At 72.1% G+C, this 55,430-nt stretch carries 52 protein-coding genes, 5 tRNA genes and 1 pseudogene (1 of these 58 running past the window's edge); 38 read left to right on the forward strand and 20 right to left on the reverse strand.

Going from position 1 to position 55,430, the window contains the following annotated elements; all coding sequences use genetic code 11:
* A pseudogene (locus ACFPYL_RS14450) lies at positions 1 to 611 on the reverse strand (hypothetical protein); the annotation flags it as partial.
* A gap of 699 nt (positions 612 to 1,310) precedes the next feature.
* On the opposite strand from ACFPYL_RS14450, the gene ACFPYL_RS14455 reads away from it, so the two are divergent.
* The 3 genes from ACFPYL_RS14455 to ACFPYL_RS14465 all read left to right on the forward strand — a co-directional run bounded on the left by ACFPYL_RS14455 (position 1,311) and on the right by ACFPYL_RS14465 (position 6,790).
* Positions 1,311 to 3,566 carry a DUF6351 family protein gene (locus tag ACFPYL_RS14455; RefSeq protein WP_379155487.1) on the forward strand — a complete coding sequence of 752 codons (2,256 nt, stop codon included), beginning with the start codon at positions 1,311 to 1,313 and terminating at the stop codon, positions 3,564 to 3,566.
* A gap of 65 nt (positions 3,567 to 3,631) precedes the next feature.
* Positions 3,632 to 6,304, forward strand: a complete 2,673-nt coding sequence (locus ACFPYL_RS14460; protein ID WP_379155490.1) for a fibronectin type III domain-containing protein — start codon at positions 3,632 to 3,634, stop codon at positions 6,302 to 6,304.
* Between the two features lie 102 nt (positions 6,305 to 6,406).
* Positions 6,407 to 6,790: a hypothetical protein gene (locus ACFPYL_RS14465; protein ID WP_379155493.1), complete on the forward strand. Its 384-nt coding sequence runs from the start codon at positions 6,407 to 6,409 to the stop codon at positions 6,788 to 6,790.
* Positions 6,791 to 6,849: 59 nt separating this feature from the next.
* Here ACFPYL_RS14465 and ACFPYL_RS14470 read toward each other — a convergent pair.
* Positions 6,850 to 6,923, reverse strand: a tRNA-Phe gene (locus ACFPYL_RS14470).
* A gap of 56 nt (positions 6,924 to 6,979) precedes the next feature.
* Positions 6,980 to 7,219: a hypothetical protein gene (locus ACFPYL_RS14475; RefSeq protein ID WP_379155496.1), complete on the reverse strand. Its 240-nt coding sequence runs from the start codon at positions 7,217 to 7,219 to the stop codon at positions 6,980 to 6,982.
* Positions 7,220 to 7,336: 117 nt separating this feature from the next.
* On the opposite strand from ACFPYL_RS14475, the gene ACFPYL_RS14480 reads away from it, so the two are divergent.
* From ACFPYL_RS14480 to ACFPYL_RS14555, 16 genes are all read left to right on the forward strand, one after another.
* Complete coding sequence (locus ACFPYL_RS14480; RefSeq protein WP_379155499.1) at positions 7,337 to 8,725, forward strand: serine hydrolase domain-containing protein; 1,389 nt, start codon at positions 7,337 to 7,339, stop codon at positions 8,723 to 8,725.
* A 27-nt stretch (positions 8,726 to 8,752) separates the two neighbouring features.
* Complete coding sequence (locus tag ACFPYL_RS14485) at positions 8,753 to 10,306, forward strand: ABC transporter substrate-binding protein (protein WP_379155502.1); 1,554 nt, start codon at positions 8,753 to 8,755, stop codon at positions 10,304 to 10,306.
* A gap of 3 nt (positions 10,307 to 10,309) precedes the next feature.
* Positions 10,310 to 11,302 carry an ABC transporter permease gene (locus tag ACFPYL_RS14490; protein WP_379155505.1) on the forward strand — a complete coding sequence of 331 codons (993 nt, stop codon included), beginning with the start codon at positions 10,310 to 10,312 and terminating at the stop codon, positions 11,300 to 11,302.
* 5 nt (positions 11,303 to 11,307) lie between these two features.
* Positions 11,308 to 13,224, forward strand: a complete 1,917-nt coding sequence (locus ACFPYL_RS14495) for a dipeptide/oligopeptide/nickel ABC transporter permease/ATP-binding protein (protein WP_379155507.1) — start codon at positions 11,308 to 11,310, stop codon at positions 13,222 to 13,224.
* A complete protein-coding gene (locus tag ACFPYL_RS14500; protein WP_379155510.1) occupies positions 13,221 to 13,964 on the forward strand; it encodes an ABC transporter ATP-binding protein in 744 nt (247 codons plus the stop codon). The genes ACFPYL_RS14495 and ACFPYL_RS14500 overlap by 4 nt, the downstream gene beginning before the upstream one ends.
* Positions 13,961 to 17,236 carry a serine hydrolase gene (locus ACFPYL_RS14505; protein ID WP_379155513.1) on the forward strand — a complete coding sequence of 1,092 codons (3,276 nt, stop codon included), beginning with the start codon at positions 13,961 to 13,963 and terminating at the stop codon, positions 17,234 to 17,236. The genes ACFPYL_RS14500 and ACFPYL_RS14505 overlap by 4 nt, the downstream gene beginning before the upstream one ends.
* Entirely contained in the window at positions 17,236 to 18,369 is a 1,134-nt protein-coding gene (locus ACFPYL_RS14510) for a M20 family metallopeptidase (protein WP_379155516.1), read from the forward strand. Before ACFPYL_RS14505 ends, ACFPYL_RS14510 begins: the two co-directional genes overlap by 1 nt.
* Positions 18,370 to 18,392: 23 nt before the next feature.
* The gene (locus ACFPYL_RS14515; RefSeq protein ID WP_379155519.1) at positions 18,393 to 19,283 is read left to right on the forward strand and encodes a GNAT family N-acetyltransferase; all 891 of its coding nucleotides are present in this window, start codon (positions 18,393 to 18,395) and stop codon (positions 19,281 to 19,283) included.
* Positions 19,280 to 20,386 carry an o-succinylbenzoate synthase gene (menC, locus tag ACFPYL_RS14520; RefSeq protein ID WP_379155522.1) on the forward strand — a complete coding sequence of 369 codons (1,107 nt, stop codon included), beginning with the start codon at positions 19,280 to 19,282 and terminating at the stop codon, positions 20,384 to 20,386. The genes ACFPYL_RS14515 and menC overlap by 4 nt, the downstream gene beginning before the upstream one ends.
* 22 nt (positions 20,387 to 20,408) lie before the next feature.
* Positions 20,409 to 22,043, forward strand: a complete 1,635-nt coding sequence (locus tag ACFPYL_RS14525) for a PucR family transcriptional regulator (protein WP_379155525.1) — start codon at positions 20,409 to 20,411, stop codon at positions 22,041 to 22,043.
* Positions 22,043 to 23,206, forward strand: coding sequence for a MarP family serine protease (locus tag ACFPYL_RS14530; protein WP_379155528.1), 1,164 nt, complete (start codon positions 22,043 to 22,045; stop codon positions 23,204 to 23,206). Before ACFPYL_RS14525 ends, ACFPYL_RS14530 begins: the two co-directional genes overlap by 1 nt.
* A gap of 62 nt (positions 23,207 to 23,268) precedes the next feature.
* Positions 23,269 to 23,344: transfer RNA gene (locus ACFPYL_RS14535), tRNA-Glu, on the forward strand.
* Positions 23,345 to 23,363: 19 nt separating this feature from the next.
* Positions 23,364 to 23,448 (forward strand) — tRNA-Glu (locus tag ACFPYL_RS14540).
* Between the two features lie 75 nt (positions 23,449 to 23,523).
* On the forward strand, positions 23,524 to 25,860 hold the full coding sequence (locus ACFPYL_RS14545; protein WP_379155531.1) for a hypothetical protein: 2,337 nt from the start codon (positions 23,524 to 23,526) through the stop codon (positions 25,858 to 25,860).
* A gap of 76 nt (positions 25,861 to 25,936) precedes the next feature.
* A tRNA-Asp gene (locus ACFPYL_RS14550) sits at positions 25,937 to 26,013 on the forward strand.
* A gap of 60 nt (positions 26,014 to 26,073) precedes the next feature.
* Positions 26,074 to 26,427 (forward strand): metallopeptidase family protein, encoded by a 354-nt coding sequence (locus tag ACFPYL_RS14555; RefSeq protein WP_379155534.1) that lies wholly within the window; start codon positions 26,074 to 26,076, stop codon positions 26,425 to 26,427.
* Here ACFPYL_RS14555 and ACFPYL_RS14560 read toward each other — a convergent pair.
* From ACFPYL_RS14560 to ACFPYL_RS14570, 3 genes are read right to left on the reverse strand one after another with little or no spacing between them, the layout of a single operon-like run.
* Positions 26,418 to 26,747 (reverse strand): fluoride efflux transporter FluC, encoded by a 330-nt coding sequence (locus ACFPYL_RS14560; protein WP_379155537.1) that lies wholly within the window; start codon positions 26,745 to 26,747, stop codon positions 26,418 to 26,420. The genes ACFPYL_RS14555 and ACFPYL_RS14560 overlap by 10 nt on opposite strands.
* The gene (locus ACFPYL_RS14565) at positions 26,744 to 27,166 is read right to left on the reverse strand and encodes a fluoride efflux transporter FluC (RefSeq protein ID WP_379155540.1); all 423 of its coding nucleotides are present in this window, start codon (positions 27,164 to 27,166) and stop codon (positions 26,744 to 26,746) included. The genes ACFPYL_RS14560 and ACFPYL_RS14565 overlap by 4 nt, the downstream gene beginning before the upstream one ends.
* Positions 27,163 to 28,044 carry an ATP-binding protein gene (locus tag ACFPYL_RS14570; RefSeq protein ID WP_379155543.1) on the reverse strand — a complete coding sequence of 294 codons (882 nt, stop codon included), beginning with the start codon at positions 28,042 to 28,044 and terminating at the stop codon, positions 27,163 to 27,165. The genes ACFPYL_RS14565 and ACFPYL_RS14570 overlap by 4 nt, the downstream gene beginning before the upstream one ends.
* 308 nt (positions 28,045 to 28,352) lie before the next feature.
* Here ACFPYL_RS14570 and ACFPYL_RS14575 point away from each other — a divergent pair, with 308 nt between their 5' ends.
* Positions 28,353 to 29,843 (forward strand): NAD(P)/FAD-dependent oxidoreductase, encoded by a 1,491-nt coding sequence (locus tag ACFPYL_RS14575; protein WP_379155545.1) that lies wholly within the window; start codon positions 28,353 to 28,355, stop codon positions 29,841 to 29,843.
* A gap of 3 nt (positions 29,844 to 29,846) precedes the next feature.
* On the opposite strand, the gene ACFPYL_RS14580 is transcribed toward ACFPYL_RS14575, so the two are convergent.
* Positions 29,847 to 30,449 (reverse strand): PaaI family thioesterase, encoded by a 603-nt coding sequence (locus ACFPYL_RS14580; RefSeq protein ID WP_379155548.1) that lies wholly within the window; start codon positions 30,447 to 30,449, stop codon positions 29,847 to 29,849.
* 50 nt (positions 30,450 to 30,499) lie between these two features.
* Between ACFPYL_RS14580 and ACFPYL_RS14585 the strand changes: the two genes are divergently transcribed.
* Positions 30,500 to 31,045: a GNAT family N-acetyltransferase gene (locus ACFPYL_RS14585; RefSeq protein ID WP_379155551.1), complete on the forward strand. Its 546-nt coding sequence runs from the start codon at positions 30,500 to 30,502 to the stop codon at positions 31,043 to 31,045.
* A 134-nt stretch (positions 31,046 to 31,179) separates the two neighbouring features.
* On the opposite strand, the gene ACFPYL_RS14590 is transcribed toward ACFPYL_RS14585, so the two are convergent.
* Positions 31,180 to 31,255, reverse strand: a tRNA-Lys gene (locus ACFPYL_RS14590).
* 211 nt (positions 31,256 to 31,466) lie between these two features.
* Complete coding sequence (locus ACFPYL_RS14595; protein ID WP_379155554.1) at positions 31,467 to 32,141, reverse strand: GAP family protein; 675 nt, start codon at positions 32,139 to 32,141, stop codon at positions 31,467 to 31,469.
* Between the two features lie 293 nt (positions 32,142 to 32,434).
* Between ACFPYL_RS14595 and ACFPYL_RS14600 the strand changes: the two genes are divergently transcribed.
* The 4 genes from ACFPYL_RS14600 (at position 32,435) to ACFPYL_RS14615 (ending at position 33,554) form a co-directional block, all read left to right on the forward strand.
* Positions 32,435 to 32,638: a cold-shock protein gene (locus ACFPYL_RS14600; RefSeq protein WP_028644610.1), complete on the forward strand. Its 204-nt coding sequence runs from the start codon at positions 32,435 to 32,437 to the stop codon at positions 32,636 to 32,638.
* A gap of 208 nt (positions 32,639 to 32,846) precedes the next feature.
* Positions 32,847 to 33,011: a hypothetical protein gene (locus ACFPYL_RS14605; protein WP_200944944.1), complete on the forward strand. Its 165-nt coding sequence runs from the start codon at positions 32,847 to 32,849 to the stop codon at positions 33,009 to 33,011.
* 49 nt (positions 33,012 to 33,060) lie between these two features.
* On the forward strand, positions 33,061 to 33,354 hold the full coding sequence (locus ACFPYL_RS14610; RefSeq protein ID WP_379155557.1) for a metal-sensitive transcriptional regulator: 294 nt from the start codon (positions 33,061 to 33,063) through the stop codon (positions 33,352 to 33,354).
* Positions 33,351 to 33,554, forward strand: a complete 204-nt coding sequence (locus ACFPYL_RS14615) for a heavy-metal-associated domain-containing protein (RefSeq protein ID WP_379155560.1) — start codon at positions 33,351 to 33,353, stop codon at positions 33,552 to 33,554. The genes ACFPYL_RS14610 and ACFPYL_RS14615 overlap by 4 nt, the downstream gene beginning before the upstream one ends.
* A 2-nt stretch (positions 33,555 to 33,556) precedes the next feature.
* On the opposite strand, the gene ACFPYL_RS14620 is transcribed toward ACFPYL_RS14615, so the two are convergent.
* Entirely contained in the window at positions 33,557 to 34,615 is a 1,059-nt protein-coding gene (locus ACFPYL_RS14620; protein WP_379155563.1) for a hypothetical protein, read from the reverse strand.
* 45 nt (positions 34,616 to 34,660) lie between these two features.
* Between ACFPYL_RS14620 and ACFPYL_RS14625 the strand changes: the two genes are divergently transcribed.
* From ACFPYL_RS14625 to ACFPYL_RS14650, 6 genes are all read left to right on the forward strand, one after another.
* Positions 34,661 to 35,521 carry an NUDIX hydrolase gene (locus ACFPYL_RS14625; RefSeq protein ID WP_379155565.1) on the forward strand — a complete coding sequence of 287 codons (861 nt, stop codon included), beginning with the start codon at positions 34,661 to 34,663 and terminating at the stop codon, positions 35,519 to 35,521.
* A gap of 168 nt (positions 35,522 to 35,689) precedes the next feature.
* On the forward strand, positions 35,690 to 36,802 hold the full coding sequence (gene pstS, locus ACFPYL_RS14630; RefSeq protein ID WP_379155568.1) for a phosphate ABC transporter substrate-binding protein PstS: 1,113 nt from the start codon (positions 35,690 to 35,692) through the stop codon (positions 36,800 to 36,802).
* 108 nt (positions 36,803 to 36,910) lie between these two features.
* On the forward strand, positions 36,911 to 37,855 hold the full coding sequence (gene pstC / locus ACFPYL_RS14635; protein WP_379155571.1) for a phosphate ABC transporter permease subunit PstC: 945 nt from the start codon (positions 36,911 to 36,913) through the stop codon (positions 37,853 to 37,855).
* Entirely contained in the window at positions 37,852 to 38,952 is a 1,101-nt protein-coding gene (pstA, locus tag ACFPYL_RS14640; RefSeq protein ID WP_379155574.1) for a phosphate ABC transporter permease PstA, read from the forward strand. The genes pstC and pstA overlap by 4 nt, the downstream gene beginning before the upstream one ends.
* 21 nt (positions 38,953 to 38,973) lie before the next feature.
* Positions 38,974 to 39,753, forward strand: coding sequence for a phosphate ABC transporter ATP-binding protein PstB (gene pstB, locus ACFPYL_RS14645; RefSeq protein ID WP_379155577.1), 780 nt, complete (start codon positions 38,974 to 38,976; stop codon positions 39,751 to 39,753).
* 81 nt (positions 39,754 to 39,834) lie between these two features.
* On the forward strand, positions 39,835 to 40,584 hold the full coding sequence (locus ACFPYL_RS14650; RefSeq protein ID WP_379155580.1) for a response regulator transcription factor: 750 nt from the start codon (positions 39,835 to 39,837) through the stop codon (positions 40,582 to 40,584).
* On the opposite strand, the gene ACFPYL_RS14655 is transcribed toward ACFPYL_RS14650, so the two are convergent.
* Genes ACFPYL_RS14655 through ACFPYL_RS14665 form a run of 3 tightly spaced genes read right to left on the reverse strand, consistent with a single transcriptional unit; the run spans position 40,560 to position 41,970 of the window.
* On the reverse strand, positions 40,560 to 40,733 hold the full coding sequence (locus tag ACFPYL_RS14655; RefSeq protein WP_379155583.1) for a hypothetical protein: 174 nt from the start codon (positions 40,731 to 40,733) through the stop codon (positions 40,560 to 40,562). The genes ACFPYL_RS14650 and ACFPYL_RS14655 overlap by 25 nt on opposite strands.
* Positions 40,730 to 41,311: a signal peptidase I gene (locus tag ACFPYL_RS14660; protein ID WP_379155586.1), complete on the reverse strand. Its 582-nt coding sequence runs from the start codon at positions 41,309 to 41,311 to the stop codon at positions 40,730 to 40,732. The genes ACFPYL_RS14655 and ACFPYL_RS14660 overlap by 4 nt, the downstream gene beginning before the upstream one ends.
* Positions 41,308 to 41,970: a hypothetical protein gene (locus ACFPYL_RS14665; protein ID WP_379155589.1), complete on the reverse strand. Its 663-nt coding sequence runs from the start codon at positions 41,968 to 41,970 to the stop codon at positions 41,308 to 41,310. Before ACFPYL_RS14665 ends, ACFPYL_RS14660 begins: the two co-directional genes overlap by 4 nt.
* A gap of 294 nt (positions 41,971 to 42,264) precedes the next feature.
* On the opposite strand from ACFPYL_RS14665, the gene ACFPYL_RS14670 reads away from it, so the two are divergent.
* Positions 42,265 to 43,320: a hypothetical protein gene (locus ACFPYL_RS14670; RefSeq protein ID WP_379155592.1), complete on the forward strand. Its 1,056-nt coding sequence runs from the start codon at positions 42,265 to 42,267 to the stop codon at positions 43,318 to 43,320.
* A 115-nt stretch (positions 43,321 to 43,435) separates the two neighbouring features.
* Here the strand turns inward: ACFPYL_RS14670 and ACFPYL_RS14675 are convergent, their stop codons facing one another.
* The 3 genes from ACFPYL_RS14675 to ACFPYL_RS14685 form a co-directional block, all read right to left on the reverse strand.
* Positions 43,436 to 44,449 carry an inorganic phosphate transporter gene (locus tag ACFPYL_RS14675; protein ID WP_379155594.1) on the reverse strand — a complete coding sequence of 338 codons (1,014 nt, stop codon included), beginning with the start codon at positions 44,447 to 44,449 and terminating at the stop codon, positions 43,436 to 43,438.
* A 6-nt stretch (positions 44,450 to 44,455) separates the two neighbouring features.
* A complete protein-coding gene (locus ACFPYL_RS14680; RefSeq protein WP_379155597.1) occupies positions 44,456 to 45,073 on the reverse strand; it encodes a DUF47 domain-containing protein in 618 nt (205 codons plus the stop codon).
* Between the two features lie 102 nt (positions 45,074 to 45,175).
* The gene (locus tag ACFPYL_RS14685; RefSeq protein ID WP_379155600.1) at positions 45,176 to 47,329 is read right to left on the reverse strand and encodes an RNA degradosome polyphosphate kinase; all 2,154 of its coding nucleotides are present in this window, start codon (positions 47,327 to 47,329) and stop codon (positions 45,176 to 45,178) included.
* Positions 47,330 to 47,372: 43 nt separating this feature from the next.
* Between ACFPYL_RS14685 and ACFPYL_RS14690 the strand changes: the two genes are divergently transcribed.
* The gene (locus tag ACFPYL_RS14690) at positions 47,373 to 48,398 is read left to right on the forward strand and encodes an alpha/beta hydrolase (protein WP_379155603.1); all 1,026 of its coding nucleotides are present in this window, start codon (positions 47,373 to 47,375) and stop codon (positions 48,396 to 48,398) included.
* Positions 48,399 to 48,410: 12 nt separating this feature from the next.
* Here ACFPYL_RS14690 and ACFPYL_RS14695 read toward each other — a convergent pair whose 3' ends face one another.
* The 3 genes from ACFPYL_RS14695 to ACFPYL_RS14705 form a co-directional block, all read right to left on the reverse strand.
* Positions 48,411 to 48,596 carry a hypothetical protein gene (locus tag ACFPYL_RS14695; RefSeq protein WP_379155606.1) on the reverse strand — a complete coding sequence of 62 codons (186 nt, stop codon included), beginning with the start codon at positions 48,594 to 48,596 and terminating at the stop codon, positions 48,411 to 48,413.
* 101 nt (positions 48,597 to 48,697) lie between these two features.
* Positions 48,698 to 51,160, reverse strand: coding sequence for a hypothetical protein (locus tag ACFPYL_RS14700; protein WP_379155610.1), 2,463 nt, complete (start codon positions 51,158 to 51,160; stop codon positions 48,698 to 48,700).
* Between the two features lie 46 nt (positions 51,161 to 51,206).
* The gene (locus ACFPYL_RS14705; protein WP_379155612.1) at positions 51,207 to 51,566 is read right to left on the reverse strand and encodes a DsrE family protein; all 360 of its coding nucleotides are present in this window, start codon (positions 51,564 to 51,566) and stop codon (positions 51,207 to 51,209) included.
* 39 nt (positions 51,567 to 51,605) lie between these two features.
* Between ACFPYL_RS14705 and ACFPYL_RS14710 the strand changes: the two genes are divergently transcribed.
* From ACFPYL_RS14710 to ACFPYL_RS14730, 5 genes are read left to right on the forward strand one after another with little or no spacing between them, the layout of a single operon-like run.
* The gene (locus tag ACFPYL_RS14710) at positions 51,606 to 52,301 is read left to right on the forward strand and encodes a hypothetical protein (protein WP_379155615.1); all 696 of its coding nucleotides are present in this window, start codon (positions 51,606 to 51,608) and stop codon (positions 52,299 to 52,301) included.
* Positions 52,302 to 52,310: 9 nt separating this feature from the next.
* A complete protein-coding gene (locus ACFPYL_RS14715) occupies positions 52,311 to 52,805 on the forward strand; it encodes an FABP family protein (RefSeq protein WP_379155618.1) in 495 nt (164 codons plus the stop codon).
* Between the two features lie 5 nt (positions 52,806 to 52,810).
* Positions 52,811 to 53,233: a Fur family transcriptional regulator gene (locus ACFPYL_RS14720; RefSeq protein WP_379155621.1), complete on the forward strand. Its 423-nt coding sequence runs from the start codon at positions 52,811 to 52,813 to the stop codon at positions 53,231 to 53,233.
* Entirely contained in the window at positions 53,226 to 54,176 is a 951-nt protein-coding gene (ygfZ, locus tag ACFPYL_RS14725) for a CAF17-like 4Fe-4S cluster assembly/insertion protein YgfZ (protein WP_379155624.1), read from the forward strand. Before ACFPYL_RS14720 ends, ygfZ begins: the two co-directional genes overlap by 8 nt.
* Before the next feature lie 50 nt (positions 54,177 to 54,226).
* On the forward strand, positions 54,227 to 55,102 hold the full coding sequence (locus ACFPYL_RS14730; protein WP_379155626.1) for a hypothetical protein: 876 nt from the start codon (positions 54,227 to 54,229) through the stop codon (positions 55,100 to 55,102).
* Between the two features lie 34 nt (positions 55,103 to 55,136).
* On the opposite strand, the gene mshD is transcribed toward ACFPYL_RS14730, so the two are convergent.
* Positions 55,137 to 55,430: the 3' portion of a mycothiol synthase gene (gene mshD / locus ACFPYL_RS14735; protein ID WP_379155629.1), read on the reverse strand. Its footprint extends 510 nt past the window's final position; only the last 294 of its 804 coding nucleotides appear in the window; its start codon lies beyond the right edge, outside the window — the gene reads right to left on this strand; the stop codon is at positions 55,137 to 55,139.

Below are 55,430 nucleotides of genomic sequence, written 5' to 3' on the forward strand. Positions count from 1 at the left end.
ACGAGTCCGTCGTTGAGGTGGGTGACGGTGAGACCGATGTCGAGGTGCTGGGACTGGGTCCGGTCCAGGCGGATGCCTTCGGCGTGCTCGGGGTCCGCCTCCGCAGCAGCGGTCTCGACCGCGTTCTCGACCGCCACCCACGAGCACGAGGCCAGCACGGGTGCCAGCTCACCGTCCACGTGAGCCGCGGCGATGGGGTCGAGGCGGCGGGTGCGGTCGGTGACCCGGCGGACCTTCCACACCGGGATCTCCCCGGTCATGGTCTTGGCCCAGATCTGGGGGAGCCGGTACTTCGCTTCCAACGCTGCACCGAGGTACGCCCGACCTTGGTGCGCGGTCATGCCGACCGCGGCGGCGAACTCCGCGACCGCGAACTCGCTCATGCCGGGGGCGCCTTCGCCGGCCAGGGCGATCGGTTGGTCGCCGAACATCACCAGCTCGCCCAGCTCGTCGACCACCGCGTCCTCGACCGGTGCCGGGTGCGCTTCGGCCCACCGGGCGGCGAGCTCGAACTTCTTCGCGGCGGCGAGTCGTTCGGCGAGGTCGGCCTCGGTCGCGCACGCCAACAGGTCCCGCAGCTGCGGGACCTGGGTCCGGGTGCGTCGAGCCATGCTCGATCCTACCACGATTCGAACAGATGTGCGAATGAGGTTGTGAAGAAGTTTCGACGAGATCTACCGGTCGCGGGGTGGTGGTTTCGAGGCTCGCTGCGCTCGCACCTCAACCACCGTGTGCCGGGAAGCGACCGCAATCACGAGCCGGTCGTGCCCGTGTAGGAAGCCTGTCGGCGCGCGACCACAGACCGACCCGCGGGCTGTGGTGGTTTCGAGGCTCGCTGCGCCCTCAACCTCAACCACCGTGTGCCGGGAAGCGACCGCAATCACGAGCCGGTCGTACCCGTGTAGGAAGCCTGTCGGCGCGCGACCACAGACCGACCCGCGGGCTGTGGTGGTTTCGAGGCTCGCTGCGCTCGCACCTCAACCACCGTGTGCCGGGAAGCGACCGCAATCACGAGCCGGTCGTGCCCGTGTAGGAAGCCTGTCGGCGCGCGACCAAAGACCGACCCGCGGGCAGTGGTGGTTTCGAGGCTCGCTGCGCTCGCACCTCAACCACCGTGTGCCGGGAGGCGGCCCCGGCCACGAGTCCGCCGTACCCGTGTAGGAAGCCTGTCGGCGCGCGACCCCAGGCCGACCCGGGGTGGTGGTTTCGAGGCTCGCTGCGCTCGCACCTCAACCACCGTGCCGGCGGGCTGTGGACGGATGTGCAAGAGGCAGATCGTGACGGTCGCCACGCTGGGTCGTTGACGAGGCATGCGCGCTCGAGTCGACCTCGTCATCCTCGCCCTGCTGATGCCGTTCCTGGTGTCGCTGCCGGTCACCGGCACCACCGCGGCGCCGGCGCCCCGGCGGCTCGCGATCGAGGTGCTCTCCAACCGCGCCGACCTGATCTCCGGCGGCGACGCGCTGATCGCGGTCCGGGTGCCGCGAGGCGTCCGGCCGAAGAGCGTCCGGGTCACCGTCGGCAAGCGCGACGTGACGAGGCGCTTCGACCGGACCTCGAGCCACCGCCTCGTCGGCCTGGTGCGCGGTCTCGCGCTGGGGCGCAACGTCGTGCGCGCGACGGCACCGGGGGCCAGGCCGGCACGCAGCGTCATCGTCAACCACCCCAACGCCGGTCCGGTCTTCTCCGGCCCGCAGACCGAGCACTACCAGTGCGGGTCGTGCCGGCAGCCGGCGAAGTACGACCTCCTCTACCGCTCGACCAACCCGCTCCAGAGCGAGCTCCAGCCGTACGACGCGAAGAACCCGCCGTCCGACGTCGCGACCACGACCACCGACCGGGGCGTCCGGGTGCCGTTCGTCGTACGCCGCGAGCAGGGCTTCCAGGACCGCGACCGCTACACGATCCTCACGCTCTTCCGCCCGGGCCAGCACTGGTCGGCGACGAAGCCGCAGCGTCAGTGGAACCACAAGCTCCTGGTGACGCACGGCGGCGGCTGCGGTGCGTCCTACGCGCCCGGCGAGCCGCCGCTCGTCGACTACTCGGGCACCCTCGACGGCGTCCCGGGTGTCACGTCGAGCTACATCACGGCGCTCGGCAAGGGCTTCGCGGTGCTGTCGACGGCGCTCGACAACACCGGCCACAACTGCTCGGTCGCGATGAACGCCGAGTCGGTGATGATGGCCAAGGAGCGCCTCGTCGAGCGCTACGGCACGCTGCGCTACACGATCGGCACCGGCTGCTCCGGCGGCTCGATCGCCCAGCACACCGTGGCGAACGCCTACCCCGGCATCTACCAGGGCCTGATCACCACCTGCTCCTACCCGGACACGTTCACGGCGGGTGCGCAGTTCGCCGACTACCACCTGCTCCGGCTCTACTTCGAGGACCCGTCTCGGTGGGGCGCCGGCGTGGCCTGGCTGCCGACCCAGATGGCGCAGGTGGAAGGACACCTGACCCACCTCAACGCCGTCGTCGCGGACGAGGGGCTCTTCAAGGCCGCGCTCAACCCCGTGCACGCCTGCTCGGGCACGGCGGACACCAAGGCCGGCGACCCCAGCACCCGCTACGACCCCGCGACCAACCCGGGCGGCGTCCGCTGCTCGGTCCTCGACCTGCTCGTCAACCAGCTCGGCCGGCGACCGCAGAGCGTGTGGACCCCGCAGGAGAAGGCCGCGGGTCACGGCTTCGGCGGGCTGCCGTTCTCCAACACCGGTGTGCTCTACGGGCTCTCGGCGCTGAAGGCCGGCACGATCACGCCGGCCCAGTTCGTCGACCTCAACGCCAAGGTCGGTGGGCTCGACGTCGACTCGCAGCCGATCGCGGACCGCATCGCCGGTGACCCGACGTCGATCGCCAACGCCTACCGCACCGGCCTGATCAACGAGGCCAACCACCTCGACGAGGTCGCGATGATCAACCACGGCGGGCCCGACCCGGGCCTGGCCCACGACTACGCGCACGCGTTCTGGACCGAGGAGCGGCTCCAGGCCGACCAGGGCAACACCGACAACCGGGTGATGTGGTTCGGCCCCACCCCGCTGATCGGCGACGTCAGCTGGGCGACCGAGGCGCTGACCAAGATGGACTCGTGGCTCAGCGCCGTCGAGAAGGACCACTCCCGCAAGGCGCTCTCGCGCAAGGTCGTCGACGACAAGCCCGCCGACGTCGCCGACCGGTGCGTGGTCGACGCGGCCGCGCAGGCGTGCAGCATCGAGCAGCTGCAGACCCTCCAGACCCGGCTCTCGACGCCGCGCCAGGAGGCCGGCGGGCCGAATGCCAACGACATCGTGGCGTGCCGCAAGCAGCCGCTGGACCGCGCCGACTTCGGCTTCATGCTGGTGCCGTTCACCGACGACGAGTGGGCCACCCTCCAGTCCGTCTACCCCGACGGCGTCTGCGACTGGTCCGTGCCCGGCGTCGGCCAGGGGCCGGCCCAGACCTGGCTGCGGTACGACGCGCGCGGCGGCGGCCCGGCGTACGGCGGCCGCAACCTGCCCGCCGTACCCGCACGCTCCGCGACGGGCGTCGTCAGCCCGGTGTGGGCGCCGATGCTCCGCAAGTGACGACTGGGGGTCGACCTCCAGTCGGCCCCCAGTGACTCCCAAGTGGGTCCGGCGACGGTGGGCCCATGAACCGAACCATCGTGGCCATCCTCGCCACCCTCACCACCCTGCTGACCGGCCTGGTCGTCGCGGCACCCGCGACCGCCGCCGCCACAGCCGCCGCGACCCCCACCCCCGGGTCCGACTGCGGTTGCTCGAACGTGGGCGCGTACGTCGCACCCCAGGCGCTCGTGAGCCCCTACATCGGCGGCGCCGGGCAGTCGGCCTCCTCGGGCGCGAAGTACCAGGTCGTCGTCCAGGGCGCGCAGCCCGACCTGACCATCGCGGTGAAGCGGCTGAGCGACGCCAAGATCGTGCTCACGGTCAACGGCGCCCAGGGCCAGTGGGGCTTCAGCCCTGACCAGCGCACGTTCGTCGACTACGGCTTCGTCAACGACAGCACGACGACCTACCAGGTCCGCGCCTTCGACCTCCTCGCGGCAGCGCCCGCGGCGAACCCGCTCTTCTCGCGGGTCTCGGAGCGCGAGCAGCGCCGGGTCGGCTTCAGCCCGCACGGGCGCTACTTCGTCTTCAGCCACATCTACGCCCTCGAGCAGGACCACGTGCACCACGACTTCGTGGACACCACGACCGGCCGCGACTTCGAGATCGACCACTACTTCTACGTCCCGCCGACCGGGAACGGGAGCCCGTTCGGCGAGTCCGGCTTCGGCTTCAGCCCGGACACCGCCGACCGTGGGTTCTCGCTGTCCTACGTGACCAGCCAGACCGACGTGACCGAGGACGTCTACGACCTGACCACCGGGACGCGCACGTTCACCCACGCGCGCCAGGGCTCGGGCTTCGTGCAGTTCAGCCCGTGCGGCGAGATGTTCGGCCTCGTCGACCAGATCAACCAGAGCTCCCTGCGCGACATGCTCGTGCGGACGACGGGCGAGGTCATCCGCAACCAGGAGGAGGCCGGTCTCCCGTTCATCGCCTTCAAGACGACGACGGCCTCGCACCTCGTCACCGTCCAGACCAGCACCACCGAGGTCGTCGCCAACACGGCCCGTGCCACCTGCCCGGACGTGACCCCGCCCTGGTGGGAGACGGCGACCAAGCTCAACGCCGGCAACGTCCGCTCCAACGAGCTCGCGCTCACCTGGCTCGACGCCCACGACGACCGCGCGGTCACGCAGTACCGCGTCTACCGGGGCGCGACCCTCCTCGCGACGACGGGCACGAGCGGCTACTTCTACGTCGGAGACCTGGTCCCAGGCACGACGTACACCTTCACGGTCCAGGCCGGCGACGCGGCGGGCAACTGGTCGACCACCGGCCCGTCGGTCACGGTGACCACCACCTCCGTCGCTCCGACCTGGCCGGCGGGCAGCGCCGTGACCGGAGGTACGACGACCGCGTCGTCCATCCCGATCACCTGGACCGCCGCCACCCACGGCGCGGGTGTCGCGGGCTACCGGGTCTACCAGGACGGCGTGCTCGTCGGCAGCACCGACGGGTCCACCCGTGCGTACACCGCCGACGGGCTCGAGCCCGGTGCGGCGTACACGTTCAAGGTCGAGGCCTCGGACGCCGCCGGGCACTGGACGACCACCGGTCCGTCCGCCCGGCTGCGGACGCAGAGCCTGCACCGGGTCGGGACGAACTCGATCAGCGGCACGTTGTGGTGGGACGTCAACGGCAACGGCGTCAAGGACGCCTTCGAGGGCGGTGCCCCCGACGACGTCGGGCTGTACGCCTACCGGATCGTCGACGGCAACGCCGCGACCACCGGCATGACGCCGTCCACCGCCGCCGACGGGTCGTTCACGCTGGCCGACCTGCCCGACGGCACCTACGTGCTCGCGACGCTCGACTACCCGTTCGTGCAGACCTTCCCGGCCGACTACCAGCCGCAGGTCGTCACCATCACGGACGGACAGGGCTGGGCCGGCGTCGAGTTCGGCGTCGACGAGGGCACCTTCCCCGAGCTCGACGAGGGCGCGGGCTCGATCTCCGGCACCGTCACCCAGGACGGACCGGCCGCGGGCCAGCGGGTGTCCTGCTACTACATCCCGATCGGCTCGGGCTGCACCAACCTGGTCGAGGACGGCATCCTGACCGATGGCGCCGGTGGGTTCTCGGTCACCGGCCTCCAGCCGGGCACCTACGTCGTCCAGCCCGAGGGCGCCGACGGCGTCACCCAGACGGCCCCGGTCGACGTCGACGGCGACCCCCTCGGTCGCGTCGTCGTGATCGGGCCGGATGGCGGCGTCGTCACCGGGCTCGACTTCACGCTGAGCGGCACGCCGACGCCGGACCCCGACCCGGAGCCCACGCCGGACCCGGAGCCCACGCCTGACCCGACTCCGACCCCGGACCCGGAGCCCACGCCGGAGCCCACGACCGACCCGACGCCCACGCCGGAGCCGACCCCCGACCCGGTCGTCGTCCCGGCGAGCGCGCCGCGACAGCTGAAGGCCCGGCGCGCCGGCCGGCTGGTGGTCCTGACCTGGACCCGTCCCGCCGCGCTCGGTGGCTCCGACCTCGTGGACTTCGTCGTCCAGCAGGCGACCGGCCGCGGTCGCTGGGTGGCGGTCCGCGGCCGGGCGTCGGCGAGCAACCGGCTCGTCGTGCGGCTGCCCAAGGCAGGAGCGACGGTCCGGTTCCGGGTCGCCGCCCGGACCGCCGTGGGCCTCGGGACCTGGAGCGGCGCCGTACGGATCAAGGTGCCGGCGCCGCACCCTCGCCGCTGATCCCGGCGGCACCCAGACCGGCGAGGTCGCGACCCACCCCCGGGGTTGCGGCCTCGCCGCCTCCTCTTGACGACCGTGCGCGTCAGGCGGCAACGTGCGCGCATGGAGCGCGTGCCCCACGAGAACGTCGCCACGGTGCTGGTCGACCCCGTCGTGCTGCACGAGCTCGAGGTGCACCTGATGACCCTCGACCTGCGGCTGTGGCCCATCGCCACCGCGCCGATCTGCCCCGACGGACCGCGCCGCGCCTTCCAGGTCCGCAACCGGATGCTGATGGCCCGCCGGGGAGCGTGGGACGACGCCGCCACCTGGACGCCGGCGTGGATCTCCTTCGGCGACAGCTGGTACGACGGGGCCGAGCCGCTCCCGTGGGTCGCGCACCAGACGCTCTACCGGACCCTCGAGCAGTACGCCGACCGGGTCCGCTACCGGCCCGGCCTCGGCGGCGTCCCGCGCCTCGCCGTACCGCAGGAGCGCAGCGCGTAGGGCCGGACGAAATGGACGAAGCCGCAGACCAGCGAGCTGATCTGCGGCTTCGGTGCCGGTGGCCAGGGGCGGGGTCGAACCGCCGACCTATCACTTTTCAGGCGATCGCTCGTACCAACTGAGCTACCTGGCCAAGCCGGGAAAACCATACAGGAGCAGTCGGGTACCGACGAAAATCGGGGCGACCGCTCAGCAGGCGGCGTCGACGGCCGTCTCGACCACGACGTCGTGCACGCCGATCAGCCGGTCGATCTTCGCGGCCACCCGCTGCACCTGCCAGGCGTCGCCGCGCACGCCGATCACCACGAGCACGTCGTCGCCGGAACCGACGACGTACTCGAAGTGGCCGATGCTGAACGGGCCGAGGACAGACGCGAGCCGGGTCAGCATCGCGTTGCCGTCGACCGCCCGCGCGCGCAGGATCGTCACCGCAGCAGGCTAGGTCGCGACGCCCGCCCCGGGTTCGTCGTGGTCGACGGGTCGGTGGCGGCATCCTCGTCGGATCGGACGAACACCCGGCGGAGGTCCGCTCCTAGCGTGTGCGGCATGAGCAACCTCGATGCCGTCCGGGCCTGGATCGACGACCAGCTGCCGACGCTCCTCGAGAAGTACGACGTCCCGGCCGCCGCCTGGGCCGTCCTCGCCGACGGCGAGGTCGCCGACGGCGCCGCCGGCATCCTCAACAAGTCCACCGGGGTCGAGGCGACCCCGGACTCGATCTTCCAGATCGGCTCGATCACCAAGCTGTGGACCAGCACCCTGGTGATGCAGCTGGTCGACGAGGGCAAGCTCGACATCGACCTGCCGGTCCGCACCTACCTCCCGGAGTTCCGGATCGGCGACGAGGCCGCGGCCGCGGTGATCACCACCCGCCAGCTCCTCATCCACACGGCCGGCTTCGAGGGCGACATCTTCACCGACACCGGCGTGGGCGACGACTGCGTCGAGAAGTACCTCGGCGTCCTGCACGAGGTGCCCCAGCTGTTCCCGGTCGGGGAGCGCTTCTCCTACAACAACGCCGGCTACTGCGTCCTCGGCCGCCTGGTCGAGGTGCTGCGCGAGAAGACGTACGACGCCTGCCTGCGCGAGCACCTCTTCGCCCCGCTCGGCCTCACCCACGCCGCTACCAACCCCTACGAGGCGATCATGTTCCGCGCCGCGCTCGGCCACATCGAGCTCGAGCCGGGCGGTGGCTACCAGCCCGCGCCGTACTGGACCTTCGCCCGCTCCAACGCGCCCGCAGGCTCGATGCTGTCGATGCGCCCGCGCGACCTGCTCAAGTTCGCGGCCATGCACATGGCGGACGGCAAGGCCGAGGACGGCACCCAGGTGCTCGCGCCCGGAACCGCCGCCCGGATGCACGCCAAGCAGGTCGAGCTCCCGGACCTCGGCCTGATGGGCACCTCCTGGGGCTTGGGCTTCGAGCGCTTCGACACCCCCGAGGGCGCGATCATCGGCCACGACGGCAGCACCATCGGGCAGAACGCCTTCCTGCGGATCGTCCCCGAGGCCGGCGTCGCGGTCGCGCTGCTCACCAACGGCGGCGACATCATCACGCTCTACCAGGACCTCTACCACCACGTCCTCGACGCCCTCACCGACACCCACCTCCCGGCGCTGCCGGTGCCGCCGGACGACCCGCCGACGATCGACGCCAGCCGCTACGTCGGCACGTACTCCACCGAGGTCGGCGACATGACCGTCAGCCAGGACGAGGACGGCCGGATCTGGATCGAGATGGTCCCGAAGGGCATGTTCGAGGAGCTCGGCGAGCAGCCCGAGCGCAAGGAGCTCGTCTACTACAGCGACGACAGCCTGATCCCCGTCGAGTCGGACCACGGCATGCACATGCCGCACGCGTTCCTCGGCGACGACGGCGAGGGCCGCGCCCTCTACCTGCACGTCGGTCGCGCCATCCGGCGCGCCGGAGCCTGACCCACCCCACCCCGAGAAGGAACCGCCATGAAGCTTGCCGCCCCAGCTCTGGGACTCTGCGTCACCGCCGTCCTGCTCGCCGGATGTGGAGGGAGTGACAGCGGCGGCAGCTCCGACGGGAGCAGCAGCAGCGACTACGTCGACGGCGGCACCTTCACGATGGCGCTGAAGGGCGACCCCGGCAAGCTCGACCCGCAGTCCTCCGCGAGCAGCCAGCTCTTCACCGTCAACCAGCTGGCCTACGACAACCTGGTGGCGGTCGACGGCGACACCGGCGAGATCGAGTCGCAGCTCGCGACCGACTGGAAGGTCGACGGCACGACCGTCACCCTCACCCTCGCCAAGGGCATCACCTGCGCCGACGGCAGCCCCTTCACGGCGACCACGGTGGCCGACAACATCGCCTACGTCGGCGACCCGAAGAACAAGAGCGCCTACCTCGGCGTCTTCCTCCCGGCGGGTGCGACCGCGAAGGCCGACGACGCGGCCGGCACGGTGACGATCACGCTGGCCCAGCCCGCGCCGTTCGTGCTCAACGGCCTCGCCAGCCTGCCGATGGTCTGCGACGCCGGGATGAAGGACCGTGCGTCGCTGTCGAAGACGACGTCCGGCACCGGCCCGTACGAGCTGACCGAGGCGGTGCCCGGCGACCACTACACGTACCAGCTCCGCGACGGCTACACATGGGGCCCGAACGGCGCCACCACGGCCGAGAAGGGCATGCCTGCGACGGTCGTGATGAAGATCGTCGAGAACGAGAGCACCGCCGCCAACCTCCTGGTCTCCGGCGAGATCAACGCGGCCTCGGTCATCGGCCCCGACGTGAAGCGGCTCGAGGCCCAGAAGCTCTTCTCCTACGGCACGCCCGCCCTCCAGGGCGAGCAGTGGTACAACCACAACGACGGCCACGAGACCAGCTCCGCCGACGTGCGGATGGCGCTCACCCAGGCGCTCGACCTCGGCGAGCTCGCCTCGGTCTCGACCGCGGACGCCGGTACGCCGGCCACCACCCTCGCGGCGATCGCACCGGTGGCCTGTCCCGGTGACTCGGTCTCCGGGTCGCTCCCGGCCCAGGACGTCGACGCGGCGAAGGCCGTGCTGGACGGCAAGAAGCTCACCTTCCTCTACTCCAGCGCCGGTGGCAGCGCCGTCGCGGCGGCCGCGGAGCTCGCGGTCCAGGAGTGGAAGGCCGCCGGCGCCACGGTGACCGCGAAGGGCGTCGACGAGACCGCCCTGCAGGGCGCCATCTTCGGCACCGGCGACTGGGACATCGCGTGGGTCCCGCTCAACGTCAACAGCCCCGACCAGCTGGTGCCGTTCCTGTCCGGCCCCGGCCTCGCCGACGGCGGCACGAACTTCTCCGGCATCGACAACGCCGACTACTCCGACGGGGTCACCGCGGCGAACGCCAAGCCCGGCTCCGAGGGCTGCGACACCTGGCTCGACGCCGAGTCCAAGCTGGTCGCGGCCGCGGACATCGTGCCCTTCGCCAACAACGTCGTGAAGACGTTCGGCAACGGCGCCGAGTTCGAGTACCCGGGCCAGCTCGTGCCCACCAGCATCCGGATGCTGGCGAAGTAGTCGATGACGACGGCGAGCTCGGTCGCCCCGGTCCCACGGGTGGCCCGCACCCACCCGTGGGTGCGGTTCGGGGTCCGACGTCTCGGGCGCCTGCTGCTCTCGCTGTGGGTGCTGGTGACGGCGTCGTTCCTGATGATCCACCTGATCCCCGGCGATCCGGTGCGGGCGGCCCTCGGGCCGACCGCACCGGCCGCCCTGGTGGCGTCCAAGCGCGAGGAGATGGGTCTCGACGACCCGATCCTGGTGCAGTACTGGCACTACCTCCAGCACCTCTTCACCGGCGACCTCGGCACCTCGGTGGTCTCGCGGCTGCCGGTCTCCGAGATCGTCACGCAGCGGCTGCCCGCCACCCTGGCGCTGGCCCTGCTGGCGTTCCTGGTCGCGATCGCGGTGGCCGTGCCGATGGGCGTGCTGATGGGCGTCCTCACCCGGCGCGGCCACGGCCGGCGTACCGAGCTGGTCTTCACCACGAGCAGCGTGGTCGTCGGGATCATCCCCGACTTCCTCATCGGCGTCGGTCTGGTCTACGTCTTCGCCATCAACCTCGGCTGGTTCCCGGTGGCAGGCAACGACACCCCGTCGGCGTACGTCCTGCCGGTGCTGTCGCTGGCGATCGGGCCGGCCGCGATCCTGTCCCGGATCATCCGGGTCGAGATGGTGTCGGTGCTCCAGTCGGACTTCGTCCGGACCGCCCGCGCCAAGCGGTTGCCGGCGCGCACCGTCTACCTCGGGCACGCGCTGCCCAACGCGCTCACCGCGTCGCTGACGCTCGGGGGCCTGATCCTCAGCAGCCTGGTCGCCGGCACCGTGCTGGTCGAGAACGTCTTCGCGTGGCCCGGCCTCGGCAGCACGATCGTGTCCTCGATCCTCAACAAGGACTACCAGGTCGTGCAGGCCGTCGTGCTCGTGTACGGCGTGGGCGTGCTGCTGGTCAACACCTCCGTCGACGTGGCGCTCGCGCTCCTCGACCCGCGCTCGATGATCCGGGAGGACTGATCCTGTTGCGCCGCTGGACGAGCGTGCTCCGCACCCCGCTGGGCCTGGCCGCGACCGCACTGACGGTCGCCGTGCTGGTGCTCGCCGTGGTGGCCCCGATCCTGTGGACCGACGAGGCGAACGCGGTCGACACCGGCAACATCCTGGCGGGGCCGTCGGCGGACCACTGGGCCGGCACCGACAACCTCGGCCGCGACATCTTCTACCGCACCCTGGTCGCCACCCGGCTCTCGGTCGAGCTGGCGCTGGCGGCCACCGCGATCGCTGTCGTCGTCGGCCTCGTGCTCGGCACCGCCTCGTTCCTCCTCGGCCGCCGGTCGGGTCGCGTCGTCAACGCCGGCATCAACATCGCGGTCGCCTTCCCGGGCATCCTGCTGGCGCTCTTCTTCGCGGTGATCTTCGGCGTCGGCGCCACCGGCGCGGTGCTCGCGATCGGCCTCGCGGGGGCGCCGGCCTTCGGCCGGCTCACCCAGACCCTGGTCGCCAGCGTCAGCTCGCGCGACTACGTCGACGCGGCCCGGGTCGCGGGCGTCGGCCGCTTCCGGATCCTGCTGCGCCACGTCCTGCCGAACATCTCCGAGCCGCTCGTCGTCAACGCCACGATCACCGCCGGCGCGGCCCTGCTCGCGTTCGCCGGACTGTCCTTCCTCGGCCTCGGCGTCCAGCAGCCGTCGTACGACTGGGGCCGGCTGCTCTTCGACGGGATCTCCTCGATCTACGTCAACCCGGCCTCCGCCCTGGCTCCCGGTGCGGCGGTGCTGATCGCCGGCCTCGCCTTCAACCTCTTCGGCGAGTCCGTCGCCAAGGGGCTCGGTGTCGGCGTCGTCGCCGGCCTGCCCGAGCTCCCCTCGATGGCGGCGACGCTCGACGGCGACGAGAGGCCGGTCGAGGAGACCAGCCACGTCGGCGGCGACCTGGTGCTCGACGTGCGCGACCTGGAGGTCACGTTCCCCGGCCCCGACGGGCCGATCCGCCCGGTCCGCGGCGTCTCCTTCGCCGTACGCCGGGGCGAGGCCGTCGGCGTCGTGGGGGAGTCGGGCTCCGGAAAGTCCCTGACCGCGCTGGCCGTCTCCCGCCTGGTCGGCGACCCCGGCCGCGTCGACGCGTCGTGCCTCGAGCTGCTCGGCACCGACCTGCGCGCCGCCGACACCAAGGCGCAGCGCCAGCTGCTCGGGACCTCGCTCGCGATGGTCTTCCAGGACCCGATGACGTCCTTCAACCCGACCCGCCGGATGGGTGGCCAGCTCGCCGAGGTCGCCCGCCACCACCAGGAGATGGACCGGAGGTCGGCGCTGGCCCGTGCGGTCGACCGCCTCCGCGCCGTCCGCATCGACGAGCCGGAGCGACGGGCGCACCAGTACCCGCACGAGTTCTCCGGCGGCATGCGCCAGCGCGCGATGATCGGCATGGGCCTGATGGGCAGCCCCGCGCTGATCGTCGCCGACGAGCCGACCACCGCCCTCGACGTCACCGTCCAGCAGCAGGTGCTCGACCTGCTCGCCTCGATTCGCGCCGCGGACGACGTCGCGCTGGTGCTGATCAGCCACGACGTCACCGTGGTCGGCGAGGTCTGCGACCGGGTGCTCGTCATGTACGCCGGCCGGATCGTCGAGGACCTCCCCGCGAGCGAGCTCGCCACCGGCGCCCGGCACCCCTACACGCGCGCGCTCGTCTCCGCCGTGCCCGCCATGGACACCGACCTCGACGAGCCGCTCGCGGTCATCCCCGGCCGCCCGGTCGACCCCGCCGACGTACCCGAGGGGTGCGCGTACGCCGCCCGCTGCCCGCTGGCCTCGGCGCGCTGCCTCACCGACGACCCCGTGCTCGAGACGGACTCCGCAGGCAGGCGGGTCGCCTGCTGGCACGCCGGCGAGCCGGTCGCCGTCGAGATCCAGGACCGCGAGGAGGTGGAGGTCCGATGAGCGAGCTCCGCTTCGACGGCCTCACCGTCCGCTACGGCGCCACCACCGCCGTCGACGACGTCAGCCTCACCGTTCCGGAGGGCCAGATCGTCGGGCTCGTCGGCGAGTCCGGCTCCGGAAAGTCGACCCTCGCCCGGGCCGCCGTCGGCCTGGCGCCGATCGAGTCCGGCCGGATCCTGCTCGACGGGCAGCCCGTGCCCACCACCGGTCGCCGTCGCCCGCTGCAGATGGTCTTCCAGGACCCCTACTCGTCGCTGGACCCGCGGATGAGCATCGGCGAGAGCGTCGCGGAGGCGATGCCGCGCGGTGCCTCACGGACGGAGCGACGGGCGGAGGTCGAGCGGCTCCTCGAGCTCGTGCACCTCGACCCCACCCGCGCCGCCGCACGGCCGTCGGAGCTCTCCGGCGGGCAGCGCCAACGGGTCGCCCTGGCCCGCGCGCTGGCCGGCCGTCCCCAGGTCGTCATCGCCGACGAGATCACCTCGGCCCTCGACGTCTCGATCCAGGGCGCCGTGCTCAACCTGGTCCGCGAGCTGCAGTCCGAGCTCGGCCTCTCGATGCTCTTCATCTCCCACAACCTCGCCGTCGTGCGGTACGTCGCGACGCACGTCGCCGTCATGCGGCACGGCCGGATCGTCGAGGAGGGGCCGACCGCGCAGGTGCTGGCCGCGCCCGACCACGACTACACCCGCGAGCTGCTCGCCGCCGTACCCGGCACGAACTCCAGGAGCCCCCGATGACCCGCCGCACGCGCATCGACGACCTGACCGACCTCGCCGTCCCGTCCCAGCCCGCGATCTCGCCCGACGGCGCGCGCGTCGTCTACGTGCTGCGCACCCTCGACGCCGACGAGGACCGCAACGTCGACCAGCTGTGGGTCGTCCCGACGGTCGGCGGCACGCCGCGCCGGCTGACCGGCGGCACCAGCGACACCGCCCCGGCCTGGTCCCCGGACGGCTCGCGGCTCGCCTTCCTCCGCGACGGCCAGCTGCACCTGCTCGCGACCGACGGCGGCGAGCCGGAGCGGGTCACCGACCTGCCGCTGGGCGCCGGCGCACCGGTGTGGAGCCCGGACGGCGAGCGCATCGCGTTCACCTCCGCCGTCGACCCGACGTCCGGGAAGGGCCCGCTCGCCACGTCGGGCGTCGACTACCAGGCCGACGGCGCGGGCATGTTCGGCGCCATGCGCAGCCAGCTGCACGTGGTCGACCTCGCCGCCGGTGACTGCCGACAGCTGACCGACGGCGACCACGCCGGCCAGCCCGCCTGGTCGCCCGACGGCCGCAGCCTCGCCTTCACCCGCAAGGTCGGCGCGGACAGCGACCTGACCTTCCGGACCGCCGTGCACCTGCTCGACGTCGACGACCCCAAGGCCGAGCCGCGCGTCGCCGCGCTCGCCGACGGCATCGCGGGCACGGTCTCGTTCTCGACCGACGGACGGAGCCTGCTCGTCGTCGGGCACCCCACGCTGGCCCTCGGGCACGCCCACCTGCTGCGAGTCCCGCTCGACGGTGGCGAGCCCGTCGACGTCAGTGCGCACCTCGACCGCAACGTGATGCCCGGCGGTCCGGCGTACCCCGGCGCCCGTCCGGTCGAGACCGCCGACGGTCGGCTGCTCTTCGCCCTCCGCGACCGCGGCTGCACGCACCTCTGGGACGAGGACGGCCCGGTCCTCGCCGGCGCCGGCCGGGTCGTCTCCGGGCTGTCGGTCGCCGGCGGCACCGCCGTCGTCGCGCTCGCCACCCACACGTCGTACGGCGAGATCGTGGCGCTCGACCTCGCCTCCGGCGCCGAGACCGTGCTGACCGACCACGGCCCCAGCACCGACGGCCTCTTCGTCCGCGAGGAGCGGACCTTCACGATCTCCGACGGCACCGAGGTGCAGGCCTGGCTGGTCCGCGACCCCGAGCGCACCGGCCCGCTGCCGCTGCTGCTCGACGTGCACGGCGGCCCGCACAACGCCTGGAACGCCGCGGCCGACGAGATGCACTTCTACCACCAGGAGCTGGCCGCTCAGGGCTGGACGGTGCTGCTCGTCAACCCGCGCGGCAGCGACGGCTACGGCGAGGCCTTCTACACCGGCGTGCAGGGCGCGTGGGGCGTCGCCGACCACCTCGACTTCCTCGAGCCGATCGACACCCTCGTCGCCGAGGGACTCGTCGACGGCGACCGTCTCGCGGTCACCGGCTACAGCTACGGCGGCTTCATGACGGCCTGGCTCACCGCGCACGACGACCGGTTCAAGGCCGGTGTCGCGGGCGGCATCGTCAGCGACCTCGTGAGCGAGTACGGCGCCAGCGACGACGGGCCGCTGATGGGTCGCTACGAGCTCGACGGCACGCCCTGGGACAGTGCGGCGGCGTACGCCGCGATGTCACCGATCACCCGCGTCGACCGGGTGACGACCCCGACGCTCGTGCTGCACGGCCAGGCCGACCTGACCTGCCCGGTCGGCCAGGCCCAGCAGTGGCACACCTCGCTGCGCGACCGCGGCGTCCCGACCGAGCTCGTCCTCTACCCGGACGCCTCGCACGTCTTCATCCTGCTCGGGCCTCCGTCGCAGCGGCTCGACTACGGCCGCCGCGTCGTGGACTGGGTGGAGCGGTACGTCGAGCGCGGCGGTCGGCCTCGCGTCGACCGCGCCCACTGGCAGCGGCGCCTCGAGGTGCTCGCGAAGAAGCACCACGTGCCCGGTGCGCAGCTCGGCATCCTCGACGGCGGCCTCGATGGTGGGGAGGTCGTCGACGTGGCGTACGGCGTCCTCAACCACCGCACCGGCCAACCCGCGACCGTCGACTCGGTCTTCCAGATCGGCTCGATCAGCAAGGTCTGGACGGCCACGGTCGTCATGCAGCTGGTCGACGAGGGACTGATCGCGCTCGACACCCCGGTGGTCGAGGTGATCCCCGAGCTCCAGCTCTCCGACCCGGACGTGACCAAGCAGCTGACGATCTGGCACCTGCTCACCCACACGAGCGGCATCGACGGCGACGTCTTCACCGACACCGGCCGCGGCGACGACGCGCTCGAGAAGTACACCGAGCTGCTCGCCGACGTGGCGCAGAACCACCCGCTCGGCGCCACGTGGTCCTACTGCAACTCCGGCTGGTCGCTGCTCGGCCGCGTGATCGAGAAGCTCACCGACCAGACCTGGGACCAGGCGATGCGTGACCGGCTCTACACGCCGCTCGGCCTCACCCACACGATGACGCTGCCCGAGGAGGCGATCCTGCACGCCGCCGCGGTCGGCCACGTCGACGCCGATGGTGAGCAGGTCCCCACGCCCGTCTGGGACCTGCCGCGCTCGGTGGGTCCGGCCGGCCTGATCAAGTCGACGGTTCGCGACGTCCTCGCGTTCGCCCGGCTGCACCTCTCCGACGGTCTCGCCGCCGACGGCACCCGGGTGCTGTCGGCGGAGTCGACCGCCCTGATGACCACCCACCAGGCCGACCTGCCCGACAAGTTCATCCTCGGCGACTCGTGGGGCCTGGGCTGGATCCGCTTCGGCTGGGACGACCAGCGGCTGATCGGCCACGACGGCAACACCCTCGGCCAGGCCGGCTTCCTGCGGATCCTGGACGCGGAGGACGGGCACGACGTCGCGGTCGCGCTGCTCGCCAACGGTGGCCACACCCGCGACCTCTACGAGGAGCTCTACCGCGAGATCTTCGCCGAGGTCGCCGGGATCGAGATGGCGCACCCGTTCACGCCGCCGGCCGAGCCGGTCGAGGTCGACGTGACGCCGTACGTCGGCACCTACGCGCGCTCCTCGGTGAAGATGGAGGTCTTCGTCGGTGACGACGGCCCGACGCTGCGGACCACGGTCCTCGGCCCACTGGCCGAGATGGTGCCGGACCCGGTCGACGAGTACCCGCTCGTCCCCGTCGGCCCCGCGCTCTTCGCCGTCCGGCCGCCGGAGGCCGACACCTGGGCGCCGGTGACCTTCTACGAGCTGCCGACCGGTGAGCGCTACGTGCACTTCGGCGTGCGCGCGACCCCGAGGGTCGACTGATGACCCTGGAGGAGATGCTCGACGACGTCCGCGAGCTGGTCGGGTGCGAGTCGCCCTCGGCCGACCTCGAGGCCGTCGCGCGATCGGCCGACGTCGTCGCCCGCGTCGGCACGCGCCGCTTGGGGGTCGAGCCCGAGCGGATCGTCATCGACGGGCGCACCCACCTGCGCTGGCGCCTCGGCGCCGGACCGTCGAGGGTGCTCGTGCTCGGCCACCACGACACGGTGTGGCCGATCGGCTCGCTGGCGACCCACCCGTGCACGGTCGAGGACGGGGTGCTGCGCGGGCCCGGCTGCTTCGACATGCTGGCCGGCCTGGTGATGGCCTTCCACGCCCTCGCCGGCCTGGACCGCTCTGCCGGCGTCACCCTGCTCGTGACCGGCGACGAGGAGCTCGGCTCCCCGAGCTCGCGCGACCTCATCGAGGAGGAGGCCCGGGCCGCCGAGGCCACGCTGGTCCTGGAGGCCTCCGCCGACGGCGGCGCCCTGAAGACCGAGCGCAAGGGCGTCTCCCTGTACGACGTCCGCGTCACCGGCCGCGCGGCCCACGCCGGGCTGGAGCCGGAGGCCGGCGTCAACGCGACCATCGAGCTCGCCCACCAGGCCATCGCGGTCGCCGCGCTCGGCCGCCCGGAGCTCGGCACGACCGTGACGCCGACCGCGAGCCGCGCCGGGACGACCACCAACACGGTCCCGGCCGAGGGGTCGTTCTCCGTCGACGTACGCGTGCGGACGCTCGAGGAGCAGGACCGGGTCGACGCCGCGATGCGCGCGCTTCGGCCGGTGCTGCCCGGGGCCGTCATCGACGTCGGTGGCGGTCCCAACCGCCCGCCGCTGGAGGCCACGATGTCGGCCGCGCTGTTCGAGCGGGCCTCCGCGCTCGCCGTCCGCCTCGGGTTGCCGGCGCCCACGTCGGCGGCCGTCGGCGGAGCCTCCGACGGCAACTTCACGGCCGGCGTCGGCACCCCCACCCTCGACGGCCTCGGTGCGGTCGGTGGCGGCGCCCATGCCGACGACGAGCACGTCCTCGTGGACGAGCTCCCCGGACGCACTGCCCTGCTCGCCGCGCTGGTGGCGGACCTGCTGGCGCAGCCGACGAACTCGGTCCTCACGGCTGGTGCCGCGCGACCATGACGACCCCGGAGGACCTGAGCAGCATGGGAACCGTGACGAACCTGACGGGCGCCGGAGCTGTCGACGCCGACCTCGACCGTGCGGTGCAGGCCGCCGACGCGGCCGCGCTCGCGGCCGGGGTGTCGGTGCGGGAGGTCGCGGACCTCGCGGAGCTGGCCGCGGTGGTCGCGCTCTACGCCGACATCTGGGGTCGCGACGCCAACCCGCCGATGACCCTCGAGCTGCTGCGCGCCTTCACCAAGGCCGGCAACTACGTCGGCGGCGCGTTCGAGGGCGACCGCCTGGTCGGTGCCTGCGTCGGCTTCTTCCACGCACCCGCGGAGGACGCCCTGCACAGCCACATCGCCGGCGTGGCCGGTGACGTGCTCGGCCGCCACGTCGGGTTCGCGCTCAAGCTGCACCAGCGTGCCTGGGCGATGCTGCGCGGCGTCTCGGAGATCGCCTGGACCTTCGACCCGCTGGTCAGCCGCAACGCCTACTTCAACCTGGTCAAGCTCGCGGCCCGCCCGGCGGAGTACCTGCCCAACTTCTACGGCGCCATGCTCGACACCCTCAACGGGGACGACGACTCCGACCGGCTGCTGGTGCGCTGGAGCCTGCGGGACCCGGCGGTCGTGGCGGCCTGCTCGGGCAGTGCCGCGCCGTCGTCGGTCGCCGACGAGCTCGCCGCCGGGGCGGTCGTCGCCCTCGGCATCGGCGCCGACGGCGGCCCCGAGCCCGGCGCCCTGGACGGGACGACCAGCCTGGTCGCCGTACCCCCGCACATCGGCGCGCTCCGCAACGCCGACCCTGCCCTCGCCCAGAAGTGGCGCCTCGCCGTCCGCGAGGCGCTCTCCGCCCTGGTGGAGGACGGCGCGCAGATCGTCGGCTTCGACCGCGTCGGTTGCTACGTCGTCAGGAGGACCCAGAAGTGAAGCTCACCGGAGTCGAGCTGCGGCGGGTCAGCATGCCGCTGGTCTCGCCGTTCCGTACGTCGTTCGGGACCCAGACCGCCCGCGAGCTGATGCTGCTGCGCGTCGTCACCGACGAGGGTGAGGGCTGGGGGGAGTGCGTCGCGATGGCGGACCCGCTCTACTCCTCGGAGTACAACGACGCGGCGGCCGACGTGCTCGAGCGGTTCCTGGTCCCGGCCCTCGCGGCCTCGGGCGAGCTGGAGGCGCACCGGGTCGCGGAGGTGCTGGCGCCCTTCAAGGGGCACCGGATGGCCAAGGCCGCGCTGGAGATGGGCGTCCTCGACGCCGAGCTCCGGGTGCAGGGCCGGTCCTTCGGCAGCGCCCTCGGCGCGGTGCACGAGACCGTCCCGTGCGGGGTCTCCGTCGGGATCATGGACAGCGTCCCGGCGCTGCTCGACGCCGTCGGCGGCTACCTCGACGAGGGCTACGTCCGCATCAAGCTCAAGATCGAGCCGGGCTGGGACGTCGAGCCGGTGCGCGCTGTCCGCGAGACGTACGGCGACGACGTGCTGCTCCAGGTGGACGCCAACACGGCGTACACGCTGGCCGACGCCCGGCACCTCGCGAAGCTCGACCCCTTCGACCTGCTGCTCATCGAGCAGCCGCTCGACGAGGAGGACGTGCTGGGCCACGCCGACCTCGCCCGGCAGATCCGGACGCCGGTCTGCCTCGACGAGTCGATCGTGTCCGCGCAGTCCGCTGCGGCTGCGATCCGTCTCGGTGCGGCGGCGATCGTCAACATCAAGCCGGGCCGGGTCGGTGGCTACCTGGAGGCGCGGAGGATCCACGACGTCTGCGTCGCGAACGGCGTGCCCGTGTGGTGCGGCGGGATGCTCGAGACCGGGCTCGGCCGGGCGGCCAACGTCGCGCTGGCCGCGCTGCCGGGCTTCACGCTGCCGGGCGACACCTCGGGGTCGGGTCGCTACTACCACCGCGACATCACCACGCCGTTCGTGCTCGAGGGCGGTCACCTCTCGGTGCCCACCGGGCCGGGCCTCGGGGTGACGCCGCTCGAGGACGCGCTCGCCGAGGTCACGACGTCGACCGCGTGGCTGCCCGTCTGATCGTCGTACGCTGACGACCGCCATGACGACGGTCCCCACCCCCCGCCCGCGAGCCGGACTCGGCCGCGTCCTCGACGACCTCGGCGCGACCCTGCTCGACCTCGTGCACGGCGACGCCGAGCCCACCGACGAGATCGGCGGCGTGGTGATCCACGACCCCGTCGACGCCCCGGTGCTGCCGCCGCACGCGCTGGTGCTCGGGGTCGGGGTGGACGAGCCCGACCAGGTCTGTGCGCTGCTCGACGGGCTGGGCGCGGCCGGTGCCGTCGGCCTGGTGCTGCGCGCGCCGGTCCCGGCGACACCGGAGGTCCGGGCCGCGGCCGACGCCGCCGGCGTCGCCCTGCTCGGGCTCAGCCGCGGCGTCCCGTGGGCACACCTCGCCGCGATGCTGCGCTCGCTGCTGGCCGAGGGCGACGTCCGCGTCGCCGACGAGGAGACGCTCGGCGGCCTCCCGTCGGGCGATCTCTTCGCGGTCGCCAACGCCATCGCCTCGCTGCTCGACGCACCGATCACCATCGAGGACCGCAGCTCGCGGGTGCTCGCCTTCTCCGGCCGCCAGGACGAGGCCGACCCGTCCCGGGTCGAGACCGTCCTCGGCCGCCAGGTGCCGGAGCGCTACGCCCGGATCCTCAACGAGCGTGGGGTCTTCGGCGACCTCTACCGCACCGACGAGCCGGTCTACATCGACCCGGTCGCCGACGAGGGCGACGCGTTCTCGATGCCCCGGGTCGCGATCGCGGTCCGCGCGGGCGACGAGGTGCTCGGCTCGATCTGGGCCGCCGTACCGGGTCCGCTCAGCGCCGAGCGCACCCGCGCGCTGGTCGACGCCGGCAAGCTCGTCGCCCTGCACCTGCTGCGGGTCCGGGCCGGCACCGACGTACGCCGCCGGGTGCGCGCCGACCTCGTCAGCTCCGTCCTCGAGGGCGGCGTCGGAGCACGCGAGGCCCTCGAGCGGCTCGGCCTGCTCGACACCCCGCTGGTCGTCCTCGGGGTGACGTCGGTCGACCCCGCCTCGGCGGAGGACGCGTCGCAGGCGCACGAGCTCCAGCGCCTGGCGGACGCGTTCGCGCTGCACCTCAACGCCGTCGTACCGCGCTCCGCCGCCGCCCTCCTCGGCGGGGTCGTCTACGGGCTGGCCGCCACCAGTGGCACCACTGCGGAGAGCGAGCAGCGGGCCGCCCAGCTCGCCGCGGTCTTCCTGGACCGGATCGGCGACCGCTCCCGGCCGGTGGTCGCGATCGGCGGTGTCGCCACGTCGGTGGCCGAGGTAGTCGCGGCCCGTACTTCCACGGACCGCATCCTGCGGGTGCTGCGCGAACGGCCGCCCGGCACCCGGGTCGCGCGGCTCGCGGACGTCCAGACCGACGCGCTGCTCCTCGACCTGCGCGACCTGGCCGCCGCGCGCAACGAGCGGCCGACCGGGCCGCTCGACCGCCTGATGCGCTACGACCGCAAGCACGACGCCCACCTCGTCGACACGTTGCGAGCCTGGCTCGACGCGTTCGGCGACGTCGCCCTCGCCTCCGAGCGGGTCTTCGTCCACACCAATACGTTCCGCTACCGGCTCCGCCGGGTCGGCGAGGTCGGGGAGATCGACCTGCGCGACCCGCGGCAGCGGTTCGCGGTGATGCTCGAGCTCGCGGTCCTGGGCGACTGATGACCTACGTCGACGTGGCGATCGTGGTCGCCGTCATCGGGGTCGGCCTGCTGGGCTACCACGACGGGCTGGTCCGCGCGCTGTGGGCGCTCGGCGGGGTGCTGGTCGGCACGGCGGTCGGCATGATCGTCGTCCCGGTCGTCTTCCGGCACGCCGGCCTGTCCTGGTGGGTGGCCGAGCTCTCCCTCGTCGTCCTCGTCGGGTGCGCCGCGGGCGGTCGTTCCCTGGCCCTCCTCGTCGAGAAGCGGCTGCGCTCGCGGATCGGCTGGACGCCGGTGCCCTGGGTCGACCGCACCCTCGGCACCGTCCTCGGGGTGATGGCCGGGATGGGCTTCAGCTGGATGGTCGGCGTCGCGCTCGCGGGCTCGGCGCTGCCGGACCTCGCCCCGGCCGCCGACCGGTCGATGGTGCTGCGCACCCTCGACCGGGGTCTCCCACTGAGCCACCTGCTCGCCAACCGGTTCGATGCGCTGGGCGACCGCACCGACTTCCCGCGGTACGTCGACGTCTTCAGCGCCGAGGACATCGTGGCCGTCCCGGCGCCGCCGGCCGACGTGGTCGACGAGCCCGGCGTCGTGCGGGCCTCGCACTCCGTCCTGCGCATCCTCACCCACGACGCCGCGATCAGCGGGTCCGAGGGCACCGGCTTCCTGATCGCCCCCGAGCGGCTGATGACAGCCGCCCACGTCGTCGCGCGCTCCGACAGCATCAGCGTCACCACGAAGGCGGGCAAGCTGCCGGCGACGATCGTCCAGTGCGACCCCGTGCACGACGTCGCGGTGCTCGACGTGCCCGGTCTGACCGGCACCGTGCTCGACTTCTCCTCGGCACAGCCCGGCGACCCGGCCGCCGTGATCGGCTTCCCCGACAACGGCCCGCTCAGCATCACGCCGGCGCGGGTGCGCGAGCGCCTCGACTGGCAGTCGGCGGACATCTACGGCGAGGGCCGCTACGACCACGACGCCTACTCCATCCGCGGGGAGGTCCACACGGGCAACTCGGGCGGGCCGATGGTCGACCCGCAGGGCCGGGTCCTCGGGGTCGTCGTGGCGTTCTCGCGGGCCGACGACGAGACGGCGTACGTGCTCACCGAGGACCAGGTCGCCGACGCCGCGGCCGTCGGCCGCGAGGCCGACTCCGGGGCTCAGGTCGGCTGCCGCTGACCGCCGCCAGGCGGATTCGTGCGACCTCTCACGCTCGCTCTATGCTTTCCCGAGCGTGTCCGGCCCCCATCGTCTAGCGGCCCAGGACCCCGCCCTTTCACGGCGGTAGCACGGGTTCGAATCCCGTTGGGGGTGCCACACCTCGTCGTCGATGGGGGCGCCCCATCGTCTAGCGGGCGGGCACACGGCGACCCCGCCCTTTCACGGCGGTAGCACGGGTTCGAATCCCGTTGGGGGTGCCAGATCGGGGAGTCCCCGGCCCGAAGATGGGGCAAATCCCCCACGCGCGCGGCGGCTGATTCTCCTACGTTCGTCGCATGCGTCTGATCAGCGGCCTCGTGGTCGCCCTGCTGGCCTCCGCCCTCGTGCCCGTCACGTCGTCCGCCCACGCCGACGTCGTCACGCCCGCGCGCACCGTCCAGGTCGTCACCGACCCGGGCTTCGAGCACGCCGGGACGCCCTGCTTCCGGCCGGCCGCCCACTCCCGGACGCGGGTCGCCCGCACCCCGCGGCACCCGCTGCACGGCCGGCGCAGCCTCGACGTCCGGCTCCCGGCGCACGCCGCCGTCTCCTGCGCCCCGGCCGGCGCCGTACGCCGCAGCATCACCAGGGTCGCCGGCGCGCTGAGGATCCGCGACGTCTCCACCGCCCGCCGCGCCCGCCTGACCGCCTGCCTGCGGGTCGTCCCCCTCGGCTCGAGCACCCCGCGCAGCGCCTGCACCCGGGTCGACCGGCACCACCACACGGTGGCCCGCGCCACCCTGCGCTGGCCGGCGCCGGTCCGGGTCGCCAGCGCCCGGTGGACGGTCACGGCCGTCCGTGGCGCGGTCCGCGTCCTGCTCGACGACGCGACGATCAGGTTGAGCCTCCCCGCGGTGAGCGACACCTGCGACCCGGCCCTGGAGGCGGCCCCCGCCGGCCCGCCCGACGCGTCGTCACCGTGCAACGACAACGAGCTGCCGACCGGCTCCGACTACGCGCCGGCGACCCTGCACCTGCGCACCGCCCGGCCCTTCATCCCGCTCGACGACTACACGGTCGCCCCGGCCTCGGACCCGGTGGCGCAGCGCTTCACGGCGTACGTCGACCGCGCGCTCGCCGGCGACCCCGACTACGGCTACGGGGCCGCGGACGCCGTCGTGCAGTACGCCCGCACCCACCAGGCGAAGTACCTCGACAGCGCGATCGCGGACGTCGACCGCCGGGTCGCCGACGCCGATCGCGCGATCGCGCAGGGCGAGGCCCCCGAGATCGCCGGCGACAGCTACCTCGAGGTCGGTCCCGACCTGGAGGAGCTCGCGCTGGCCTACGACTGGGGCTTCAGCCGACTCACACCGGGCCAGCGCAGGCGCTGGAGGACGTACGGCGGCCAGGCGCTCTCGAACCTCTGGAGCCCGCAGCTCGCGACCTGGGGGAGGGCACCGGCCGGCAGCTTCGCGTGGAGCGGGTGGTCGATCAACAACCCCGGCAACAACTACAACTTCAGCTTCATCCAGGCGACCCAGCTCTGGTCGCTCGCGACCGGCGACCGCGCCTGGATGCGCTTCCTCCAGACCTACAAGTTCCCGCTGCTCACCGACTACTACGAGCAGCTCGACGGCGGCGGCAGCCGCGAGGGCACGGGCTACGGCACCGCCCAGACCCGGCTGTGGGCCAACGCGCGCACCTGGCGCGAGGCGACCGGCGAGCACCTCGCCGCCGTCGAGGCGCACGCCCGCGCGAGCGTCGACTACTGGATCCACGCGACGGTCCCGACGCTCGACCACTTCGCGCCGTTCGGCGACCTGTCGCGGGTGTCGGTCCCCGAGCTCTACGACTACCAGGAGAACCTCGTCCGCGAGGCCGCGATGGCCGCCCCGGGCACCCCCGCCGCCGGCCGCGCCCTCTGGTGGATCTCCCACAACTCGGTGCCGGACACGATGGCCAACAGCTTCAACCTGCGCGCCGCGCTGCTCCGTCCGAACGGCACCCCGACGGCGCCGAGCGCCACGACGTACGCCGCGACGGGCGTCGGGCAGTTCTTCGCCCGGTCGTCGTGGGTCGAGGACGCCACCTGGCTGTCGGTCATCGCCGGGCCCTACGACGAGTCGCACGCCCACGAGGAGCAGGGCGCGTTCACCCTCTACGACGGCACCTGGCAGTCGGTCACCGCCAACATCTGGTCGCACAGCGGGCTCCAGGGCGTCGGCGACGGGGACGGCGACCTCGGCACGGGTGCGTCGAGCATCCTGCGGTTCGACACCGCCGACGGCCCGGTGCCGCAGCGCAACGCCACCAGCTCGATGACCGCCACCCCCGGCGCCGGCACCGCGACGGTGCACGCCGACCTGTCCCCGGCGTACGCCGGCTCCGAGGGCGCGGTGACGTCGTGGACCCGCGACCTCTCCTTCGCCGCCGACCACCTGGCCGTCCAGGACCACTGCGCGGTGGGCTCCGCGGTCACCCCGGTCTGGCAGCTCCAGGTGCCGGTCGAGCCGACCGTCGGTGCTCCGGGCGAGATCACCGCGGGCGACCTCCACGTCACCTTCGACCCGTCGTACGACGTCCAGCTGGTCGACCTCCACGCGCTGGAGGACGACCTGATCTCGGGCTGGCGGATCGAGCTCCGGAACGCGTCCGGCTGCGACTTCTCGGTCGACCTGGACGTGCTCTGAGGGGCGCGACCACCTCGATTGGGAGTCGGCGCCGACCATGGGTTAGAGTTCCCTCGCTTCACCAGTGGAGCCACCTGGCCCCGTAGCGCAGTTGGTTAGCGCGCCGCCCTGTCACGGCGGAGGCCGCGGGTTCGAGTCCCGTCGGGGTCGCCAACGAAACGCTCCGGATCATCACGATCCGGAGCGTTTCTGCTTGTCCAGCACAATGGCGGCATGCCGGTCGAGATGGGTCCCGCCGCGTTCGACGCCCTCGTCGACCGCGCCCTCGACGGCATTCCCGACGAGATCGCCTCGCTGGTGCGCAACGTCGCCGTGCTGGTCGAGGACGAGCCGCCCGCCGACGACCCCGACCTGCTCGGCCTCTACGACGGCATCGCGCTCACCGAGCGCTGGGGCGACCCGTCGATGCAGCTGCCCGACCGGATCTTCATCTTCCGCAACCCGCTGCTCGACATGTGCGAGAGCGAGGAGGAGCTGGAGACCGAGGTCCGGATCACCGTCGTCCACGAGGTCGCCCACCACTTCGGCATCGACGACGACCGCCTGCACGACCTGGGTTATGCCTGACCGATCGTGAAGCCCAGCGCGCACGCGACCAGCGCGCCGCCGATCGTCGCGACGGCGTACGCCGTGGCGCGGAGCCGGCCCAGGCCGTGCGTCTGCACCGCGAAGGCGGAGTAGGTCGTGAAGCCGCCGCAGAAGCCGGTGCCGAGCAGCGCCAGCGGGTGCTGACCCAGCGCCAGCGCCGACAGCAGCCCCAGCAGGAACGACCCGCTCACGTTGACCGCCAGCGTGCCGACCGGGAAGCGACCGTCGTACCGGCTGGCGACCTCGAAGCGCAGTGCGGCGCCGGCGGCCGCACCGAGGGCGACCAGGAGTGCCGTCATTCGTCACCGCCCTCGTGGGCGAAGACCCGGCGCTGCCGGGCGGTCGACCACTGGTCAGCCAGCCGGACGGCGACCAGGCAGGCGACCAGCGTGCCGACGACGTAGAGCACGGCCACCGTGGTGTGCCCGCCGGCGAGCAGCGCGCGCGACTGCTCGGAGTAGGCCGAGAGGGTCGTGAAGCCGCCGAGGAGGCCAGGGCCGAGGAAGACCGTCAGGGTGCGGCTGCCGCGGACCGCCGCGAAGGCCGGCAGCAGCGCCAGCGCGAACGAGCCGACCACGTTGATCGCGAAGGTCGACCACGGGAAGTCGGGTCCGTGCGTCGGGAACGCGTCGGTGAGCGCCCACCGCGCCACGGCGCCGATCGCGCCACCCGCGGCGGCCGCGGCCAGCAGCCGGGCCGGTGGCGATCCCGCCGTCACGGGACGGGGTCGGTCTCGGTCTGCGACATCGGCGCATCCTGCCACGCCAGCGCGGCCTCGCCGCGCTCCTGCCGGACGAACTCGCTGAGGAACCAGCGCTGGAAGCGCTGCTGGTCGGGGGTGCGGGCCAGCGACAGCAGCCGCTTCTCCCGGCAGAACTCGTCCGCCAGGTCGAGCAGCTCGATGAACCGGCCGATGGTCGCAGCCGTCGGGTGCGGCATCGCCACCCGGAGGTCGGCGGTGGACGCGCCGGACGCGAGCGCCTGCTCGATCTGGTCGGCGCCGATGCCCTCGCGCAGGTCGCGATCGAGCGCGCCGAAGAGGTCGGACAGGTCCTTGGCGAGCGGGTAGTCGGTCTCGTGGGCGAGGGAGAGCAGCCGCACCTCGCGCCGCAGCTCGCGGTAGTGGCGCTGGAACTCGATGTACATCCGCAGCGGCACGCCGAGGATCGAGATCCGCATCTCGTCCGGGTCGGGGGCTCGGTCGGTCACCGGCGGCACGCCCGTGACCAGGCCCTCGACCGGGTCTCCGCCCGGTTGGGTGGCCGGTGCGAACCAGACCGTCTTGCCGTCCTCCTCGAGGTCGACCCCCCAGGCCGTCGCGCAGCGGGCGACGATGCCCAGGCCGCGCCCGAAGGTGAGCAGCAGGTCGTCCTCGTCAGGGTCCTCCGACGGCATCAACGGCGGGTCGGGGGAGCCGTCGTGGACCTCGACCCGCGGGTGCTCGGCGGTGCCCCGGACCCGCACGGTCAGCGGCGGCGTCGCGTGCAGCAGGGCGTTGGTGACCAGCTCGGAGACCCCGAGCTCGGCGCACTCGACGAGGTCGTCACGACCGATGTCATGGCACGTCTCGACCACCCATCGGCGTGCGTCTTGCACGCCGCGGGGACCCGAGCCCAACGAGAGGGCGGGCCTGTTCAGCGGCAAGGTCGGTCTCCACAGAAAGGCTGATCAAGGGTGTTGCCAGACGCGGCTCGTGTACCCCCGCGATTTCCCTGTGAAACCTCGCCACGACCCCCGATTTCAGCGGTCCAGACCGGCCCTCGCCACGAAACTCGTGGCAGACCTGGCATGTGACCGAAGAGACGCACCTCGATTGCGGGAATCGGGGTCCCGGGCGGAACAATGGGCACCGCGGAACGTGTTCTCTTGGCACGATCCAAACGAGCGGAAGTGAAAGGTCCGTCATGGCAACGACGCAGACGACCCAGCAGGCAACCGACCGGCACCGGGTGGTGATCATCGGCTCGGGGTTCGGCGGTCTCTTCGGGACCAAGCAGCTGCGCCGCTCCGACGTCGACGTCACCATCGTCGCGAAGACGACCCACCACCTCTTCCAGCCGCTGCTCTACCAGGTGGCGACCGGCATCCTCTCCCAGGGCGAGATCGCGCCGCCCACCCGCGAGATCCTCAGCGGGCAGAAGAACGCGCAGGTCCTGCTGGGCGAGGTCACCGACATCGACCTCGACGCCCACACCGTCACCTCCCAGGTGCTCGGCCGCTCGACGGTCACGCCGTACGACTCCCTGATCGTCGCGGCCGGCGCCGGCCAGTCCTACTTCGGCAACGACCACTTCGCCGAGTTCGCGCCCGGCATGAAGAGCATCGACGACGCCCTCGAGCTGCGCGGCCGGATCTTCGGCGCCTTCGAGATGGCCGAGATCGGCGCCACCCGCGGTGAGAACGTCGACCACCTGCTGACCTTCGTGGTCGTCGGCGCCGGCCCCACCGGTGTGGAGATGGCCGGCCAGATCGCCGAGCTCGCGCACCGCACGCTGCGCAAGGACTTCCGGGCCATCAACACCCGTGAGGCGCGCGTGGTCCTGGTCGACGCCGCCCCGCAGGTGCTGCCGCCCTTCGGTGCCAAGCTGGGTGAGAAGGCCAAGACCGAGCTGGAGAAGCTCGGCGTCGAGGTCGTGCTCGGCGCGATGGTGACCGACGTCGACGAGCGCGGCATCGAGATGAAGTTCAAGGACGGCCGCGTCGAGCGCATCGAGAGCGTCGCGAAGATCTGGGCGGCCGGCGTCCAGGCCAACCCGCTCGGCAAGACCCTCTCCGAGCAGACCGGCGCGCCCCTCGATCGGGCCGGCCGGATCGCGGTCAACCCCGACCTGACGCTGCCGGGCCACCCCGAGGTCTTCGTGGTCGGCGACATGATCAACCTCGACCACCTCCCCGGTGTCGCGCAGGTCGCCATCCAGGGCGCCAAGTACGCCGCCAAGGAGATCGACAACCGGCTCAAGTCGAAGGCCTCGCAGGGCCCGTTCCACTACTTCGACAAGGGCTCGATGGCGATCATCAGCCGCTTCCGCGCCGTCGCCCTGATCGGCAAGCTGCGGGTCACCGGCGTGCTGGCCTGGCTGATGTGGCTGGCGCTGCACCTCATCTACATCACCGGCTTCAAGAGCCGCGTCACCGCGCTGCTGCACTGGGCGGTCTCGTTCATCGGCCGCGGCCGATCCGAGCGAACCACGACAGAGCAGCAGATCTTCGCGCGCAGCGCGCTCAGTCGGCTCAAGCGTGGTGCCACCGACCTGGTCTCCGACCCCGGGGCGTACGACGCCGCGCGGGCCATGCTCGAGACCACCCGGCGCGCCGAGCTGGAGGAGCGGGCGCTCGAGGAGGCGCGGCTCACCGACGCCGGCGAGCGCGGCGTACCCGTCGACTCCAACGCCTGACGGCTATCCCTGCTGCCGCAACCACCGCGGCACGATGAGCAGCCCCTCGGCCTCGACGGTCACGCCCTCGGCGTCGAGGATGTGGCCGCGGGCCCAGGTCTTGATGCCCTCGTCGCGCTCGACCCACGCCTCCGCGCGGAGGTCGCCCAGCCGGGTGGGGCGCCGGTAGGTCAGGGTGAGGCTGGCGGTCATCCCGGGCTTGCCGCTGGCGCCGGTCGCCTCGCCGACCATCTGGTCGAGGATCAGCGACGAGACGCCGCCGTGCACGAGCCCCGGGGGGCCTTCGTACGCCGCGCCCAGGTGGAAGTCGGCCCACACCCGACCGCTCTCGCGGACGACCGCGAGCGGCGGCGCGAGCGGGTTGCGCAGGCCGACGACCGCGTTGCCCCACGGCCGGCCGCGGGCCGCGGCGCCGTGGCTCGCGGCGTACGCGCCCTCGAGCTGCCTGGACCGCAGCCGCGCCACGAGGCCCTCGAGCTCCGCCTGCACGGCCCGGGCCTCGTCGTCGTCGACCTCGGTGCGGATCGTCGCGTCCACGAGCTCGCGGACGACCTGGGTGAACGGGCCGTAGAGCGCGGCCTCGTGCTCGGTCTTCTCCAGGGTCACCGGCCGATCCTAGAACACGTTCCAGTTCCGCGGTCTGGTGAGATGGGCCCATGACCGAGCTGGTGCCGCCCGACGTCCGTCTCCACCGATCCTGGGCCGAGGCCGTCGCCGAGTTCGAGGTGGCCGGCTCCACCCAGCACGGCTACGGCCTGTGGGACTTCCAGCCGCTCGACACCACCGAGGCGGGTTGCCGGAAGGCGGTCGACTTCCTGCTGGCGCAGGCCGACCCGGCCACCGAGCTCCCCGACGGCCTGGTGCACTGCACCTACTTCTGGATCACCGAGGACGACACCTTCGTCGGCTACCTCGCGATGCGCCACTCGCTGACGCCCTGGCTGCTCGAGGAGGGCGGCCACATCGGCTACTCGATCCGGCCGTCCCGGCGCAACGAGGGGCATGCGTCGCGGGCGCTCGCCCTCGCCGTACGACGGGCCCGCGAGCAGCTCGGCATCGACCGGGTGCTGGTCACCTGCGACGACGACAACGAGGCGTCGCGCCGCACCATCGAGCGCTGCGGCGGCGTCTTCGAGGACGAGCGCCAGGGCAAGCTGCGCTACTGGATCGACACCGCCGAGGACGCACCCGAAATGAAGTGAACCGCCGGGGTCTCGGGCCACCGACGGTTCAACTCTCGGGAAGGTTAGGTGTCCTCGGGCGCCCTGGATAGGTCTAGACCGAAACCCTGGGGTCCGAATAGCCCGCCCGCTCAGCCATCTGGACGGGGCCGCACTGGTAGGCCCCGTGGGACTCGAACCCACAACCCGCGGATTAAAAGTCCGATGCTCTGCCAATTGAGCTAGGGGCCCCGCGCCAGAGCCTACCGGCGGGCGCGACCCGGTCGGGCGGGGGCGTGCGGACGGGCCTGCGACGGCCGGTGATTGTTTCTTCAAGGTTTCCGCAAGGGTTGCGGGAAGGTCTTGGGGGCCGCCGGGAGCGCCGCTAACGTTGTCCTCACAAGCCGCGCTGGTGACCCGAGACGCCAGCGCGGCTTGTTTCTATTTCCGGCGGTATGACGGGTCAGAGACCGCCGATGCCCTGGCCGAGCAGCACCACGCCGATCACGAGCACCAGCACGCTCATCACGGCGACGTTGTTGGCCTGGAGCCAGGTGCGCAGCTCGTCGAGCGGGTGCCGCAGCCTCTCGTGCGCGACGAGGAAGCCGAGCACGGGCAGGGCCACGGTGCTGGCGGCGATCACGGTGAAGACGGCGACGCTGACCACCGCCTCGCCGGTGCTGAGGTCCGCCCCGCCGATCGCGGTGCCGGCAGCAACGCACATCAGCAGGTTCTTCGGGTTGACCGCGGACAGGAGGAAGCCGAGGCCGAGCGCCTTCACGAACGTGAACGAGTCGATGGCCGCCATCCACTTCGGGAGCGCCGCCTCCTCACCGGGCTTCGGCCGCCGGCCCCACTGACGGACCGCGACGAGGAGCAGCAGGACGCCGAGGACGAGCTTGATCCACGCGGAGGTGGTGGACGAGTCGTCGCTGCCGTCGTCGAGGCCTGCCGTCGAGGCGATGACGGTGAAGATCGTCGTCGCGACGACGATGCCGGCGACCCACCCGACGAGGAAGTCGATGCTGGTCCCGCGGGCCTGCGGCGCGAGCAGCATCAGGATGGTGGCGATGATGGGGACGGGGCTGATCGCGACGCCGAGGGCGAGGGGCAGCAGGTCTCCGAGCACTCCGTTCACCCGCTCAGCGTGGCCCATGTGTGCCCTTCTCGTCACGGAGCCGTAGCACAACCTTCATCCGCGAACTGAGAAAACCGGGCCGAGAAGGTTCGTTCGGGAGCGATGGTTGGTAACGTGTCGTCTGCAACAGGTGCAAGTTCCAGCAGGTATGACGCCGGCGGAGTTTGTGATCCAACGGCGTTTCTTCTTTCGTGGGCCTACCACTCATGCGAAGTCGGAGCGACGTGTCACCGCATCTGATGTGGGACCGTCGAAGTGACGGTCTCTCGCCCCGACAGAGGAGTAACGAGCACATGGCTCAGGGCACCGTTAAGTGGTTCAACGCAGAAAAGGGCTTCGGCTTCATCGCTCAGGACGGCGGCGGCGACGACGTCTTCGTTCACTACTCGGCGATTCAGACCCAGGGCTACAAGTCCCTGGACGAGAACCAGAAGGTCGAGTTCGAGGTCACCCAGGGTCCCAAGGGCCCGCAGGCGGAGAACGTCCGCGCGCTGTGATCTGACGGCCGTCCGAGCGACGGCCTGAAGGGGTCCCACCTTCGGGTGGGGCCCCTTCATCAATTTCGACGGACCCGTTCGGAGCAGGTGGCATGGCCCGGACGGGTCAGATTTCGCATTGGTGCGTTTGTCGCCGTGACCGTCGGGCACGCTGAGCGTTAACGGGAGGTCATTGTTGATGAGGCAGACGAGAGCGGGGAGTGATCACGTGCACGACCAGTTCGACATCTCCCTCGAGGACTCGGATCTCCTCGGCGAGGTCGAGCTCACGACCAACCTGATCATCGCGGCCAGTGAGTCTGACGATCACCTCTCCGTCGACGAGATCGACCGGATCCTCGGGGTGGTGCCCCCGCCGCGCAGCGAGGCCTGACCGCGGCAGCACCCGGGACGACATACCCCTCAGGGGTATGCTCGTCAGCATGACTGAGCACCAGCACGGCTACATCCAGCGCAAGGACGACTACCTCCGTCGCCTGCGTCGGATCGAGGGCCAGGCCCGCGGACTCCAGCGCATGGTCGAGGAGGAGCAGTACTGCATCGACATCCTCACCCAGGTCGCCGCGATGACGAAGGCGCTGCAGGCCGTCTCCATCGGTCTGGTCGAGGAGCACCTCAGCCACTGCGTGGTCGACGCCGCCCGCTCGAGCGACGCCGAGGCCCAGGAGAAGATCGGCGAGGCCGTCGAGGCGATCACCCGGCTGGTGAGGTCATGACGACGTCGGTGTGGCAGGTGACCGGCATGACCTGCGGCCACTGCGTCTCGGCCGTGACCCAGGAGGTCGGCGAGCTGCCCGGGGTGGTCTCGGTCGAGGTGCTGCTCGAGACCGGGGCCGTCACGGTCGAGAGCGAGGCGCCGCTCGACCGTGCCGCTGTCGAGGCCGCGGTCGACGAGGCCGGCTACCAGCTGGTCTGACCTCAGCAGGTCGCGAAGAGGACCGGGCCCGACGCGAGGTCCGAGAACACGTACTCACCCGAGCGTGGGACCAGGTCGAGCGTGACCAGGTCGCCCTCCGCCGAGGCCGAGGCCACCGAGAACCGGTCCGAGAAGTCGCCGCCCTGACCGGGCGCCGGACCGGCCGCCAGGACGGCGCGGCTGGCCGCGTTCGCCTTCGCCTGGTCGCCGTCGGCGAAGGCCATCACGGCTCGCACGTGACCGCCCGGCTGCACCGACAGGGCGTACGCCGTCATCGGGTCGATCGTCCCGGCCTCCTCGACCAGCCGGTCGGCGGTCGCCTGGTCGTCGGCGTCCGCCTGGCTCATCGCGAGCGCCGAGCACGCGTTGTCGCCGTCGTACACGGCGGCCGACAACGGCTCGCCCGACGCGTCGACGACCGACTTCACCGGGTCGGAGAGGTGGTCGTCACCCAGCCCGTCGACCACGTCGTGGAGGTAGTCGCTGCGGTCGCTCGTGAGCACGAGGCCGCGGTCGGCGTCGAGAGCGACGTACTGCAGCTCGGGGGAGAGGTCGGCGCCGATCTCCGGCAGCAGTGAGTCGCCGCCGATCCAGACCCCGTCGTCGGTCCCGGGGCGCTTGAACCCGGCGTCCTCGAGGTCGTCGCCGACGGCGTCCAGGTCGTCGTCCGGCAGCCGCAGGATCACGACCGCGCCGGCGGTGGACTGGCTGAAGAGCTCCCACTCGACGTTCGCGGGGGAGAAGCCGAAGTGCGCCTGGAGCACCGGGGCCGACTGCACGAGGGCCGAGGTGGAGGTGAGGTCGACGTCGAAGGCCTTGTCGAGGAAGCTCTGCACGTCGTCGCCCGAGGACGTCGCGTCGAGGTCGGCGCCGGTCCGGTCGCGCACCGCCGCCCAGTCCGTCCACGAGAGCCGCGCCGCGTCCGCCGGGGCGTACGACGTCGCCTGCTCGAACGCCGTCCGGTCCCGGTCGCGCCACCACCGGACCCCGACGACGGCGAGTGCCGCCAGCAGGACCAGCCCGACGACGGCCGCCACGACCACGGTCACGCGCTTGGACAAGGGTCGGGTCTCCTCAACGTGTCGGGGTGGTGTGACACTAGCGGCATGGCCACGAAGGACGTGCTCGCCGCGGGTGCCGTCGTCTTCCGACCCGGCAAGCGCGTGCTCCTGGTGCACCGGCCTCGCTACGACGACTGGTCCTTCCCGAAGGGCAAGCTCGACCGGGGGGAGCACGTCACCGGAGCGGCCGTGCGCGAGGTCGCCGAGGAGACCGGCCTGCACGTGCGGCTCGGCGTCCCGCTGTCCGCGCAGCGCTACCCCGTGACCGGCGGCCGCACCAAGCAGGTCTCCTACTGGGTCGGGCGGGTGGTCGGCAGCGACGACGTGTCCGGCTACCGGACCAACGACGAGATCGACGCCGTCGAGTGGGTGCCCTACGACGAGGCGATGGACCGGCTGACCTACGACCACGACCGCTCGACGCTGAAGGAGGCGCGCCCCCGGCGGCGCCGCACCCACGCCGTCGTCGTGCTCCGCCACGGCACGGCCAGGTCCCGGCGGGGCTGGGGCCAGGACGACCGGCTCCGCCCCCTCATCCAGCTCGGCCGGACCCAGGCGCAGCGGCTGGTGCCCGTGCTCGCGGCGTACGACGTCACGAAGATCGTCAGCTCCAGCAGCATGCGCTGCCTCGAGACCGTCACGCCGTACGCCGACACCACCGGGTGGGACCTCGAGCTCGAGGACGGGATGAGCGAGGAGGGCGCGAGCGCCGACTCGGTGGTCGACACGGTCGACACGCTGGTCGCGGGCGACGAGTCGGCGGTGCTCTGCACGCACCGTCCGGTGCTGCCCTCGGTCTTCGACGCGCTCGGTGTGTCCGACACCAAGCTCGAGCCCGGCGCCATGCTCGTGGCCCACCTGCGTCAGGGCACGGTGACCGCTACCGAACTCCACCGGCTCGACTGAGTCAACCGTTTCCGAGGCTTGTTCACGTGATCGCCGTCTCGTGAGCGACTGTCGGTCTCCGACTGGCCGATCCGAGTTCACCGCTCGTTCACCGACGACCCCGGAACCGTCCACTTCCGCTCCCTAACTTCGATGCCGTCACAGACATAGAAGACAGAGGAGTCTGAAGTGATCCGCACTTCCATCCGCCGGGCAGTCGTGCCTGGCATCGCCGTCATCGCTCTCGCCCTGACCGGCTGCGGCGCCAGCAACGACAGCGACGGCAGCGACGGCGACACCGGCAGCGGCGCCAGCGACCTCAGCGGCAGCCTCGCCGGCGGTGGCTCGAGCGCGCAGGAGTCGGCCCAGACTGCGTGGCGTGCTGGCTTCCAGAGCGCCAACTCCGGCGTCACCATCACCTACGACGCCGTCGGCTCGGGCACGGGTCGTGAGAACTTCATCAGCAAGGCCTTCTCGTTCGCCGGCTCCGACGCCTACCTGAGCGACGACGAGGGCCAGCTGACCGCCGCCAAGGAGCGCTGCGGTGGCGAGGACGCCATCGAGGTGCCGGCCTACGTGAGCGCGATCGCGATCATCTTCAACCTCCCCGGTGTCGACTCGATCAACCTCGACGCCAAGACCGTCGCGATGATCTTCGACGGCAAGATCTCCACCTGGAACGACCCGGCCATCGCCGCGCTGAACGATGGCGTGGACCTGCCGGACACGAAGATCAGCCCGGTGCACCGCTCGGACGACTCGGGCACCACGGACAACTTCACCGACTACCTGAGCAAGGCCGGCGACGGCGCCTGGTCCTACGACCCCGACGGCGTGTGGCCGATCAAGGGTGGCGAGGCCGCTGAGGGCACCTCCGGCATGGTCGCCGCGGTCAAGGGCGGCGAGGGCACGATCGGCTACGCCGACGAGAGCCAGGCCGGTGGCCTCGGCCTCGTGTCGGTCAAGGTCGGCGAGGAGTTCAACGCCCCGTCCGCCGACGGCGCCGCCAAGGCGCTGGCCGTCTCCAAGCCGGTCGAGGGTCGCTCCGACGTCGACATGGCCATGGACGTCGACCGCACCACCACCGAGTCCGGCGCCTACCCGGTGCTGCTGGCGTCGTACCTGATCGCCTGCCAGCACTACGACGACGCCAACGAGGCGGACCTGGTGAAGGGCTTCCTGTCCTACATCGTCTCCGACGAGGGCCAGCAGGCCTCGGCCGAGCAGGCCGGCTCCGCGCCGCTGGACGCCACCCTCGCCGAGAAGGCGCAGGGCATCGTGGGCGCGATCGCCGCGAAGTAGCGACACACGTGGACGTACGGCGGCCCGGGACCCGGGCCGCCGTACGCGCACGAAGCACCGAACCCGCAGTAGCACCACCGCAGTAGCAGCACCCAGAACAGGAGCCCCGTGTCCGTCACCGCACCGCCCCCGCCGCGGGCCGGCAAGGCCGTCGTCCGTGCCGGCGACCGGATCTTCGCCGGTACTGCCCGGGCCGCCGCCCTGACGATCATGCTGGCGCTCGCCGGCGTGTTCGTGTTCCTGTTCGTCGAGGGCCTGCCGGGCCTGAACGCCCCGGAGAACATCTACGCGCCGGCCACCGACTTCTGGTCCTACGTCGGCCCGCTGATCTTCGGCACGATCCTGGCCGCCGTGGTGGCGCTGGTGATCGCCGTGCCGTTCTCGATCGGCGTCGCGCTCTTCATCTCGCACTACGCGCCGCCGCGGGTCGCGGCCCCGATCGCCTACGTGATCGACCTGCTCGCCGCCGTGCCGAGCGTCGTCTACGGCCTCTGGGGCGGCCTGGCGCTGGCGCCGGCCCTGCGACCGGTCATCGACTGGCTCTACGAGCACCTCAGCTTCATCCCGTTCTTCGCCGGCCCGCCGTCGGTGACCGGCCGGACCATGCTGACCGCCGGCATCGTGCTGGCGATCATGGTCGTCCCGATCACGACCGCGATCTCGCGCGAGGTCTTCGCCCAGACCCCGCGGCTGCACGAGGAGGCCGCGATGGCCCTCGGTGCGACGCGTTGGGAGATGATCCGGCTGGCGGTCTTCCCGTACGCCCGCTCGGGCGTGATCTCCGCGATCATGCTGGGCCTGGGCCGCGCCCTCGGCGAGACCATGGCGGTGGCCATGGTGCTGTCGGCGACGCCGGTCGTGACCCTGAACCTCATCTCGGACACCAACCCGGCGACCATCGCCTCCAACATCGCCTCCAACTACAAGGAGGCGAGCCCGGACAAGCAGGCCCTGCTGATCGCCACCGGCCTGGTGCTCTTCGCGGTCACGTTCGTGGTGAACTTCGCGGCCCGATGGGTCATCGGCCGCGGTGAGCGGAAGGTCAGCCGATGAGCACCACGACTCCCCTGGAGCCCGACTCCTTCGCGATCAGCGCGAACCTCGCCAGCCCGCGGCTGCCGCGGTGGGCGCCGCTGCTGGTCTGCGTGATCGCCCTCGGCATCGGCGGCCTGGCGGCCGTGCTGCTCGGCTGGAGCGTCGTGCCGAGCCTGGTCTTCGCGGTCCTGCTGGCCGTCATCGGGCTGCCGCTGTGGTCGCTCCTGCTGGAGGGCAAGCGGGGGGCCGCGGACCGGCTCGCGACCTCGCTGGTGTGGGGCGCCTTCGGGACCGTCCTGGTGCCGCTGGTGTGGCTGATCTGGATGGTCATCAGCAAGGGCCTCCCCGCGATCAGCTCGGAATTCCTCACCGCCGACATGCGCAACGTCGTCGGCGCGGGTGGCGGCATCTACCACGCCCTCTGGGGCACGATCCTGATCACGCTCGCCGCGACGATCATCTCCGTGCCGATCGGCCTCTTCACCGCGATCTACCTGGTGGAGTACGGCCGCGGCAAGCGGCTGGCGCGGACCACCACCTTCCTCGTGGACGTGATGACCGGCATCCCGTCGATCGTGGCCGGCCTCTTCGCGCTCTCGCTCTTCGTGATCATCTTCGGTCCGGCGATCCGGATCGGCTTCGGCGGCGCGGTCGCGCTGTCGCTGCTGATGATCCCGACGGTCGTGCGCTCGGCCGAGGAGATGCTCCGGCTGGTGCCGGGCGACCTGCGCGAGGCGTCGTACGCCCTCGGCATCCCGAAGTGGCGCACCATCGTCAAGGTCGTGCTGCCGACGTCGATCGGCGGCATCATCACGGGCATCGTGCTCGCGATCTCCCGGGTGATCGGTGAGACCGCGCCGCTGCTGGTGGTCGCGGGCTCGACCGACTCGGTCAACTTCAACCTGTTCGACGGCCGGATGATGACGCTGCCCGTCTACATCTTCAGCCAGTACAGCTCGCCCGGCGTGGTGCCGGTGGGCTCGGAGGGCGACCCGCCCGGCTACGCCCGAGCGTGGGGTGCCGCGCTCGTGCTGATCGCTATCGTGATGGTGCTCAACCTCGTGGCCCGCATCATCGGCAAGTACTTCGCCCCCAAGACCGACCGGCGCCGTTGAGCGCCTGCTGAGAGAGAAACCATGGCCAAGAGCATCGACGTCTCCGACCTCAACATCTACTACGGCGACTTCCTCGCCGTCGAGGGTGTCAACATGACCATCCGCGCGAAGGCGGTGACCGCGTTCATCGGTCCCTCCGGGTGCGGCAAGTCGACGTTCCTCCGCACCCTGAACCGGATGCACGAGGTGATCCCCGGGGCGCGTGTCGAGGGCAAGGTGATGGTGTCCGGGCAGTCGCTCTACGACCCCGCCATCGACCCGGTCGCCGTACGCCGCCAGATCGGCATGGTCTTCCAGCGCCCGAACCCGTTCCCCACGATGTCGATCTACGACAACGTGCTCGCGGGCTCGAAGCTGAACTCCAAGAAGATGAAGAAGTCCGAGGCCGACGCGATCGTGGAGAAGTCGCTGCGCAGCGCGAACCTCTGGAACGAGGTCAAGGACCGTCTCGGCAAGGCCGGCATGGGCCTGTCCGGCGGTCAGCAGCAGCGTCTCTGCATCGCCCGCGCGGTCGCCGTGGAGCCGGAGGTGCTCCTCATGGACGAGCCGTGCTCGGCCCTGGACCCGATCTCGACGGCGGCGATCGAGGACCTGATCCACGAGCTGAAGACCGAGTACACGATCGTGATCGTGACCCACAACATGCAGCAGGCGGCGCGCGTCTCCGACGACACCGGCTTCTTCAACCTCAAGGCGACCGGCGAGCCCGGGCACCTGGTCGAGTTCAACCCGACCACGAAGATGTTCACCAACCCGGACGAAGAGTCCACCGAGGCCTACATCTCGGGTCGCTTCGGCTGATTCGACCCACCGAACTGCTCAGGAACTTGTCGCCCGGACCGATGGTCCGGGCGATAAGTGTCTTCAGACCTGGGGGAATCGGTGCCTCGCTGTGCAGTGGTGATCGAGGACGACGCGGACACCGCGTCGCTCCTCGAGTTCGCCCTGTCCTCGCAGGGCTTCGACGTGGCGATCGCGAAGGACGGCCAGGAGGGCGTCGCGCTGGTCACCGCGTTGCGACCCGACCTGGTCACCCTCGACGTCGGCCTGCCGGGCATCGACGGCCTCGAGGTCTGCCGCCGGATCCGGCCGGTCACCGACGCGTACGTCGTGATGGTGACCTCCCAGGCCGACGAGATCGACCGCCTGATCGGCCTCGAGACGGGGGCGGACGACTACCTGGCCAAGCCGATCAGCGTCCGCGAGCTCAAGGCGCGGGTCAACGCGATGTTCCGCCGGCCGCGGCACTTCGTCGAGGTCGCCGAGACGTCGTACGACGAGGTCGAGCCGGTGCGTCCCGTGGTCGAGGTGGCTGCCACCGACGACCACGAGGTGCTCCGCCACGGCGACCTGCTGGTCGACGTCGACGCCCACCGGGTGTGGCGGGCGGACGAGGAGGTCGAGCTGACGCCGACCGAGTTCGACCTGCTGGCGACGCTGATGCGCTCGCCGACGCGGGTGTGGCCGCGGGCCCTGCTGATGCAGGAGGTCTGGGGGCAGAGCTGGGGGGAGACCCACCACGTCGAGGTCCACATGGGCAACCTGCGCCGCAAGCTGGGGGACCGGCGTGGGCAGGTGCGGTTCGTGGAGACCGTGCGCGGCGTGGGCTACCGCTTGCGCGCCGCCAGCTGAAGCACGGCCGCCAGGCGGTCCTCGATCGGCTCGTTCACGAGCTGACCGGCCCGGAACCGGGTGCCGGGACCGTCGATCCTGGTCTCGGACGTCGCGGGGACGAGCCGAGGCGGCAGCAGCGGCTGGAAGTTCGACGCGTCGGTGATCATGGCTGCGACTCCGAGGTGACGAGGGTGAGGCGCGGACGCGGGGCGGGAGCCGGTGCCTGTCGACGGTGACGGGGCGGGTCCTGGCGCCAGATCAGGCTCAGGCCGAGCAGCACCACGCCGGCGAGGGCGACCCAGATCGCGCCGTACCGCACGACGGTGGCGCGGACCACCTGCACGACGTGGCCGACCTTCGGCACGACGTACGCCGTCTTCCAGACCGTGTTGCCGGAGATCGTGGCGCGCCACGGGTCGGGCGCCTCGTTGGCGTCGCCCTGGGTGCGGACGACCACGGTGCCGTCGGCGGCGTGGTCGACCGCGATCACCCGGTGGGTCTCGACGTGACGGTCGGCGACCGGCGCCTGGAAGGTGAGGATGTCACCGACCGCGACGTCCGAGGCCGGCCGCGGCACCGAGACCACGATGTCGCCACGGTCGATCGTGCCGGTCATGCTGCCGGTCAGCATCACCGCGGTGCGGTAGCCGAGGACGTGCGGGCCGACCGCGAGGGCGAGGAAGCCCAGCGTGCCGATCGTCAGGGCCAGGCTCAGCGCCCAGCTCACGAGCCGCCTGAGCGTCACGGGTTCACGACGGTCGTCTTGGCCGTCCGCTGCGTCCCGGTCAGCGTCCAGGTGATGCCGGTGGAGAGGCCGGCGGTGTTGTTGCCCGCGGTGCTGGGCAGCGTCAGGGTCGCCCGCAGGTAGACCGGGGTGTTGTTGTTGAGGTTCGGGACCCAGCTCGAGGTCTGGCCCCACGCGCTGGTCGCGCCGTTGCCGACCAGGCCGCCGTCGGTGGACACGTTCGTCGTCGTACCCGAGCAGGTGACGGCGGAGCCGCTGACCGTCCACGGGTTCGTGCAGCTGTCGACGGTGAGCCGGAGCGCGTCGGTGAGCGCGTTCTGGTCGGTGATCGTGGTCTGCAGCGTCACGTCGCCCAGCTGGGCGGAGCCGGCAGCGCGCTTGATCGAGACGGGGAAGACGACCTTGTCGCCCGGCACCATGTTCTTGGCGTCCACGTGGATCCCGGCGTCGTTGTCGTTCATCAGCACGCTGACCTTGGCGCTGCTGACGCTGACGTCGGCGGTCGTCGTGTCCGTGTAGGCGCCGAACGTGCCGATCCCGGCGACGGCGGCCGCGCCGGCGACGAGTGCGACCGAGGCGAAGAGCTTCGTGCCCATCGTGGCGCCCGTCTTCGTGCTGGCCTTCGTGGCCTTGCGGCGACCGGTGGTGGTGGTGCGCATCGGGTTCCTCCCCCAAGGTTCCCCCAGACATCCGTGTCTGGTGGTGCTGTTTCGATGTCCTGATCAAACTCCCTCGATCTCAAGACACCGCCCGCCCGATCCCCTGGTTTCCTACAAGACAAATGCAAGGCCCTCAGGTGGGTCGTGAGGGTGTTTCCGGGCGGATGTTGGGATAGCCAGAGACGAAACGGCCCTCGGGGTGGGGGCTGGAGGGCCGTCTTGTGGCTGGCTATCCCGACGCTGGCCTGTGGATAGCGTCCGCACCGCCGAGACGACGTGACGGATCGTGTCGGGATGGCGCGCACGGAGCACATGCGACCGCCCGGGTTCCACCCGGAGCGGCCGGGCCTGGTGCTGCCTGTGCGAGTCGATCCGACCGGTGTGCTCGGTCCGACCCCCAAGCAGGCCCGTGGTCCGCACTGGCGTCGTACCAGCCACGGGTTCTACGTCCCGTCGACCGTGTCCTGCGACGTCCAGCAGCGGATCGTCGAGTCCGCTCACCATCTCGGCCGTGCTTCGGCCGTCACCGGCTGGGCGGCGCTTGCGTGGCGCGGAGCGACCTGGCTCGACGGTCAGTCCACGGGCGGTCGCCCACTGCCGGTCGAGATCGCGAGCCTCCAGCGATCCGTCCGTCCCCAGCTCGGAACAGTGGTCACGGGAGAGTGTGTCCCACCCCCGCTGCGTACCGCCGTCGACGGCTTGCGGGTCGTCACGGCCGTGTCAGCGGTCGCGTTCGCCATGCGATACGCCACGAACGTGCTCGCTGCGGTCCGCGTGTTCGACATGGCTGCGCATGCGGACCTGGTCTCTCGAGACGAGCTGCTGGAGCACCTCGAGCTCTTGTACCACTGGACAGGGATCCCGCAGGCGAGAGAAGCGGCCCTGCTGGTTGACGAGAACGCCTGGTCTCCGCCGGAGGTCGACGTGCGCGTCGTGTGGCCGGTGGACTTGAGGCTCGACCCGCCGCTGACCAATCGGCCGGTGTTCGACCTCTCCGGCCGACATGTCGGCACGCCCGACCTGCTCGACGTCTCGGCTGGTCTGGCGGTCCAGTACGACGGCAGCCTGCACCTGGCAGGCAAGCAGCGTGCGAAGGACCTGCTGACGGCCGACGATCTCCGCCGAGTCGGCCTCGAGTGCCTCGAGCTCGTGAGCGCCGACGTACGCGAGCACGCGCGGCTCGTACGACGGGTCCGGGAGGCACGAGAGCGCGCCCTGTCTGCATCACGCGTGCGGCGCTGGACTACTGAGGCGCCGCCATGGTGGACGCCGACGCACACCGTCGAGCTCCGGCGCGCGCTGACGCCGACCCAGCAGGACCGTCTGCTCGGGTACCGACGGTCGGCCTGAGAGGCCCCGGTGGCGTAGCCAGCGACAACATGGCCCTTCCACTTCCTACCGAAGGGCCGTTTCGTAGCTGGCTATCCCCGCGGGCAGCCCTCAGGCGCTACCCCAGACGGCCGGCCTAGACCCCCAGGACCGCGTGCAGGACGACGTAGAACGCGGCGGCGACGAGGCCGGCCATGGGGAAGGTGAGGACCCAGGCGGCGACGATCGAGCGGGCGACGCCCCACCGTACGGCGGAGAAGCGCTTGGTCGCGCCGGCACCCATGATCGCGGAGGTGATCGTGTGGGTCGTCGAGATCGGGGCGTGGAAGACGAACGCCGTCGTGTAGAGCACACCCGCGCCGACCGACTCGGCCGCGAAGCCGCGGGCCGGGTCGAGGTGGATGATCCGGCGGCCGAGGGTCCGCATGATCCGCCAGCCACCGGAGTAGGTGCCGAGCGAGATCGCCGAGGCGGCCAGGACGACGACCCAGAGCGGGAGGTTCTCCTGCGGCTTACCGTTGGCGTTCGTGTAGTAGCCGGCCGTGGTGAGTGCCAGGAAGATGACGCCCATCGTCTTCTGCGCGTCCTGGAGGCCGTGCCCGAGCGCGAGCGCCGCGGCGGAGAAGGTCTGGGCCATCCGGAAGCCGCGGAAGACCTTGTGCGGGTTCCGCTTCCGGAAGATCCACATGATCGACAGCATCACGACGAACGCCGCGAAGAAGCCGAAGACCGGCGACAGCACCATCGGGATCAGCACCTTGTCGACGATGGTCGACCAGTGCACGAGCGCGCCGGCGGTGATCGCGGCGCCGACGAGGCCGCCGATCAGGGCGTGCGAGGAGGACGACGGCAGGCCGAAGTACCAGGTGATCAGGTTCCAGGCGATGGCACCGAACAGCCCGGCCAGTACGACGACCAGCCCGGCGTTGCCGGGCAGGGGTGTGATCACGTCACTGACGGTGTGCGCGACCTCCTGGCCGAGCAGGGCGCCGACGAAGTTCATCACCGCCGCGAGCACCAGGGCGATGCGCGGGGTGAGCGCCCGGGTCGACACCGAGGTGGCGATGGCGTTGGCGGCATCGTGGAAGCCGTTGGTGTAGTCGAACACCAGGGCGACGACGACGACCGCGATGACGATCGCGAGGTCCATGACCGGTCAGGACTCCTTGACCGCGATCTGTTCCACGATGTTGGCGACCTTCTCGAACGCGTCGATCGCCTCCTCGAGGGACTCCACGATGTCCTTGAGCTTGAGCACCTCGATGGTCTTGAACTCGCCGCTGAAGAGCTTCGCGATCGTACGGCGGTGGTTCTTGTCGCCGGCGTTCTCGAGCCGGTTGATCTCGATCCAGTACTCCTCGAGCGACTGCATCGACTGGAGGTTGGGCATCGAGGCCGCGGTCAGCTCGGCGCAGCGCTGGAGCACCTCGACCTGCGTGGAGAGCTCCGGCGGCAGGACCTTCACCTCGTACAGCAGGATCATGTCGACGACCTCGTCCATCATGTCCATGACGTCGTCGAGGGCCGAGGCGAGCGAGTAGATGTCCTCACGGTCGAACGGCGTCACGAAGGTCGTGTTGACCTTCCGCACGATCGCGTGGGTGGACTCGTCCGCGTTGTGCTCGGCCTCGCGCATCCGGCGGGCCACATCGGCGTGGTCGGCGCCGTCGGCGAGCATCTCCGCGAGCAGGGACGCGCCACCGACGAGGTGCTGCGCCTGCTCCGTGAAGAGGTCGTAGAAGGAGGTGTCGACCGGGCGGAGTCGCAATCCCACGAATAACTCCTGGTGAGGAGGAAATGAACGCGATCAGACTAGGGGGTGGCCGCCCGAAACGCGCAAGTGCGACCCCTCAGCGACCCTCAGGGGTGGTCCGGGTCACCGCCGGCGCCGCTGCGCCTCGATGAGGGCCTCCTGGAGGTGCACGGAGCCGGAGTTCTGGCTCCAGTGCCCCTCGCTGTCGAGCGCCCACGCGCTGGTGTCGGCGTCGAACGCGAGGTCGAGCAGCTCGCCCACGGCGCGGACGTTGTCCTCGCCGGGCAGCCTGACCAGCACCTCGACGCGCCGGTCCAGGTTGCGGTGCATCATGTCGGCGGAGCCGATCCACGCCTGCGGGTCCCCGTCGTTCTCGAACCAGAAGACCCGGCTGTGCTCGAGGAACCGGCCCAGCACCGAGCGCACCGAGATCGTCTCCGACAGCCCGGGTACGCCGGGCCGGAGCGCGCAGATGCCCCGCACGAGCAGCTGCACCGTCACGCCCGCCTGCGACGCCAGGTAGAGCGCGTCGATGACGGCCTCGTCGACCACCGAGTTGGCCTTGAGCCGGATGCCGGCCCGCCGCCCGGCCTGGTGGTGGGCGATCTCGCGGTGGATCTGGTCGACCAGCCCGGAGCGGACCGAGTCGGGTGCCACCAGCAGCTGCTCGTACGACGCGTTGCGCGACCACCCGGACAGATTGTTGAAGAGGTGGGCGACGTCGTCGCCGATCTGCTCGTCGGTGGTGATCAGCCCGAGGTCCTCGTACATCCGCGACGTCTTCGGGTTGTAGTTGCCGGTGCCGATGTGGGTGTAGCGCCGGATCCCGTTGGGCTCGTCGCGGATCACCATCGCGAGCTTGCAGTGGGTCTTCAGCCCGACCAGCCCGTAGACCACGTGGCAGCCGGCCTGCTCGAGCTTGCGGGCCCACCGGATGTTGGCCTCCTCGTCGAAGCGCGCCTTGATCTCGACGATCACCAGCACCTGCTTGCCGCTCTCGGCGGCGTCGATGAGGGCGTCGATGATCGGGCTGTCGCCGGAGGTGCGGTAGAGGGTCTGCTTGATCGCGAGGACGTGCGGGTCGGCGGCGGCCTGCTCGATGAACCGCTGCACGGACGTCGCGAACGAGTCGTACGGGTGGTGCAGCAGCACGTCGTGGCGCCGGGCCGCCTTGAACACGTCGACCGGTGCCGCGGACTCGAACTCGGCGAGCTGGTGGTGGGTGGTCGGCACGAACGCGGGGTACTTCAGCTCCTGCCGCGGCAGGTCGGCGATGTCGTGCAGGCCGCGCAGGTCGAGCGGACCGCGGAGCTTGAACACCTCCTCCTCGCTCACCCCGAGCTCGGAGACGAGCAGCTCGAGCACCTGCGGCGCGATCGACTCCTCGACCTCGAGGCGGACCGGCGGGCCGAAGCGTCGGCGGAGCAGCTCCTTCTCGAGGGCGGCGAGCAGGTTCTCGGCGTCGTCCTCCTCGACCTCCAGGTCCTCGTTGCGGGTGACCCGGAAGGTGTGGACCTCCAGCACCTCCATGCCCGGGAAGAGCCGCTTGAGGTGCTCCCCGATGACGTCCTCGAGCGGCACGAAGCGCTGGTTGCCGACCGGCACGAAGCGGCTGAAGATCGGCGGCACCTTGACCCGCGCGAAGTGTTCCTTGCCGGTCTTCGGGTTGCGGATCAGGACGGCGAGGTTGAGCGAGAGCCCCGAGATGTAGGGGAAGGGGTGGGCCGGGTCGACCGCCAGCGGCGTCAGCACCGGGAACACCCGGTCCTTGAAGAGCCGCTTGCAGGTCTTCTGCTCCTCGCGGTCGAGGTCGTCCCAGCGCACCAGGTCGATACCCGACTCGCTCAGAGCGGGGACGATCTCGTCGCGGAACAGCCGGGCTTGGCGCTCGGCCAGCTCGCGCGTCGTCGACCAGATCAGCTCGAGCACGTCCCTGGGCATCAGCCCCGAAGCGGCCGGTACGGCGAGCCCGGCGGCGATGCGCCGCTTCAGGCCGGCCACCCGGACCATGAAGAACTCGTCGAGGTTGCTCGTGAAGATCGCCAGGAAGCGGGTGCGCTCCAGCAGCGGGAGCGTCTGGTCCTCCGCGAGCTCGAGGACCCGCTGGTTGAAGCGCAGCCAGGACAGCTCGCGGTCCAGGAAGCGGTCGGCGTACTTCTCCACCGCGGCGAGGGCCTCGTCGTCGGGCTGGTACGGCGGCTCGACGTCGAACGGCTCCTCCGGGATCCCCTCGCCGTGGCTGGAGACCGCGTCGGGAGGCAGGCTGTCGAGCGTCATGGCGTCAGTCTTGCACTGCGAGGTGAACGGTAGGTTGCCCGTCGTGAGCCCCGTTGCGAGTGTGGTCGAGCGTGTGAAGACCGAGGCCCTGCGCGCCGTCATGTCGCTGCCACCGCGGGCGCAGCGCGCGCTCGCCGGACGGCGCGTCATCGTCGACGGCGCGCCCCTGGCCGTCGACGTCCAGCTGATGCTCCGCCTCCAGCGGCTGGCCCGCGAGCGCGGCGCCGAGACGATGCCGATCCCGGACGGCCGGCGAGCGATCCGCCGGCACACCCGGATGTCCGCCGGCCCGCAGCCGCTGGGCGACGTGCGCGACCTCGTCGTCGCCGGGCTGCCGGCCCGCCTCTACTCGCCGCCGCTGGCGCGGGGAGGACTGCTCGTCTTCTTCCACGGCGGCGGCTTCATGTACGGCGACCTCGAGTCGCACGACCCGGCCTGCCGGTTCCTCGCCGAGCGGTCCGGCGCCCAGGTGCTCGCGATCGACTACCGGCTCGGTCCGGAGCAGCCGTTCCCGGCGGCCTACGACGACGCGCTCGCGGCGTACCGCTGGGTCGTCGACCACGCCGAGGAGCTCGGCGCCGACCCCCGGCGGCTCGCGGTGGGCGGCGACTCGGCGGGCGGCAACCTGGCCATCGGGGTCGCGATCGAGGCGGCCCGCGCCGGCCTGCCGCTCGCGTTCCAGCTGCTCGTCTACCCGGTGACCGACGCCGAGCGTGACACCGACAGCGCGCGGCTCTTCGCGGAGGGCTTCTACCTCACGAAGGGCTTCATGGACCTCGCCGGCGAGTCGTACATCGTCGACTCCGACCCGCGCGACCCCCGCGTGTCACCGGCGTACGCCGAGCTGCCCCCGGGCCTCGCGCCCGCCTACGTCGCCACGGCCGGCTTCGACCCGCTGCGCGACGAGGGCGAGGCGTTCGCCCGGCGGCTCGCGGCGTCGGGCGCGGCGATCGAGCTGCGCCGCTACGACGACCTGATCCACGGCTTCCTCAACGTCGGCCTGGGCCGCACGGCCCCGGCCGCCAACGCCGAGATCGCAGCCGCGCTGCGGGCGGGGCTCCAGGGCTGAGTGCGGGTCTGACTAGCTCGCGTGGAAGCGGCTGCGGCACGGGCACGCCCAGCCGAGGTCGGTCTGCTCACCGCACTCCACCCGGGGTGGCTTGCGACCGACCGCGCGCCGCGCGACCCGGGCGACGCTGCCCGTGACGTGCCGCCGAGTGTGTCCGCAGCGACGGCAGGTGTCGGCTTCCCGAGTGCTCTCAGACATGCCTCAATCCTGTGCACGCACGCGCCCCGAAAACCAGGAAACCCAACAGATACTGGGGTCTTGAGCGTTGAACATTGTGTTAACGACCCCGTGGGCGAGGGTCAGCGTGACCGCCGCCACCCTCGCTTCTGGTTCTGGAGCTCCAGCAGCTCGGCGCGCACCTCGGTGAGCTCCTGGGCGAGCGCCCGTGCCCGCTCCTCGGCCTCGACCCGCTCCTGCATCGCCTCCTCGGCGATCTCCGCCTGGTGGCGTACGGCGGCCTCGACCGCGCTGCGGTCGGCGGCGCGGTCCGCGGCGACCTTCTCGGCCTCGGCGCGCAGCCGGGCCTGCTCGGCCGCTGCCTGCTCGGCCGCCTCGCGCGCGGCGACCGCGGCGCTCAGCTCCTCGGCCTGGCGCGCGGTGGCGGCAGCGGTGGCGTCGAGGATCTCGCGGAGCTTCTGCTCGGCGGCCTGACGCTCGGTCGCCGCGGTGGCGGCGAGCTCGGCGTGGCTGCGAGCGTCCTGCTCCGCGAGCCAGCGGGCCTCGAGTGCCTCGCTGGCGGTGACCTCGGCCGCTGCGCGAGCGGCCGCATGCTCCTGGGCGGTGGCGTCGGCGGCGGCCCGGGCCTCGTGGGCGGCGCGGGCGGTCGCGGCCTGCTGCTCGGCTCGCTCGTGGGCGGCCGACTCGGCGGTGGCCGCCTGGGCGGCGGCCTCGGCCTGCTCGGTCGCACGGAGCTCGGCCTGCTGGCGGGCGGCCTGGGCCTCGTCCGCGCGTACGGCGGCCTGCTCGGCGGCCTGCTCGGCCGCGGTGCGGTCGCCGTGGGCGGCGGTGGCGAGGTCGACCTGGGTGCGCGCCTGCCGCTCGGCGTCCTCGCGCGCGGCGACGGCGTCGGCGGCAAGACCCTCGGCGGCGATCCGGGCGGCGTGGGCCTGCTCGGCCTGCTCGGCCTGGGCGCGCGCGGCGTCCTCGGCGGCGGCCCGGGCCTCGTGGGCGAGCCGGGCTGCCTCGGCCTGCTGCTCGGCGCGCTGGTGCGCGGCGGTCTGGTCGGTCGCCGCCTGGGCGGCCGCCTCCGCCTGCTCGCTGGCGCGCATCTCCGCCTGCTCGCGGGCGGCCTGGGCCTCGTCGGCGCGGGCGGCGGCCGCCTCGGCGGACCGCTCCGCGGCGGTGCGGTCGCCGTGGGCCGCGGCGGCCAGGTCGAGCTGCGCACGGGCCTGGCGCTCGGCGTCCTCGCGGGCGCTGACCGCCTCCGCGGCGAGCTCCTCGGCGGCGAGCCGGGCCGCGTGCGCGTCCTGGGCGCGCTCCGCCTGGGAGAGTGCGGACTCGTCCGCGGCGATCCGCGCGTCGTGGGCCGTCTGGAGAGCGACCGCCATCTCCGCAGCGGTACGACGCGCCTCCTCCTCGCCCGCGGCGGCTGCAGCGGCCGCCTCGGCCTGCCGGGTTGCGGCCTCCTCGGCGCGGGCGCGTGCCGCCTCCGCGGACTCGGCCGCGGTCGTCTGTGCGAGCGCGGTCTCCTCGGCGGCGGTCCGGGCGGCGTGTGCCTCCTGGGCCAACCGTGCGTGCTCGGCGGCCGCGTCGTCGGCCGCGGCGCGCAGCCGTCCCGCCTCCTCCGCGCTCGCCTCGGCGGCTGCGCGTGCCGTGGCCTGGTCGGCAGCCTCCTGCTCGGCCGCGGCCCGGCTCTCCTGGGCGACCCGCACGAAGTCCTCGTGCGCCTGGGTCGCCGCCGCCAGCTGGGCGGCCAGCTCGGTCGCGCGGGCCTCGGCCGCCTCCCGGTCGGCGTGGGCCTGCTGGGCGCTCGTGCCGGCCGCGGTCACCGAGGCCTCGGTCGCGGCGATGGTCTCCCGCAGCGACTCCTCGGCGGCCGTGGCCGCCTCGCGCAGCGTCTGCTCGGACGTGCCGGCGACCTCGCGGAGGGTCTGCTCGGCGGTCTCGGCCGCCGTACGCGCGGCTCCCTCGGCCTCCGTGCGAGCGGCGTGCGCGGCGGCCGCGGCCTCGGCCTGCTCCTGGGCGGCGGCCTCGGCCTGCTGGCGCGCCTCCGCGGCGGCGGCGGCCTGCTCGGCGGCCGTGCGGGCGGACTCCTCGGCGGCGGTGCGGTCGACGGTCTGCTGCGCGGCGGCCTGCTCGGCGGCGAGCCGGAGGGCGGTGGCGACCTTCGCGGAGTCGACGAGCTTGCGCGCGGTCTCCTCGGCCTCGGTCCGGGCGCGGGCGGCCTCGGTCGCGGCCTCCTCGAGCCGGGTCCGCTCGGCCGCGTGGGCCTCGCCGGCCTCCTCGGCGGCGCGGCGGGCGTCGTACGCCTCCTGCGCCTGTGCGGCGTGCTCGGCCGCACGCTCGTCGGCCTCGACGCGGGCGCGGGAGGCGGCCTGGGCGGCCTCCTCGGCGACCAGGCGCTCGGCGGCCTGCTCGGCGGCCGCCTGCTCGGCGCGGCGCCGCAGCTCCTTGGTGCGCTCGATGGCGGCGTCGAGGTCGACGGGGGTGCGTGGCGGCGCGGCGGCAGGCGGCGGCGTCGCCGGCTCGGGAGTGTCGCCCCCCTCGGCGAGCTCGCCCTTGCGCTGCCACCAACGGTTCGGAGTCGGGTCGTTCGTGCTCATCAGGGATGAGCCTAGGCGTTCACGGCGCCTCGGTGCTGCCTGATCGTCAGTACACCAGTGCCTGCGCCTCCGGGGCGAGCGCCTCCTCGACGAACGTGGACGCGCCCGCGATCCGTACGCCGGGCAGCAGGTCGGCCTCGGTGATCCCACGCCGGGCGGCGCACTGGGTGCACACCGTCACCCGTCCGCCCGCGGCGACGGCGGCCACGAGGTCGGTCGTCGGGGCCGCCTGGGGCAGCGTGAAGCCCTCCCGTCCGGCCACGCCGAGCCACGCGGCCTCGCCCGTGAGCCACAGGCTGACGGCCGCGCCCGCGCTCACCGCGGTCGCGGCGACGGTCAGGCCCTGGTTGGCGCGTTCGGGGTCGTCGGCGCCGCAGGTGACCTTCACGACGAGGGGTCGGCTCATGAGGACAAGGTAGAGGCCGCCCGCACCTATAGTCGGGCGGTGCCCACGTTCGAAGAGCTCCTCGCCGACCCCGCCTGCAGCCTGGCGGTCGACGACCAGGGCTCCGACCTGGCACTGGTCGCGTTCGGCGGCCTCAAGGGCAAGCTGGCGATCCCGCCGTTCGAGTTCTTCGGCCTCACCCGCAACCTCCCGGTCACCAAGATCTTCATCCGCGACCAGGCGCAGGCCTGGTACGTCGACGGGGTGCCCGAGCTCGGGCCCGACCTCCGCTCGGCGGCCCAGGGCGCGCGGGAGCTGGTCGACTCCCTGGCTCGCGACGCGGTGCTCTTCGGTACGTCGGCGGGCGGGTTCGCCGCGATGGCCGTCGGCGTGATGGGCGGCTTCCAGACCGTGCACGCCTTCGGCGCCCAGGTCTCGATGCGCCGCAAGGTGCGCGCGGAGATGGGGGACCGGCGGTGGATGCCGCGGGCACGAGCCCTGTGGCGCTCCGAGCAGCCCGACAAGGTGCTCGACGTACGCCCGCTCCTGGACGCCAGCGACGGTCACACCTCCGTGAACGTCCACGTGGCCAACGACGAGCTCGACATCGCGCACGCCGCCCTGATCGAGGGCCGGCCTGGCGTCACCGTGCACCGGCACCCGAAGGGCGGGCACTCCTTCGTGCGCCGGCTGCGCGTCGACGGGAGCCTGGAGCGCCTCGTCCGCGACTCCCTCGGGCTGGAGCCCGCGCCGTAGGGTGCTCCCATGGTGTTCGAGCTGCCCGACAACCTCCACCCCGACTGCGCCCCGGTGGCCTGGCTGCTGGGTCGGTGGGGCGGTCGCGGCAAGGGTGACTACCCGACGATCGAGCCGTTCGAGTACGGCCAGGAGCTGGTGTTCACCCACGACGGCCGGCCGTTCTTCCACTACTTCGCCCGGTCCTGGATCGTCGACGCCGACGGCGAGAAGGTGCGTGACGCCGCCCAGGAGGCGGGCTTCCTGCGCTGCCGTCCCGGCGGGGACCTCGAGCTCGTCCTCGCCCACTCCTCGGGCATCTCGGAGATCTGGTACGGCAAGGCCGAGGTCGCCAAGTTCGAGCTGCACACTGCAGGCGTCGGCTTCACGGAGTCGGCCAAGGAGGTGACGGGCGGCAAGCGGCTCTACGGCAACGTCGAGAGCCGGCTGCTCTACGCCTACGACATGGCCGCGATGGGCCAGGAGCTCCAGCCGCACCTGTGGGCGCAGCTCGAGCGCCAGTAGGACCGATGACCGACGAGCTCGCCTCCCGGCTGCACAGCCTCGGCTACCGCCTGACCCCGCAGCGGCAGCTGGTGCTCCAGGCCGTCGAGAAGCTCGGCCACGCCACGCCCGACGAGATCCTCGTCGAGGTGCAGCAGCACGCGAGCGCCGTCAACGTCTCGACGATCTACCGCACGCTCGAGGTGCTCGAGGAGCTCGGCCTGGTCCGGCACGCGCACCTCTCGGACCGCGCCCCGACGTACCACTCGGTCAGCGACCACGAGCACTTCCACCTGGTCTGCCGGAATTGTCACCGGGTCGTCTCCGTTGACCCAGAGGTGGTCGCTCCGCTCGCGGACCGGCTCCGCGAGGAGCAGGGGTTCGTCATCGACGTCGGCCACCTGGCGATCTTCGGCGAGTGTGTGGAGTGTGAGGACACGGATGCGTAGCCCCCTGCTGGACCTGCCCGGTGCTGTCGCGGCCGACGGCGTCGACCGCGAGGTCGCCGCGCACTACGGCTCCTTCAACGGCGAGCAGCGGACGCTCGAGGCCGGCGACGGCTTCGTCGACCTGTCCCACCACGACGTCGTCCGGGTGTCCGGCCCGGACCGGCTCACCTGGCTGCACTCGCTCACCACCCAGCACCTCGAGTCGCTGGCGCCGAAGGTGTGGACCGGTGTGCTGATCCTCAGCCCGCAGGGCCACGTCGAGTACGCGTTCTTCGGGTACGACGACGGCGAGTCGTTCACGGCCTTCACCGAGCCCGGCGCCGCCGAGGCGCTGGTGACCTTCCTCGACCGGATGCGCTTCATGATGCGCGTCGAGGTCGCCGACGTCACCGCCGAGCTGGCCCTCACCTGGCGGCCGTCCTCGACCGGTGACGGTCCGTACGCCGGCTACGAGCTGGTCCCGCGCGACCAGCTGCCGGCGTACGCCGAGGCGGCGGGACCCGCGTGCGGCCTGTGGGCCTTCGAGGCGCTGCGGATCGCGCGCGGCGAGCCGCGGCTCGGCCTCGACACCGATCACCGCACGATCCCCAACGAGGCCGGCTGGATCGGTCCCGCCGTCCACCTCGACAAGGGCTGCTACCGAGGTCAGGAGACCGTCGCGCGGGTGCACACCCTGGGCCGGCCGCCGCGTCGCCTGACACTGCTGCACCTCGACGGCTCGGAGAACCGGCTGCCCGCCGTGGGCGCCGACCTGCTCCACGGCGACAAGGTCGTGGGCTTCGTCGGGACCTCGGCGCGTCACCACGAGCTGGGTCCGATCGCGCTGGCGATGGTCAAGCGCAACGTCCCGCTCGACGTCGAGCTGACGGTCGACGGGATGCCGGCCGCCCAGGAGGTCGTCGTGGACCCCGAGGTCGGCCTGCACGTCCGGCCGCTGCGCTGACCTGTGGATGACGCCCGGCGTCCTCGGCCGCGGGCGACGATCCTGTCCGGGTGTCGGTGGTCGAGGTGCTGGAGCGGCTGGGAGGCGTCGCGCCGCGCCGCGACCTGATCCGGCTGTGTGACCGGGCGTCCTTCGACCGCGCCGTGGTCGCCGGCGACGTGACACCCGTGGGTCGCGGTGCCTACGCGCTCGGTGCCGCGGACGAGGTGCTGGTGGCGGCGCACCGGGTCGGCGGCGTGGCCTCGCACCGAAGCGCAGCCCTGCTGCACGGCTGGCCGGTGCTGCACGTGCCGGCGTTGCCCGAGGTCACCGTCCCGAAGCACCGGAGGCTGACCGCTCAGCAGCGTCGGGGCGTGACGCTCCACTGGGCGGACGTCGCGGCCGTGGACGGCGCCACCACTCCGGAGCGCACGGTGCTCGACTGCGTGCGCGGGCTCCCCTTCCTCGACGCCCTGGCCGTCGCCGACTCCGCGCTCCGCTCGGGCCTTCCGCGCGCGGAGCTGCTGGCGGTCGCCCGTGACGCGCGTGGGCCCGGGTCTCGACAGGCGCGAGCCGTCGCCCGCCTCGCCACGCCGCTGGCAGCCAACCCGTTCGAGTCCGGGCTGCGCGGGATCGCGTCCCAGGTGGGCGGACTCGCGGTCCAGCCGCAGGTCCCCGTCTACGACCCGGCGTTCCTCGGTCGTCCCGACCTCGTCGACGTCCGCCTGAAGACGGCGCTGGAGGCCGACTCGTTCGAGTGGCACGGAGGTCGCGATGCATTGGCGGCCGATGCGCGCCGCTACAACGCCTTCGTCGCGCACGGATGGCTGGTGCTGCGGTTCTGCTGGGAGGACGTGATGTTCCACGCCGACGAGGTCGCGGCGATCCTCCGGGCAGTCGTAGAAGTGCGGACCGAACAGCTGTGCCTGACGTGTCGCGGCGCGTGACGGCGAGGGGCGAGGCGACTATCGGTCCACCTTTCTACGAGCGCCGGTACATCACGTGGGTGTCGGCGTCCGCGTGGGTGAAGCCCAGGCCTGAGTAGACGGCGATCGCCGGGGCGTTGTCGGACTCGACGTAGAGCAGCACCTCCGCGACCCCGAGGCCCGCGAGGTGGTGCAGGCCGGCGAGCGTGAGCAGCTTGCCGAGGCCGCGGCCCTGCGCGGTCGGGTCGATGCCGACGACGTACACCTCGCCGAGGTCGGGGGAGTGCTGCTTGGTCCAGTGGAAGCCGAGCAGCCGGTCGCCCTCGACCGCCAGCAGCAGCCCGGCCGG

Origin of the sequence: Nocardioides hankookensis (assembly GCF_042658885.1) — a bacterium.
Taxonomy (GTDB): domain Bacteria; phylum Actinomycetota; class Actinomycetes; order Propionibacteriales; family Nocardioidaceae; genus Nocardioides; species Nocardioides hankookensis.

Coding starts and splice junctions, on each gene's coding strand:
- ACFPYL_RS14485 (WP_379155502.1), top strand. CDS start 8,753: ATGAAGCTTGCCGCCCCAGCTCTGGGACTCTGCGTCACCGCCGTCCTG.
- pstB (WP_379155577.1), top strand. CDS start 38,974: ATGGCCAAGAGCATCGACGTCTCCGACCTCAACATCTACTACGGCGAC.
- ACFPYL_RS14510 (WP_379155516.1), top strand. CDS start 17,236: ATGACCCTGGAGGAGATGCTCGACGACGTCCGCGAGCTGGTCGGGTGC.
- ACFPYL_RS14665 (WP_379155589.1), bottom strand. CDS start 41,970: ATGCGCACCACCACCACCGGTCGCCGCAAGGCCACGAAGGCCAGCACG.
- ACFPYL_RS14460 (WP_379155490.1), top strand. CDS start 3,632: ATGAACCGAACCATCGTGGCCATCCTCGCCACCCTCACCACCCTGCTG.
- ACFPYL_RS14700 (WP_379155610.1), bottom strand. CDS start 51,160: ATGAGCACGAACGACCCGACTCCGAACCGTTGGTGGCAGCGCAAGGGC.
- ygfZ (WP_379155624.1), top strand. CDS start 53,226: ATGCGTAGCCCCCTGCTGGACCTGCCCGGTGCTGTCGCGGCCGACGGC.
- pstA (WP_379155574.1), top strand. CDS start 37,852: ATGAGCACCACGACTCCCCTGGAGCCCGACTCCTTCGCGATCAGCGCG.
- ACFPYL_RS14525 (WP_379155525.1), top strand. CDS start 20,409: ATGACGACGGTCCCCACCCCCCGCCCGCGAGCCGGACTCGGCCGCGTC.
- ACFPYL_RS14610 (WP_379155557.1), top strand. CDS start 33,061: ATGACTGAGCACCAGCACGGCTACATCCAGCGCAAGGACGACTACCTC.
- ACFPYL_RS14560 (WP_379155537.1), bottom strand. CDS start 26,747: ATGACGGCACTCCTGGTCGCCCTCGGTGCGGCCGCCGGCGCCGCACTG.
- ACFPYL_RS14555 (WP_379155534.1), top strand. CDS start 26,074: ATGCCGGTCGAGATGGGTCCCGCCGCGTTCGACGCCCTCGTCGACCGC.
- ACFPYL_RS14585 (WP_379155551.1), top strand. CDS start 30,500: ATGACCGAGCTGGTGCCGCCCGACGTCCGTCTCCACCGATCCTGGGCC.
- ACFPYL_RS14575 (WP_379155545.1), top strand. CDS start 28,353: ATGGCAACGACGCAGACGACCCAGCAGGCAACCGACCGGCACCGGGTG.
- ACFPYL_RS14545 (WP_379155531.1), top strand. CDS start 23,524: ATGCGTCTGATCAGCGGCCTCGTGGTCGCCCTGCTGGCCTCCGCCCTC.
- ACFPYL_RS14500 (WP_379155510.1), top strand. CDS start 13,221: ATGAGCGAGCTCCGCTTCGACGGCCTCACCGTCCGCTACGGCGCCACC.
- ACFPYL_RS14515 (WP_379155519.1), top strand. CDS start 18,393: ATGGGAACCGTGACGAACCTGACGGGCGCCGGAGCTGTCGACGCCGAC.
- ACFPYL_RS14600 (WP_028644610.1), top strand. CDS start 32,435: ATGGCTCAGGGCACCGTTAAGTGGTTCAACGCAGAAAAGGGCTTCGGC.
- ACFPYL_RS14670 (WP_379155592.1), top strand. CDS start 42,265: ATGGCGCGCACGGAGCACATGCGACCGCCCGGGTTCCACCCGGAGCGG.
- ACFPYL_RS14695 (WP_379155606.1), bottom strand. CDS start 48,596: ATGTCTGAGAGCACTCGGGAAGCCGACACCTGCCGTCGCTGCGGACAC.
- ACFPYL_RS14625 (WP_379155565.1), top strand. CDS start 34,661: ATGGCCACGAAGGACGTGCTCGCCGCGGGTGCCGTCGTCTTCCGACCC.
- ACFPYL_RS14715 (WP_379155618.1), top strand. CDS start 52,311: ATGGTGTTCGAGCTGCCCGACAACCTCCACCCCGACTGCGCCCCGGTG.
- ACFPYL_RS14530 (WP_379155528.1), top strand. CDS start 22,043: ATGACCTACGTCGACGTGGCGATCGTGGTCGCCGTCATCGGGGTCGGC.
- ACFPYL_RS14505 (WP_379155513.1), top strand. CDS start 13,961: ATGACCCGCCGCACGCGCATCGACGACCTGACCGACCTCGCCGTCCCG.
- ACFPYL_RS14465 (WP_379155493.1), top strand. CDS start 6,407: ATGGAGCGCGTGCCCCACGAGAACGTCGCCACGGTGCTGGTCGACCCC.
- ACFPYL_RS14705 (WP_379155612.1), bottom strand. CDS start 51,566: ATGAGCCGACCCCTCGTCGTGAAGGTCACCTGCGGCGCCGACGACCCC.
- ACFPYL_RS14455 (WP_379155487.1), top strand. CDS start 1,311: ATGCGCGCTCGAGTCGACCTCGTCATCCTCGCCCTGCTGATGCCGTTC.
- ACFPYL_RS14480 (WP_379155499.1), top strand. CDS start 7,337: ATGAGCAACCTCGATGCCGTCCGGGCCTGGATCGACGACCAGCTGCCG.
- ACFPYL_RS14720 (WP_379155621.1), top strand. CDS start 52,811: ATGACCGACGAGCTCGCCTCCCGGCTGCACAGCCTCGGCTACCGCCTG.
- ACFPYL_RS14655 (WP_379155583.1), bottom strand. CDS start 40,733: ATGATCACCGACGCGTCGAACTTCCAGCCGCTGCTGCCGCCTCGGCTC.
- ACFPYL_RS14490 (WP_379155505.1), top strand. CDS start 10,310: ATGACGACGGCGAGCTCGGTCGCCCCGGTCCCACGGGTGGCCCGCACC.
- ACFPYL_RS14685 (WP_379155600.1), bottom strand. CDS start 47,329: ATGACGCTCGACAGCCTGCCTCCCGACGCGGTCTCCAGCCACGGCGAG.
- ACFPYL_RS14615 (WP_379155560.1), top strand. CDS start 33,351: ATGACGACGTCGGTGTGGCAGGTGACCGGCATGACCTGCGGCCACTGC.
- ACFPYL_RS14675 (WP_379155594.1), bottom strand. CDS start 44,449: ATGGACCTCGCGATCGTCATCGCGGTCGTCGTCGTCGCCCTGGTGTTC.